The following is a 57,671-nucleotide window of genomic DNA, read 5'->3' as shown; positions in this document are numbered from 1 at the left end:
AAGGTAGAAGGTCCTGGGTGGGCGATCCTCGTTTGGTCCCCGCGCGCACATCATCTGGAGATTCTTACAGCCGAAAAGCACCAGAACCTGTCACAATGGGATGTGATTCCGCTACTGGCTCTGGATGTATGGGAGCATGCCTATTTTCTGGCGTATCAAAACCAGCGAAACAAGTATGTAGAGAACTGGTGGAATATCGTCAACTGGCCCTATGTGGAAGAGCGATTCGAGAAAGCACGAAAACTGCGCTGGGAGCCGTATTGACTTGGATCTCCCCTCCATTGACAAACCCCCTCGTCATCCCAAATGTCAGGAATGAGAGGGGGTTTTTGCTTTGCTGGCGATACTTATTCGTTATACGGGACAAATTCGATCTTTTGCACCTTAATCGGATTTTGAATGGGCTTGGCATTCTCATCTGTTTTCTGGGCAGCGATCTTGTCTACGACTTCCATCCCGGCAAATACATGACCAAAAACAGTGTGGCGATTGTCGAGGTAAGCACGTCCGCCAATTTCTTTATACTTCGCTTCTGCGTTCAACGGCAGCGCCGACAAATCGAGGTACTCCTGATCTACCTTGGGGCTTTGTACAATGTAGAAATGCGTGCTGTTCGTATTAGGTCCAGCGTTCCCCATACTGAGCGCTCCTCTCAAATTGAACAGATCCCGGCTAAACTCGTCCTCAAACGACTCTCCGTAAATACTCGGCAGCTCCTTGCCATCCGGCCCTTTCAAATCTCCCGCCTGAATCATGAAATCGTTGATCACACGGTGAAAAATCATATTGTTGTATTGCCCTTTTTTCGCGAGTGTTTTAAAGTTTTCCACCGCTTTTGGAGCTTTGTTCGGGAACAGTCTCAACTTTATCACACCGGCATCAGTCGTGATGACGCATACTTCTTCGCCTTTGCGCGGCTTCTCCAACTGAATCAGCTTCACATCTGACACATCGATGCCAGAGTCCTGCCAAATGACACCCCACGCCTTCCAGTTTACCGGGTCTGTCCCGAGTCTGGCCAAGCCGAGATAATCCGTTTTTTCAATGGCCTTGTTATCCGCGGTATACCCTACGTATTTGAATTTCACAATCGCGCGGTAGTTATTGTAAGCATCCTCCTTCGTGACGGTGTACAGCTTGTCTACTTTTGCTTCGATCACCTGAATGTTTTTATATTGTGCCAATCCTTGCATGTAGGCTTTCATCGCAAAATTCGTCAAGGAGTCATCTGCTACCAGCTTTGCTACCTCAGCAGGATTGGATCGTTGCTTCACTAAGGACGCGATGAAATCATTCACTTCCTGCTTATCTCCACCATGTGGGCGGAACTGGTTGACCTGAGCTTCGTTACGATAATCATGAATAGCGTTTGCAGAAGCATGTTGGACAAAAGTCGGACTCAGTAACGGGATCGCAATACTTGCAACGACTGCCAAAGAAACGAGTTTTTTCATTTTTTCTGCCCCCACCAATTAGAAGATTGTTCCATAAAGACAGTATAGCTCAATCTGTAAATTGATGTCTGAAATATTTTAAAATTCTGCTAAAACTATATAATCATAAGGAGGGTTTTCGGGGTGCATAGCGGAGTTGTGACGAGGCAGGATTTCCTTCCCACTTCCCTCTTATCAATCGTCAGATTATTCTGGGAGGATAGAAAAGCTGTGAACATGATAGGAAAGTTCCTGGCGACTCTATATAATATGCTCTCAAGAGCGCTCTTTTTTGTTTGTTACTTTGAATCGGGAGGTTTCATGATGAATACCAAAACTGTAGTTTATGAAGCCAGCTATCGTGATCAACTAGTAGATATTTGGTATCGTGCCGTTTGCCGTACTCACCATTTTTTGACGAAAGAAGATATTGAGTTTTATAAACACATGGTAAAAAATGAAGCACTATCTGCCGTTGAGGTATGGATGGAAATAAACGAAAAGAAAGAGCCTGTAGGCTTTATTGGCCTAGATGGAACGAAAATCGAAATGCTGTTCGTTGATCCAGAATACCATGGGAAAGGGATTGGCAGCAGATTACTCGAACATGCGGAACGAAAGTATGGCCCTCATTTGAAAGTAGATGTCAACGAGCAAAACGAAGGGGCTCACGCCTTCTACAAATGGTATGGGTTTGTGCAAACAGGACGATCTGAACTAGATGGTTCGGGAAGGCCGTTTCCTTTGCTTCATTTAGATTTACTACGTTAATTTTCGGTTTTTCAAAAAACAAGACTGTCTCCTGTAGTAGAATTCTCTACTTTGAGACAGTCTTGCTCTACTTATGTGTCTTAAAAACTACCAAGGGCATTCACACAAAGGGCCATTTCTTACGCATCCTTTTTGGCATCCTGCAAATGCACTTGCTCCGAGCTTTTGAAGTAATTTCTTAAACATGCTTATCACCCCTTTTTACATAAATTGTATCCACAGGAATATAATACAATGTTTATATGGAAATTGAAAGCGTTTTCTTAAATTTCAAGAATTAATATTTTTGTCGCTCTTCCTACTATATTCTTCTGCTGCTTCCATTTTGTTAATGAACGTCCCGACCACCTTTAATACTTGAAACAAGACGACCAAAATTGCGATGACCGTCAACCATAATACCCCGAACCCAATCACCCAGCCTGTAGACATGTTCATCCCTGCCTTTTTCGCAAAATATGTTGGAACGTACTGATTTCTCCGCTAATAGCCATGAGCAGTGAGATGCACACACTCGAAAAGAAGATAGCGATTACCCCGTTGGTGATTTCGAATCTACCGGACATTACATACTGGTCAACACTCGCCCAGCCCCCGCTCCATTGCCCTACATAGACGGCCAGACTGATGAAAACGAGGTTACGCAAAACAAGCTTCCACGATAAAAAATGGTTTCCCGCCATTCCGCCGCATCCGCAAGAAATCTTCTTTCTGCCTCTTGCTAGATTGATACTGATCGCGAGTGTGTACGCCCCTAGCAACAAAATCGCCAGGGACAGTCCCAGCGTTGTAAAAAGACCTATCAGCAAGGAAACCGCTACGGTGGCTTGCAACCCCAGATCCAGATGCGTAAAGCTTTTTGACCACGAGTAGGGTATGATCTGATAGGCTCGCACAATGGACAAATGCGTGCCCATATCCCTTATTTTTGAGACAAACGTGCTAAGAAATAAAAAAGCGAGAATCAACCGAAACAGCAGACCAAACTCTTCCATAACACCCCTCCTTCGTTACGCAAACCATTTCGCCTGCATACGGTACATACGCGAATATTCTCCGTTTGCATCCATTAACTCATCATGATGCCCCACTTCGATCAGCTGACCTTGCTTCATGACAAAAATCCGATCCGCCATTCGTGCTGCAGCCATCCGATGGGAAATAAAAATCGCCGTCTTGTTCTGTGTGAGGGCATCAAACTGCTGAAATACTTCCAGCTCTGCTTGCGGATCAAGTGCCGCCGTAGGCTCGTCCAGAATAAAAATCTCTCCTCTTCTGTATAAAGCCCGCGCCAACGCGATCTTCTGCCATTGTCCACCTGACAGGTCTTCACCATCCTGTAGCGTCCGACCCAATATCGTATCGTATCCACTGGGAAGCTTGCGAATAAAGGTATCAGCCCCTGTTTCAACCGCTACTTGCCTCATCTGCGCGGGATTGATTTCCTGCGTCACTCTCCCAATGGTGATGTTCTCTCCAGCAGTGAAATTGTAACGAATGAAGTCTTGGAAAATGACCGTGATATTTCGTTGCAGGTCGGAAATATCGAGCTCATGAATCGACTGATTATCAAACAGAATATTCCCCGAATGAACTGGATAAAGCCCCATCAAGCATTTGACGAGCGTCGTTTTTCCAGAGCCATTATCGCCAACAATCGCAATACGCTCCCCTGGCTTGATCGTAAAGGAAACTTCATTGATCACATTGCGCTCCATTTTGGGATAGCAAAACGACACCCGATCAAACGTAATACCAAATTGCAGCTTGGTGGGAAACTCCGCTTTGCCAGTGAGCTGCGGAATCGTTTTATCCTCGTATTCCAGAAAATCAAACAGATCAGCGATGTACAAGCATCTGTTAACGATATGTGCGAGGTTAAAGGTCATGAGCGAAAGCAACTGCTGCGTATTCTGTACCGCTTGTGCAATGGCTACAAAATCCCCTACTTTCAAGGCGCTCGCACGAAGCAGCGATACGACTAATCCCAAGCAGCCAATATACATCGAGGAGGTAAAAATTCCTGAGAGAATCAGTGCTTTTTCCCTGCGGTGGAGCAGACGAAGTACCTCTTTCATGTTTTTTAAATACAGGCGAGACCATCTGCCTAGCAAAAAGTCCTTTAGTTGAAACAGTCGGACCTCTTTGGAGCTGTCGCGCTCATTTAGGATCGAGCTGATGTAAGAGGCTTCGCGAATCTCTGGCGTCTGGAGCCTTGCGAGAAAGTATTCCGACATACCAAATTTGATTTGGACAATTAACAGCGGGATCACGGCCAGCAAGCTCATCACAGCCAATCCCCAGTGAATGCTAAGCAAAAACACCGCATAGGAAATCAGAGTAATCAGATTTTTCCCAAGATCCAATACCCTTTCCACAGGGTCCAAAAAGCGTTCCCCCATAGCCTCTGCCCGGATACGATGGTGGTGGTTGTAAAATTCCGGATCATCGAAATAAGAGAGCGGAACAGATGCTGCTTTCTTTGCTACCAAATGCTCCAAATGATATTCCAGTCGTTGCTCCGTATGGGCATCTAGAATGCGCAAGACCGTTTCCAACGCATTGGTCACCAGTGTCACAGAAAACAATCCTGCGAGTAGCCAAAGCAATGGCTGGTAATCATCCGTCTGGTCCAGTGCAATGGCTGTAACCTCGTTCACCATTTCTTTCATGATCCAGATTGATGCTAATGGGGAAAATGCCAGGATGATTCTGAGGGCAATGGAACATATGAGCCATAGCTTGCCATGCTGCCAAATCAATCGAACGGTTTTAATGAAATAGGAGCGAGTCATGCTGGTTCACCTGCTAGCGCCAGGAGCTTCTTTTTGGTTTCCACGGCGGTTATTGGCTTGGCACGAATGACGTTCTGTTCGTCGATTACGAAAATGCTAGGGAAATGATTGATCTGGTAGGTTTTCAGCATGGGTTCGTTGCCGATCAAGACAGGGATGCCAGATATGTTGTTTTCTCGTAGCCATTGGGAAGTGGATATGTGCTCGGATTCTGTTGAGATGATAACGGATGCATCTGTGAGCACCCTTCCCTCGGACAATAGTTCGTGCACATGATTGGCACAATGCCCGCAGCCTGTATGGGTGAAGTTTACGATCAGTGGGCGGGGCAGATGATTTAGTTGTTGCTCTTGACCGCTTAGCGTGCGGAAAGGTAGTGATTGTAGTTTGGTGCCGATTGCTGGTCCTGTTTCAGGGATGAATGGGTGGAAGTGATGGACCTGTCTCTGGGTTTGTTTTAATAGGGTAAGAAGTTTTGCCAGTATGAAGGCAAAGATAAGTAGAAAGATTGTGTTTATGGCTATGAGCAAATCTATCGATCCCCTTCCATGCGACTCGAGATAATACGAGAGGCGTAACATATTTTTACAGAGAAAATACCATAATATTCTAATTTTGTCATTGATTTATATTTCAAATGTGTCTATTGGTAGAAAAGATTTTACGCTTAACCCCCCTCAGACAAAGGACTTCCCAAAACACATAAGAAAACTCCAAACCAGTAGTTAATTACTAGTTTGGAGTTCAACTTTTTATTCATGATGCACTTCTATCTATTTCTCTTTATACGAAAATTTTTCTGGATTCTTTGCATAGTCGCTAGATAAAACACAATCATTTGTTTCAAATGACACTCTCACTTTTCCAGTTGCATTAACACCAAATTGACAATAGCCACTTGACCAATCTAATACTCCACCCAGATGATATAGATATTCTTCATAATCTAAAGTGTCTCCCCAGCTTTTCTTGAACGTAACAAAGTCATTTGCATTAGGCCGGTATACGGAAACTTCTAATCGACCTGTAAAATCAACTTGATCAAATAAATTGCCTGTAACATCAAGTTCCTTTCTAATTTTATTCACTTATTTCTTCATTATTAAAGAACGTCTTCCTTCTAGATCGTAATTTAAACCCTCATCTGCCCCGCAATCGTCAAATGCGCCTCACCTGCTACGCGAATAACAGGCTCTTCACCAGAGCGATCGACCGTTACATACAGCTTTCCTGGCCGATCAATCGCATGCCCTTGCCCTACGACAAGGTGTGTCACTTTTCCAGCAGGCAGCAACTCTTCCAACGCCAAATAGCCAGCCAGTGCCCCGTTTGCAGCACCCGTTACGGGATCTTCCGCAATCCCGATCGCAGGTGCAAAATCCCTCGTGTACAAGTCATAGCCTTCAGGAGCATCCCACGTAAACAAATGGGTGGTTGTAATGCTATGTTCCCTGTTCATTTCTGCGAGCGAAGAGAACAATGGCTGCGCTGCATCAATCGCCTGACGGGTGCGGACTGGAACGAGCAGATGCATATTGCCAGTGGAAGCGAGCTTCATCGGATAGCGATCGTCCAAATCAGCCAATGTTAGGCCAACCAACCTCGCTACCTCTTCTCTGTCTAAATCGATCTCCTTCACAGAAGGCTTGATTTGGGTCATTTCCACTCGCTGTAACTGACCATCCTCCATCACCAATTGAACAGGAATCAACCCGACGTTTGTCTCAAACACGATACGGCTACCCTTCTCCAACCATCCGCGTTCTGTTGCCAATAGCCAAGCAGAACCCACTGTCGCATGGCCGCAGAAGTCGATCTCAACCGAAGGAGAAAAGTAGCGAATACGAAAATCTGCTTCTGGATGGTCGGACGGCATCAAAAAGGCAGACTCAGGAAGATTCAACTCATTGGCAATTTTCTGCATTTGGTGTAAAGTCAAAGTACCTGCTTCCGGGATAACGCCTGCGGGATTGCCTGCAAACGGCTCTCTCGTAAAGGCGTCCACATGGTATACGCTCACATGATTCATGGTTAATTTCTCTCCTTTTGTTAAACGAATGCTTCTCTTGCTTTTCATCTTAAAGTGATGCAACCGCGCTGTAAAATGAAGCTTTCGCATGCCAACCATGATAAAAACTTCATGAAAGGAGGAGCGCCATGACTTTGTTTCAAATGGAAGTCCTTGTGGCTGTCACCAACACTGGCAATTTCACGCGAGCAGGAGAACAAATCGGTTTGAGCCAGTCGGGTGTAAGTCATACCATCGGCGCACTGGAGAAAGAGCTCGGCATTTCCTTGTTTACCCGCAATCGCAGTGGGGTTAAGCTGACCGCAGCTGGCGAAAAAATCGTCGCCTCTGCCCGGACCATATTGGAAAACGTCTCACTGATTAAACAGGTGGCTGCCGAATCAAGTGGGCTAACGGAGGCAACGCTCCGGATTGCTTCTTTTCCCAGCGTAACTGCTCAGCTCCTTCCAAAATTGCTAAAGTCGATAGAAAGTTACTATCCGCATATGCAAACAAAGCTATATGAAGGAAGCTATCAAGAAATAAAAGAATGGATTCGCTCGGGGGTTGTCGATGTCGGTTTTCATGTGTGGCCCGATGACGAGCTAGAGGGAATCCTGCTGACTACAGACGCCCTGCATGCTGTCGTGCCAACCAATCATCCTCTAGCAAAAGAGCACTCTCTCACCCTGGAGCAATTAGCCCGCGAATCGTTTCTCATGCCCATGGCGGGTTGTGACTTGTTGATTGGCGCGGAGTTTGCCAAGGCTGGGCTTACACCAAATGTTTCCTATGAAATCGCTGATAATACAACGATATTGGCCATGGTAGAAAGCGGTATTGGGGTGACAGTCGTTCCGTCACTGACTCTACCATCGCAACTACCCGATGTCGCTGTCATAGAAATCACGCCTCCTCTCTCTCGGCAAATCGGCTTGGCTGTACGTTCGCTTCGTGAAGCCCCACCTGCCGTTCAAGCTTTTTTGCGGGAAGCAGAGCGCATTGCACCCACACTATAAAAAGGACGTGCTTCTTCGTTGAAAAAATGGCTCATTCTCCTACTTGCTCTCTCCGTGATCAGCAGTGTGATTTTAGGAATTACCATTCAAGCCGGTACGTTGGTGCCATTGATAAATCAGAGCTTTTTAATCGGTCTTTTCCTGTTGATCGCAGGGAGTATTGCCGTCGTGACACGCTCTGGATTTTTTACTATTTTTCTGCGTGGATTCAAGCAGTTGAAAGGGATGTTCTTTCGCAAACCTCGCATGATGGACAGTGACATCGTTCAAGCAAACGACCCTGCTTTCGAGGAAAAGAAGGAGTCGTTCGTGCGAATCGGAACCTCGCTTTTTCTCACGTCGGGAACTGGACTAATTGTCTTCTCAATCGTCCTTACCTGTTTCTACTATTTATAATCTCACAAGAAAGGGCTGTCCCACTGATTGGGAACAGCCCTTCTTCTCTCCTACGACTCTATCAAATGACAAGCCACCCAATGCCCGGGTTGGGCCTCCTGCCACTTCGGCACTTCTTCCGCACAGCGAGGTTGTACGAGTGGGCAGCGTGTACGAAAACCGCAACCACTCGGCTTGTTGGCTGGACTCGGCAAATCTCCCTGCAAAACGATACGCTCTCGCTTCACCGTCGGGTCAGGCACTGGCACAGAAGAGAGCAAAGCCTGCGTATAAGGGTGCAACGGACGCGCGTACAGCTCATAGCTCGGTGCAAGCTCGACCATTTTGCCCAAATACATGACGCCAATCCGGTTGGAAATATGTTTGACCATGGACAGATCATGCGCGATGAACAAATAGGTCAATCCGCGATCATGCTGCAAATCCTCCAATAAATTGACGACCTGCGCTTGAATCGAGACGTCAAGTGCGGAGATCGGCTCATCAGCAATGATAAATTCCGGCTCTACCGCCAACGCCCGCGCGATTCCGATCCGTTGGCGCTGTCCCCCACTGAATTCATGTGGAAAACGCTGCGCATGATCCTTATGCAAGCCAACTAGATGGAGCAGTTCCGCCACACGCTCTCGTCTCATCCCGCGATTCAGATGATGGATGTCCAAGCCCTCTGCAATGATATCCTCCACGGTCATACGCGGGTTCAGACTTGCTTGCGGGTCCTGGAAAATCATCTGGGCATCCCGATTGAACTGGCCCGCTTCTTTTCCCCGAAGCTGATGAACATTCTTCCCTTTGAACAGCACTTCACCATCTGTATGGTCATACAGACGAATAATGGTCCGGCCTAGCGTAGACTTCCCGCAGCCACTTTCGCCTACCAGACCGAACGTCTCCCCTTTGTTGATCGTAAACGAAACACCATCGACTGCTTTCAAATCAAATCCCGTTCCAAGCGAAAAATACTTCTTCAAATCGCGAACATCAAGCAAAGCCTCTGTCATACTCCCTGCCTCCCTGCTGCCACCAGCTCCTCTATTCGCGGTGCCCGTGGATCGTGGAGCCAGCAAGCTGCCTGATGTCCACGCCCGAATTCGCTCGTCACGGGCATCTGCTGTTCGCATATCTCCATCGCAAAATCACAGCGGGCAGCAAACGGACAGCCGACTGGCGGATTGAACAAATCTGGAGGACTGCCTTCGATGGGAATCAACCGTTGCTTTTCGCCTTCATCCAGACGAGGGAGGGAGCGCATCAGTCCCCATGTATACGGGTGACGTGGATTCGCAAAAACGTCCTCAACCGTCCCAGTCTCTACCACCATCCCCGCATACATGACAACCATACGATGAGCGATCTCGGCTACGACTCCCAAATCATGGGTAATAATCACGACCGATAACTCCTGTTCCTCTTGCAGTCTCTTGAGCAAATCCAAAATTTGCGCCTGAATCGTCACATCCAGTGCTGTCGTCGGCTCATCAGCAATCACCAGCTTGGGCTGGCAAGCAAGAGCAATCGCAATGACCACACGCTGACGCATCCCTCCGCTAAATTGGTGCGGGTACTGATCGATTCGCTTTTCCGGATCAGGAATTCCTACGAGTGAAAGCATCTCGATCGCTCGCTTTCTCGCTTCCTCTCTCGATACTTGATGACTGCGAACGAACCCCTCTACGATTTGTGTCCCTACCTTCATCGTCGGATTGAGTGCTGTCATCGGGTCTTGAAACACCATGCCAATCTGCGTGCCGCGAATACCCAAAAGCTCTTTTTTGGGCAGGTGACTGATTTGGGCTCCTTCAAATACAACCTTTCCCCCGACGATTTTTCCAGGTGGATTGGGGATTAATCCCATAATAGCTTGAGCCGTAACGCTCTTGCCACATCCACTCTCCCCAACGATGGCAACCGTCTCGCCCTTGTCCACGTAAAAGGACACTCCCCGCACGGCTTGAACCTCGCCACCATACGTCTTAAAATTTACCCGCAAGTTATCGATTGTCAGCAAATGCTGATTCATCCTCATTCCCCCTGTCGTCTCTAATCGCGTAGACGCGGATCAAGTGCATCCTGCAAACCGTCGCCGAATACGTTGAAGGCGAACATCGTCAGCGAGATCATCAATGCTGGGAAAAACAGTCGCCACCAATCGCCCGTCAAAATAACGCCCAAGCCATCGTTTGTCATCGTCCCCCAACTGGCGACGGGAGCTTGTACACCAAGTCCAAGAAAGCTGAGAAAAGATTCCGCAAAAATCGCCGATGGAATCGTAAAGGTCAAATTGACGATAATGACGCCAAATGTGTTGGGAATCAGGTGCTTTAGCAAAATTCTTGAAAACTTCGCTCCAAGCACTTGGGCAGCCAGAATGAACTCTTGATTTTTCAATTGCAGGATTTGTCCGCGCACCAACCGCGCCATACCGACCCAACCCGTAGCAGACAGGGCAATAATAATCGTCAGCATTCCTGGCTCCATCACGACCATGAGCAAAATGACGACCAGCAAATACGGCAGCCCATACAAAACCTCGATAATACGCATGATGATCGTATCGATGCGATCCCCTCGTTTGCCTCGTCCTGCCATATAACCTGCAATGCCCCCGACTGTCACTCCGATGATCAGGTCGATGAATGCCGCGACAATGCCAATCGTCAAAGAAATCCTCGCCCCATACCACGTACGGGCAAACATGTCACGTCCCAGCTCATCTGTACCGAACCAATGCTCTGCGGAGATTTCCTGATTTTTGGTCAACAAGCTCTGGTCGGAATAACTATACGGCACGAGATTCGGTCCAATGATCGCCATGCCAACCAAAGCGAGAATAATGAACAGCCCGAGCATAGCCAGCTTGTTTTTCAGCAGCTTCCGAATGACCTGCTGCCCATTGCTGAGACTGGGTCGTGCAATGACATTCGCCTGCGTATTTTTCGCCAACGGGCTAAATAACGGGTCCACTTTGTGCTCCATCGCCACAGTTTATCTCTCCTTGTTGGTCAGCTTGATCCGCGGGTCAATCAGGGTGTATGCGATATCAATCAGGAAAATGGTAAAAATCAGAATCGCACTGTAAAAAATAGTCGTACCCAAAATGACCGGATAGTCACGGTTGAAAATGCCGTCTACGAAATACTTGCCAATGCCGGGAATCGCAAAGATTTTCTCCACGACAAAGGTTCCCGTTATCAAATTGGCAATCAAAGGTCCGAGAAAGGTGACAACAGGCAGAATCGCATTGCGAATGCCATGTCTGACGACGATGATAAACATGGGAATCCCCTTTGCCTCTGCTGTTCGAATGTAGTTCTGGTTCATCACTTCAATCATGCTGGCACGCATGTAGCGGGTAATGACCGCAACTGGACCAAAGGCGAGCGCCAGTGAAGGCAGTATCGTATGCATCCAGGTACCCCATGTCGCAACGGGAAAGAGCGGCAGCTTGATCGCGAAAAAATTGATTAAAAGCGGTGCCATAATGAAGCTCGGAATCGCTACCCCTAATACGGCAAGTGCCATGGCAACGTAGTCCAGCCATTTGTTGCGATTGAGCGCTGCGATGATACCTAACGAAATTCCGAAAAGGAGTGCGATCCCGATCGCTTGTGCACCCAACCAGGCAGATGCAGCAAAGCCATCGGAAATCATGTCATTGACTCCACGAGAGTCTGATTTGATGGATGGGCCCAAGTCGAGCATTACCAGATTTTTCAGATATAAAACGTATTGAACAGGCAATGGTTCGTCCAGGTTGTATTTGGCACGTAAATTATTGAGAATTTGCTCTGGCAGCTGATCCGACTCGGAGGCAAACGGGTTCCCCGGAATGGCATGCATCAAGGCAAACGTCAGCGTCACGATAATCCACAGGGTGACGAACATCATCAAAATACGTTTTACCAGATAGTTTGACATAGAAGTCCTCCTCGTTTACTTAGCCAGCTCGTAAATGGCATGCGCATAAATCGCCATGGCACGCAGCAGGTCGTCAATCTCGGCATATTCATCAGTCAGATGGGCCATGGATTCCTTCCCTGGAAAGAGTGGGCCGAAAGCAACCCCATACGGCATGATTTTGGCGTAGGTAGCTCCTCCTGAGGAAAGAAGGGTCGCTGGCTCTCCTGTGTGCTCCTCGTACACCCGCGACAAGGTTTGGATCACAGGATGATCTTTGGGTACATAATGCGACTTGGATGTCCGCAAAGCGGAAATCGTCCAGCCCAGCTCTGCTGTCCTTTGCTTCAATTTCTCAACGTATTCCTCACAGGAAACAGTCGCTGGATAGCGTATATTGAGCCGAACTGTCCCCCCTTCGCTTGAATCGTAACGCAAAATCCCCGCGTTGACCGTCAGCTTGCCTGACACTTCATCCTCGCAAGCCATATGTAGATGGTGAGCAAAATAATCTTCATGCAGGACGTCAGACAACATTGTAAGAAAGGACAAGCAGGAGCCACCAAACGGGTACGAGCGCAAAAAAGTAGCCAACAAGGTTCCCGCATTCACGCCCTTGAATGGCGCCATCCCATGAGCCGGCTTTCCTGCGAGCGTGAATTGCAACTGTCCCAGCCCTACCAGTTCCATACGACCAGTTGTGTGGTTTTCATTCAGAAACATTTCCCACTCTTCCGCCAATCGAGAAAGGACGACCTCCTGCCGTGCCTGGGAGTCCAGTCTTACAAGAGCGACTGCTTTTTCGGGAACACTGTTGCCTTGATCACCAGAGACAAATGACGCTAACTGCCATGCTCCAATCCATTCATTTGCTTCCATCACTGGAATCGTCAATGTCGGGTTGATCTGTCCCTTCTCTGCATGTGTCATCGGGAAAGAGGAATCAGGTGAAAAGCCAATCGGCGGGATGCGATCATGCAGGGCAAAATGCTTCATGCACAGCCAGCCGCTCTCTTCATCTGTTCCGATGATCATTCGCACTCGTTTTGTCAGTGACAAGCCTGAATCCTTGACCAGCTTCAACGCATAGTACGCAGCCATCGCTGGGCCTTTGTCGTCAATCGCTCCTCGCGCATAGATGCGACCATCGCGAATGCTCGGTTCAAAAGGCGGGGTCGTCCAACCTTCTCCCACAGTGACAACATCGATATGAACGAGCACGCCGACCTCTTCTTCCCCGCTGCCGAACTCGATTGTCCCTGCGTAACCATCCAGGTTTTTGATCTGGAAGCCATCCAGCTCACCGCGTGCGAGCATTGCTTCAAGCGCCGCGGCAACACCTTCGCCAAATGGCTTTCCTTCTTTTGACGTCGCCATATCCTCGATGCTGTTAATGGAAAGAAAGGATTTCAAATCATCCAGGTACTGCTCTCTTTGCAGAAGCGCTTGCTGCCGCCAGTAATCGCTCATATGCATTCCCCTGCTTTCATCCGATGTAGATAGGCAAGAAACGATTCACCTTTCGAGGAAATCTGACTCCCTTGTCTTCCTTTTCCCACTTGAATCAGCTCATCCTGCTGCAAAAGCTTCAGGCGATAGCGCAGCTGTTGTAAGGTAACCGAGTGGCCTCTTTCTTGCAACTGCGCAAGTAGCGTATAGCGTCCTCCGCTTCCTTGCCCCAGCTCCTGCAAAATAGCCGTGATTTCATCCAGAAATCCTCTTTTTTTATATTCAGTGACGATGATTTCACATTCGTTGTTCAGGCCATCTACAGGCAACGGCGCTTCCGGTATTTCCCGCAGAAACGGCAAATGATACGGATACGCTTCATCCTCCACGACATGCGCTAAATACTCGATTACATTTTCGAGCTCGCGAATATTTCCAGGCCAATCGTACTCATGGAGCGCCCGCATTGCTTCATTGGTTAACGTAAACGGTGGGCGGCGCAAATCATAGGAATATTTCTTTATAAATTGATGGGCCAACCAAGGGATATCCTCCCGTCTGTTTCGCAGCGGCGGCAAATGAATCGGCAAGATATTCAGGCGATAATACAAATCAGCACGGAAGGCTCCTTCCGCAATCATCCGCTGCAAATCTTGATTCGTTGCTGCGATGACACGAATATCTGTCGGGATGATATTGCTGCCGCCTACTCGCATAATCTGGCGTTCTTGCAATACACGCAGCAGGCGGTTTTGAATAGCTGCGCTGGCATCTCCGATCTCGTCAAGAAAAATGGTCCCTTTGTGAGCCAATTCAAACCAGCCGATATGTCCACCTTTACGTGCTCCAGTAAAAGCCCCTTCTTCATAGCCGAACAGCTCGCTTTCCAAAAGAGATTCCGATATGGCAGCGAAGTTTACCCCGACAAACGGCTCTCTTCTGCGTGGCGAAGCATTGTGGATAGCCTGGGCGAGCAATTCCTTCCCTGTCCCTGTTTCTCCCAACAACAGCACAGTGGAGTTGCTTCTTGCGATTTTGCGGGCAATCTGAATCACTTTTTGTACAGGCGCGCTCTCCCCATAGAAATCATCAAATTGGTATTTAGCTACCAATCCTTTGCTGTAAAGGCGCATGCGATAATCATGCTCCAGCTTTTCGATTTCTGCAGCCTGACGAAACAAAAGCAGACTCCCGAGAAAGATTCCTTCCATGACGATGTGCATTTTGCGGAAAAAGTAGGTTTTGTTCGCCCAATCTACCAAAACATCCTTGTTCTCTTCACACTGCCGGATCAACTGATAAAAATTCGTAGGCAAGCAATTGGACGCCCGCTCACCGACGACTTCATTCCCTTCCATCTGCAACGTATCGATTGCTTTCTGATTGACAAAACGGATGTTTTCTTTTTCATCCATGGCAATCACCGCGTCCTCGATCCGATTGACGATGGCCTCCAAATATTTGCTCAACAGATGCGCATGCTGAATCTCGTTGTTCAGCTCTTTGGTGATATCGACCAACGATTGCATGGCGCGTGCGGTCACCTTTTGAAAATTGCCGTTTTTAAAATGAGAGTAGATGGCAAGCCACGTAGATAAATCGATGATCCGATACCCGATATCGACAACCTTGCGAATATGCGGGGGGACATGCTCTGCCTCTCCTGGCGTTACAGCAATCTCGATGTCAGGTGGATAGTCAGCACCTGGATAGTAGGGATACAGTTCAAAATCCATTCCAGAGGCACGCAGCAATTCCACATTTTCTTCAGCCGTCTCCTTGGTGTCACTGACGAGAAGCACTTTCACGCCTTTCGGAATCTCCAGCATGCCGCGCAAATTATGATACGGCAGCATTCGCTTGGCAATGATGATGCTGGATTCTTTTGGCACATACGGTTGTACAAGTGGGACGATGCTTTTAGTGGATACAATGACGAGAGCACCGGGCGTGATCGGGCGTAATGGAAGCTGGTCGACTCGCATCGCCTCGACATGGATATCATCGCCGATTCCCAATTCATGATATTGACTAACGACAGACTGTAGAAACTCATCCATTCTCGCAATAAATATGATCGATTTTTTGTCCATATCAGCCGCTCCAAGATGTAAAGTGAAGACAAGAACGTTTCGAATATTCGCTCTTGTCTTCGCTTATTTTACTTATTACTTATTGCCGATTTCTACCCATTTGTAGTCAATCGTGCCGACTGGATGGCGAACGATGCCTTTTATGTTTGGCTGCTCCATAAATACTTTTGTCCCGAAATAGATAGGTACGAGTGGCATATCATCCATGAAAATCTTCTCGGCGTCATGCATGAGCTTGAAGCGCTCGGGTTCGTCGGCAGTGTTGCGAATCTTCTCGACCAGTGCGTCATACTCTTTGTTGCTGTAATTGATACGGTTTCCAGGATGGTCAGTCACGAACAGCTCAAGGTAATTGACCGGGTCTCCGTAGTCGGCAGGGATCGTCGAACGGGAGAATTGAAGAGTGCGGGCACGCTGTTCTGCCAGGAATACTTTCCACTCTTTGTTTTCCAGCTTGACATCTACCCCGAGATTTTTCTTGTACATTTCCTGCAAAACTTGCGCGATGGCCTTGTGTGCATCACTGGTGTTATACGTCATGGTGACTGGCGGGAGGGTTGTCCAGCCTTCTTCTTCCATCCCTTTTTTCAGCAGTGCTTTTGCTTGTTCTACATCATTATCCTTGAAGAAGTCTCCGCCTTTTGTACGGAAATCTGCTCCATCTGGCTCCGGGAAGCCCAATGGCACGTGAGCCATAGCAGGTGTCTGTTTCCCTTGCACGACATTGTCGATCAAGGTCTTGCGATCGATGGCCAGCGCAAATGCTTTCCGAATGTTGGCGTTAGTGAATGGAGGCATAGTGGTGTTCATCCGGTAGTAGTAGATGGATGCTTCCGTTTCTACCTTTGCTTCTCCAGAATCAATCAACTGTTTCTTCATATCGTTAGGAACGGTCTGGATCATGTCGAGCTGACCTGTTTTGTACATTTGGAATTGCGTATTTTCATCGTTGACCATGACAAACTCGATTCCCGCATATTTGATCGAATCACGGTCCCAGTAGCCGTCGTTTTTCACCAGCTTCACCGATTGATCATGAACCCAGTCTTCCATTTTGAACGGTCCATTCGTCACGATGCTCGCAGCGCCTTCCGCCCATTTCGGATTGCTCTCCACGACTTTTTTATTCACCGGGAAGAAGGTCGGCTGCGTCAGGATGTGAAGGAAGTAACCTGTTGGCGCCTTCAGCTTTACCTCAAACGTCTTCTCGTCTACGGCTTTTACCTGTACGCCGTCTGCATTTCCTGTTCCTTTGTTGAACGCTTCTGCTCCATCGATGTAATAGGCGAGGAAAGCAGACGGGAATGCATTGTTCGGATCGACAATGCGCTTAAACGCAAACTCGAAGTCCTGCGCTGTCACTGGTTCACCATTTGACCATTTGCTATCGCGCAGTGTAAAGGTATACGTTTTCCCATCCTCACTCACTGCCCATTTCTCGGCCATGGCTGCTTGTGGCTTGTGATCCTTGTCCAGTCGAACCAAGCCCTCCATTGTGGCATTCAACACTTCGTTTGAAGTACTGTCAAAGCCTTTTGGCGGATCCAGCGAAGGTGGTTCGGTCTTTAGATTGAGCTTGAGTTTTGCAGCGACATTTGCTTGTCCACCTGTATCTGTGGACGCTTGACCTGCTGTACCTCCCCCTGCTGGCTGTGTCGGCGTTGCTGACTGACTACAACCTGTAATGGCAAGGACAGTGACAAGTGCAGCGGTACTAAGCAGTTTCCATCCTTTTCGCATGTTCATTGCATGTGACCCCCTTTTCTTTTTAAACAACAATTAGCTTTGTTGCTTTATGAATAAACGGCACTACTGGGAATGCCATTTATACACGTAAAGAAAAATCTGTCTTGGCGAGACGAAAGGAAGTCTCGATCCGTCCAACAACGTTACCACTCATGTTTGTAATAGGCGGGTTGGTATATTCCGCGAGCGTATCCAAAGGACCGTCCATGCCGATTCCCAGTTGACGAAGCACTTCATTGACGACCGGATTGATCGCCCGTGGTCCTCCATCCTCGATTTTGATGGCAATGCCCCATCCTGTTTCTCTATCTCCCAGGCAATACACCGATTCGGCGCCTGCCTTCCCTACGATACGACCACCAAAGGCTGTCATGAGGTCTGTGCAATATCGATTCTCGCCTCCGACCATTTCGGGATGAGTGGTCATGGCATCCGTAATACGCTGAACGGCTTTTCGGCGCTCGGGGTTCTCGATCACCTCTGGTCTCGCCAACTTGGCGAATGCCCACGCGTAATGGGCGAGCGGCAATTGATACACGGGAACCCCACATCCATCTGTCCCGAGGTTGATCTTGTCTTTGGGGTAGCCTGTTATGTCCTCGACTACTTCGAGAATCCGCTGTTGTACTGGATGCGTAGGCAAATGATAGGTAGTCACATCCTCCCCCATATGCGTCGCGGTGGCAATCATGCCGGAGTGCTTACCGGAGCAATTCGAGAATACGGGTGTAAGCGGCTTGCCCTCCCGAATCAGCTGTTTGTAGCTCTCTTCATGACGTGGCACATGTGTACCGCATTGCAACGACGCTTCTGGCTGACCCGCTCGCGTAAGCATGGAGAGCGCCCTTGTGCGATGGCGTGGCTCTCCACTGTGAGAAGCGCAACAGAGCGAAAGATCAGCCGGCTCAAAACCATACCGATCTGCCGTCCCCGTCTCGATTACCGGAATCGTCTGCAACGGCTTCATACTGGAGCGTGCATATGTAAGGCGATGGGGATCACCGTACGCATAGAGCAATGTCCCCTGCGAATCAACGACTGCGATATGTCCGAGATGTGAGCTCTCTACCTGTTCTCCCCGGTATACGTTGGCAACGACGTTCATAGCAAGTCTCCTTTGAGTGTGAATAGTAGAATGTTTGTACTTTTGTACAGAAAGCAATTAGCGTGCCAACGCAAGAACATGACAGTCAATATTGAATTTTCTGCTATTTTACACATGAGTAACGGGACAAAAATAACGAACAACACGATAAATAAGTCAGCCTATAAATAACAATAGGTTGTCCTTTTGGAAAATTAGGCTACCTTTATAATCAAATAAAAGAAAAACACCCCTTTTTATCCCGCAATCGGGAATAGGGTGCCCTGAATAACCTTCCTCTTATTGTTTGGCAACGCGCTGCATATCCGCTTCGACCATTATATGAATGAGCTCTTCCAGCTTCGTTTTCGGTGTCCAGCCGAGCTCTCTTTTCGCTTTTTCCGGATTGCCCAACAAAATGTCCACTTCTGCTGGCCGATATAACTCCGGGTCAATCACGACGTAATCTAAGTAGTTCAACCCAACATAATCGAAGGCGATTTTGCACATCTCTTCCACCGTCGAAGTTTTTCCTGTCGCAATGACATAATCATCCGGTTTATCCTGCTGGAGCATCAGCCACATCGCTTCTACGAAATCGCCAGCAAAGCCCCAATCCCGCTTCGCCTGAATATTCCCCAGCCGCAGTTCCGTTTGCTTGTTCGCGGCAATTCTTGCGACTGCATGCGTCACTTTCCTCGTAACGAATTCCAGCCCACGCAAAGGTGATTCATGATTGAATAAAATACCGTTGGTGCTAAACATCTGAAAGCTTTCCCGATAGTTTTTGGTCATCCAGTAGCCAAACAGCTTGGAGACTGCATATGGGCTTCTGGGGTAAAAAGGCGTTTGCTCTGATTGCTGTGGCTCCTGGATTAATCCATACAGCTCACTTGATGAAGCCTGATACATTTTGATGCCGGGGTCCGTTTCCCGAATCGCCTCCAGAACATGCAGGACACCCATTCCAGTTACTTGCGCGGTCAAAATAGGCTGTTCCCACGACGAACCGACAAAGCTCTGCGCACCTAAATGATACACTTCCGCTGGTTTACATGCCTTCAGCGCACGCATTAACGACGACACATCCAATAGATCGCCGTCCTTGTACTCGACGTGATCTGCGATGTTCAAATACTCCAGTCGCCACCTGTCCACCGTGCTCCGGCGTGGTACCAGTCCTACAACATGGTACCCCTTCTCAAGCAAAAATTTTGCCAGGTAGGCTCCGTCCTGACCTGTGATTCCTGTAAGGAAAGCTGTTTTCATCCGCTTCTACTCCCCTTCTTCAGGCTGTGCCGTAATGTGCAATCCGATTGTTCCCTTGCATATCTCTTAAGCTTATGCCGGATTATGCTCATACGTTCAGTTTAACGAGTTTCGTTAGGTCAAGAATGGAAGCACATCATACACTAATGAAAACAACCAGTTGCAAAGATAGAGGTGTATGAAACGCCATGTCGCTCATTACTGTCGTGATTCCAACCTATAATCGGGAGAAGTATCTCCCCACAGCCATCGAAAGTGTGTTGAACCAAACGCACAAGGAATGGAAACTCCTCATTGTAGATGACGCATCTACTGACCACACACAGACAATCGTAGAAAAGTACCTCGATGATCCCCGCATTCACTACGTGCTACTCCCTGAAAATTCAGGGATCGGCAAAACAATGGCTGCTGCTCTTGAACGAATTGACACGCCCTACTTTGTCTCACTTGATTCGGATGACTGGTTCGACGAAAAGACCTTAGAAATTTTGTTGGATGAAATGGAACGCCAGCCCGAAACCACAAACGTTGTGTTCTCCAACACTGTTTTTTGGAAGGAAGTGGGTGACAAGCGCGAACTGTCCGAAATCATGCGGCCTCCGATCTATGAAGACAAGTATTATTACTTAGAAGCTCCGATGGTTTGGCCTCGTTTATATCGGACACAAGCAGTTCGTGATGTCGGTGGATTTGAATGTGATGATCCGATGCAAGGAAGGTTTTCTCATGACAAGTACATGTTATTAAAATTGATCGGAACAGGTGATATTCACTGGGTCGATGCGAACCTCTATCATTATTTGATTCACAAGAGCAACAATTCCCACACAAGAAACTGGCCGCAATGGACAAAAGCAAGAAAGTACATCCTTACGAAAATCTTGAAACTGTGGGGCGACGAGTACGAGCCTGTTTTTGTGTACACACCCGAGGGATGGATCTATGTGAACGAGCTCATTCCGAAAGAAAAGCCTTCCTAACTATTCTGTGACAATCTGCTTAAACAAGGTCAATGCCCGCGCCACTGCTTGATCCATGTTGTAATATTGATAGTCCGCGAGTCTCCCGGCAAAAAGCACCTGATCGCGTATTTGCTCCGCCTCTTGTTTATAGAGGCTGTACCGTTTGCTGTTTTCCTTGCGAGGAATTGGATAATAAGGCTCGTTTTCGCCAGGTAAATACGGCTGTGGGTATACGAAGGATATGGTTGTGTGAGGAACGACTTGACCTGTGAGGTGCTTTTGTTCGAGGATTCTGGTGAAATCATACTCATTTGGATAATTGACAGTCCCCACTTCTTGGTACCATGCCTTTTGATGCGTTTCAAAATGAAAGCGCAGGCTTCGATAAGGCAACTGCCCATGCTTATAGCCAAAAAAGGAATCGATCGGGCCTGTGTAAATCATTCGTTTATACCTGATTTCATCCGCGATTTCCTGGTAGTCCGTATTGAGGAGCACCTTTATATTCCGATGATCGAGCATGCGATGAAACATTGTCGTAAAGCCGTGCAACGGAATTCCTTGATACGTGTCCTGAAAATACCGATTGTCCCTGCTGATATACACAGGAACCCTTGCGGAAACAGACTGATCCAGCTCCTCCGGCTTCAAATCCCAATGCTTGATCGTATACCGATGAAATACTTTTTGATAAATGTACTCAGCCAAATAACCAAGCTCTTCATGTGCACTATCCCGAAGCTTCAGAATCGGAATCTTCGCCCCGAATCCATATTGACGGATCAGTAAGCTCTCCAGTTTCTGCGCATATTGCGGGGAAAACAAAGCGGACAATGCATTTAGATTGAAAGGCAACGGTATTTTTATGCCATCGACATAGGCACGCACCTCATGAAAGTACGGCCGCCACTGGGTAAAACGCGACAAATAATCCCAGACCAGCTTGGAATTCGTATGAAAGGTATGCGAACCGTATTTGTGAATCAGTACCCCTTGCTCATCATAGCAATCATAGGCATTTCCTCCGATATGATTGCGCCCCTCTACCACTAACACTTTCTGATCAAGCTCATTGGCAATCCGCTCTGCGAGTGTAGCACCCGTAAATCCAGCTCCGACAATCAGCCAATCCACCTTCATGTTAGACTCACATCCTCCAGTCTTACTCACATCCACTCACTCACTTACCCTTCCGTTAATACCCTAGTAAATGATGTCGTACTCTACACGCGGGAGTGAACTCTACATGAATGCAAACTGGCACGCACACTACACACGCTGGAACGAGTGTGAATCCCTCGATCCAGAGCTTCGTCAGCAGTTAACCGCCATGCATGCTGATGAAAAGCAGCTTGCGGATTGCTTCTCTGCCCCAATTGCGTTTGGAACCGGAGGCATGCGCGGGGTCATGGAGCCGGGAATAAACCGCATCAACTTATACACGATTCGTAAAGCAACCGCAGGGCTGGCTCTTTATTTGCTCGAAGCAAACCCGGATCTGTCCGTCAAAAAAGTCGTCATTGCCTATGATTCACGGAAGCACTCACAGTTGTTTGCCAAGGAAACCGCCAAAGTTCTCGGTCAGTACGGGATTACTACATGTATATTCAAACAGCTGACTCCTACCCCTCTGCTTTCCTTTGCTGTCCGTCACTTTTGTGCATGTGCTGGCATTGTCATTACAGCAAGCCACAATCCTCCCGAATATAACGGCTACAAAATTTATGGGGCAGACGGGGGACAAATTACACTCGCGACAGCCGAGCGACTGATGGAACATATCGTTGCAGCCGGAAATGAACTCGAAATTACCCCAGCCGATGAGCAAGAGCTGTACAAAAATGGACTTCTCCACTACATTGACGATTCTCTCTTGCATGCGTATTTGGAAAAAGTAAAGCAATTGCGCGTCCATCCAGACTTATCTCCTGCGATCCGGGAGCAAGTGAAGATCGTCTTTACTCCCTTGCACGGCACAACGTATGACTCCATCACGTGTGGATTGAAATTGTTCGGGTATACACAAGTACGTGTCGTTGAAGAGCAAGCTGTCCCCGATCCGAACTTTTCAACCGTAGACTCGCCTAATCCCGAAGAGCCTGAAGCCTTTCGATTAGCGATTTCATACGCCAAACAGGTGGATGCCGACGTGATTATGGGGACGGATCCTGATGGAGATCGTTTAGGTGTGCTTGTCAAAAATCAGGCAGGAGACTACAGTGTCCTGACAGGGAATCAGTTGGGAGCCTTGCTTCTTCATTACCTACTGGAAACCAAACAAAAAAAGAGGGAGCTCCCCTCCAACGGCATTGTATTGAAAACAATCGTCACATCTGAAATGGGCAGGGCCATCGCGACAGACTTCGGTGTATCGACAGAAGACACTTTGACAGGCTTCAAATATATTGGCGAAAAAATTGAAGCCTATAAAAAAAGTGGAGCGTACGTCTTCCAATTTGGTTACGAAGAAAGCTACGGATACTTAATCGGCGATTTTGTCCGGGATAAGGATGCCGTACAAACTGCTTTGTTGCTGGCTGACATGTGCGCGTATTACAAATCTATGCACAAAAGCCTCGATGACACACTGAATGACTTATTCAACTGTCACGGTCATTATGCGGAAGAGCTCATTTCTTTCACGTGCAAAGGAGGAGATGGTATGCAAAAAATATCGGCAACGATGTCTTCCCTGCGCAGTCAGCCACCTTCCCAAATCGCCTCCCACCCCATCATAGCCATCGAAGATTATGCCAACGGAATCCGTACAGATTGTCAGACATGTACATCCACACCGCTCACCTTGCCTGCCTCGGATACGATCAAATACTTTTTCCACGATCATTCGTGGTTTTGTGTCAGACCCTCAGGAACGGAGCCCAAAATCAAAATTTATATCGGAGTAAAAGGAACGAGTAATCAGGATAGCCAAGAAAGGCTTACCTCCTTGAAACAAGCTGTCTTGCAGCTGCTCGGATTCTAGTATGGACTAGATTTCCAAATAAGGGCCGGATTGTTGAGGATGTCCCCCCTCGACTGTTCCGTAACGAGGAGGATGATAAGCTTCTTCTGGTGTTCGTTCAGGAAAACCGGATTGGAGAAGCAAATCGCGTCTTACAAAAAAAGCGTTGACACCCTTTGAATCTGTCCCCACCAAGGCATATCCCAAGCTGGTTCCCAAAATGGCCAAGGAACTCAAGCTGGCACCATAGTAGGTATTGCCCCCCCATTTAAAATCAGGCTGATACACGATCACCATTTTTTGTGGAGGGCGAAAAGCCGCATTGTACTCAATGACGACAAGTCGCGGGGTGTAAGCAGAAAGAGCTTGCCATACCCAGTAATCATTGCCGTCAATGTCGATAGACAGCAGATCAAATTCCTTTGGGACACCATTTTCTTCGAATAACCGAGCAATATTTTCTCTCGTGATTAACTCATTCTTGATGATGACTTGGGGATAGATAGCATAGTCGGCAGACATTTTATTGCAACTGTTCAGATCTCCTTCCATCACCAATCCGCTCCATCCATGCTGCGCGACGAGATTTTTCATCATGCATTCCGAGCCATCTCCAACTCCGAATTCTACACCATAGCGATTCGTAGTTCCGATTCGCGAAAATATTTCTTCAATGATGCCGTCTTCTCCATTTTGGGAGTACACACGTTTTTCATATCGGTTTAACACATCCATTCTCCCCTTGCCTCCATTCACAACGTCCGTCTTTAACTATCTTATTTTTCTTTTTGTAAATACGATTGGTCATTCAATGAACAGGCTGCAAAACAGGCTATTTGCATGCATTTCATACAAAATGTTCCACGTAAGAGGCGCCTGCCGTTTCAAGGCCCTCTTCGGGACATATATTAGGATAAAGTTTACCAATAGGAGCCTATCAGGTATTTTGCAAGACAGAGGAGATGTGTATCGTGAGTTTGCCCATCGTGTTTATTCACAGAACAGCTGAAGATCATGTAGGAATATGCATGCAACAAGCAAAATACAGCAACCCTTCTTCTCGTATCATACTTATCGGAAGCCCTGAAAATAAGTATCTTTCTAAAGAAAATACAGAGCACTTCCTGTTGAGTCATTACTACCAAAGCGCCCAAGTTTTCTCTCATGTTTACAAGCACTCCACTTCCAACACCTACGAATACAATTTATTTTGCTTCCAACGCTGGTTTATTTTGCGCGATTTTATGAGGAGTCAAGGGATAGAACGTTGCTGTTACCTGGACTCCGACGTGATGCTGTACACAGACATCAGCAAACGAGACCATGAGGATTTCGATGACTTTACGTTCGAGTATACCTGGACGACCGTATGCCACCTGGATAAACTCAATCAATTTTGCGAATACTTGACCAAATTTTATCGTGACCCTCATTACTACCAGACCCTACTTCAATTCGCAAAAGAAATCGGGGATGCCCCCGTTTCTGACATGGTGTTATTTATCCTGTTTCACAATTACGTGCTTCGTCGCAAAGCTACGTACGGAATAGTTGCCAACGGCTTTTTCGATCATAATCTCAACTGTCCTTTTGCTCCAACCTGCCCGCAGGCTGACAGCCTAGATGGGAAGAAGAAGATTTATCAAAAGGATGGCGCTCTCTATTGCAAAATAACGGGGACGACTGACTACCTTAGCGCCCATTCCTTGCATTTTCAAGGACTTGCAAAAGCATACATCCCCTCCTTTCGCTCACAGGACATCCCGAACACAGACGATTATATGTATTTTGACTATCCGACCTGCAAATGGGTGCGTGCCGAGCCCTGATCCCAATAAAATTCCCTTTGGAAACGAGCTGTGCGCCGTGCCATTTCTTCACGTTTTTCCATATCCATAATATGTTAAGCTGTTCATCCTTCGCTATGAGCATCATGGACAGGGGGGATTCAACTCATGAAGGCATTGATTACCGGAGTAACGGGATTTGCCGGCGGTCACTTGGCTGAATATCTACTGTCGCGGGGAGATGTAGATGTTTACGGCACATTCCGGTCCCTTGCCAAAAAGGAGCAGCTGGGGCACCTGATGGACCGCGTGCATATGGAAAACTGTGAATTAAAAGATCCCCAATCTGTAAATGAACTCATCCAGAAAATAAAGCCTGATCTCATTTTTCACCTGGCTGCACAAAGCTTCGTCCCCACCTCGGTGCTCTCGCCTGCAGATACGATGGTGAACAATATTGTGCCACAGTTAAATTTGTTCGAGGCGGTACGCAACCATGCTGTTCCGTGCAAAATTCAAATCGCTTGCTCCAGTGAGGAATACGGTTTGGTTTATCCTGAGGAAATCCCCATTAAGGAGACTAACCCCCTCCGTCCTCTCAATCCATACGCAGTCAGTAAAATTGCCCAGGATTATCTCGGATATCAATATCATCACAGTTACGGCCTGGCGATCGTCCGTACCCGCACATTTCACCATACGGGTCCGAGAAGAGGCGAAAGCTATGTAACCTCCAATTTTGCCAAACAAATTGCCCAGATTGAGCTTGGTCTGCAAGAGCCCAAAGTACATGTCGGCAATCTCGGCGCGATTCGAGACTTTACAGATGTACGGGATATTGTCAAGGCATACTGGTTGGCCATTACGCGAGGCGAGCCAGGTGATGTATACAATATATCCGCGGGTACCCGTTATACCATTGAGGACATGTTGAAGACGCTGCTGGCGCTGACGGATGTGCAGGTAGACATACACGTAGACACCAAACGGTTGCGTCCCTCTGATGTAGACATCGTATTGGGTGACTCTTCGCTATTTCGTAAAAAGACGGGATGGGAGCCCGAGATCTCTTTCCAGCAAACGATGGAAGATTTATTGAATTACTGGCGCTCTGTGCTACGCCAACAGAACAGCTCTTGAAAGCGTCGAGTGGATGAGTAGAAAAAATCAGGAGGGAACTTTTTATGTCCATGCAATCCCTTCCTCTCGTAAGTGTGATCACCCCTTCGTACAATCAGGCAACATTCATCAAACGAACGATCGAAAGTGTACTGACACAAGACTATCCCCACATTGAGCATATTGTGGTCGATGGAGCCTCAACTGACGGTACACAGAGTATTTTGCAGCAATACAGCCATCTGGCAGACCGCTTCCGCTACGTTTCCGAACCAGATCGCGGCCAATCCCATGCCATCAATAAAGGATTGCAAATGGCGCGTGGTGAGATTATCGGTTGGCTCAATTCGGATGATACGTATTTTCCCGGTGCCATTCAAAAAGCCGTGGCAGCCTTGCAGCAGCATCCCGATTGGGGCGTGGTATACGGAAAAGGGCTCCATATTGATGAGAATGACAAGGTAAAGTATCCGTACATTTGGATGGAGTTTGATAGAAAAAAATTGTTTCATCTCAACCTCATTTGCCAACCCGCTGCTTTCCTGCGCAAGCATGCCTTTGAAGCAGTTGGCGGTGTAAATGAAGAACACGACTGGTGCATGGATTACGACCTGTGGAACCGCATCTCTTTGCATTATCCCATCGGAACGATACCAGAGTTTCTGGCCAACTCGCGCTTGTACGACGCGTGCAAAACGTTTGTATATGAATTGGAGCCAGGGTTTTCCGAAATTGTGAAAACGAGTGTCAGGAATCATGGCACAATTTCTAATGACTGGCTCCAATACTACACGCAGAAGTATTTTCACCTAGGAGCCGTGTGGTTTCTTCGCAAGCTGAAAACTTATCAAGCATTCGGACCTTCTCCCCAAATTGCCGCATCCAACCGCTATTCGGATGCATGGGCTCCCCAAAACTTGCGACTTACCATTCAAGCCAATCAAGGACCGATGCACGCATTACTGCTCAAGGGAAGCAACAAAAACATTGCTCCTCTTCTGCATTTTCACGTTATGCGGAATGGAAAACTCATACACAAATTTCAGGTTACCCATACCAGTTTTCAAATCGTGATCCCGATTACATCCGAAGGTCAGCTTTGCGAGGTAAGTATTTTTTGCAGCCAGCAGATCCTTCAGGACCATCCTAGCATTCCGGGAACCAAGAGATCCGTCAGTTATCACCTGGAGGATATCCTTCCTCTTTCGTATGAAGAATTCCAATTTTACCAGGCTTTTTCCAAAGGAAAGCCTCATTTAGAAAGTTGGGTAAATCGCAGAGTCCCATCCCCTCGAATTTGAATGCGGACGAGAAAGGCAGGTTGACACAATTTGAATCTGGCGAAAAAACGGATTGTGGTGACTGGTGGAGCAGGATTTCTAGGAAGCCACGTCGTTCATCAATTGCGCAAGTTGGACTGTACAGATATCTTCATCCCTAGAAGCCATGAATACGATCTTCGCAAAGAACATGATGTGAACAAGATGTTGCAAGATTTCCGGCCCGATATCCTTCTACACTTGGCTGCCGTCGTCGGCGGGATCGGCGCGAATCAAAAAAATCCCGGAAAATACTTTTACGATAATTTGATGATGGGCACTCAGCTCATGGAGCAATCCCGCTTGTTTGGCGTCGAAAAATTTGTCGCTATTGGAACTATTTGCTCCTATCCCAAGCATGCACCCGTCCCGTTTCGTGAAGAAGATATATGGAATGGCTACCCTGAAGAAACCAATGCTCCGTATGGCTTAGCTAAAAAAATGATGTTAGTCCAATCGCAAGCTTATCGTGAGCAATACGGGTTCAATTCTATTTATTTGCTTCCGGTCAATTTGTACGGTCCCGGTGACAACTTCGATTTGGAAACCTCACACGTCATCCCTGCCATCATTCGAAAATGTGTGGATGCCATACGAAATAACGAAAAGAAGATCGTGCTCTGGGGATCAGGAAGCGTGACGAGAGAGTTCATCTATGTCGAAGATGCGGCACAGGCGATTATCGCTGCTACACAGTGCTATGAACAATCGGAACCGGTCAATATCGGCTCCGGCCACGAAATTTCCATAAAAAATTTAGCCGAAATCATCAGGCAGCTAAGTGGCTTCCAAGGAGAGATCGAATGGGATAATACCAAGCCTGACGGACAACCGCGCCGCCTATTGGATGTGACCAAAGCAAAAGAGCTGTTTGGTTTCGAAGCACAAACATCCTTGCTGGCCGGCTTGGAGCAAACGATCTCTTGGTACATGGCACATCCTCAAGTGCAAGGGAGGATCCCTACATGAGAGTCGGAATAAACCTGATGTCCGTGATTCCTGGCAAAATCGGCGGGATGGAACAGTATGTCAGGAACTTGCTGGCCTACTCGATGAATGCTGGGGACGGCCATCAGTGGTTTCTTTTTTTATCCTCACACAATTTCCATACCTTTGAGGCGCAAAAAAATGTGCGTAAATTCATGGTCCCTGACCGCGGTAATGCACACGCGATGCTTCATTACTGGATCAGATCTCTGCAGTTGAATTTGTGGTTTTGTCCGCTGCTTGTATTGAATCCACCCGATGTCACAATTCCTTCTGTTATCAACATTCCAGATATCCAACATGAGTATTACCCGGAGTTTTTCGATGCTCATTCCTTACGCTGGCGACTAGACAACTACAAATCGTCTGCACAGCGTTGCAGTGCCGTTCTGACTCTCTCGGAGTTTTCCAAACAAACGATCCTCCAAAAATTCGGGCTTCCACCGCATAAAGTACATGCGATCCACCTGGATGCTTCGCGGGAATTTTCCTTGCCGCATAACGAGGCACTCAACCAGCAGGTTCTGCAAAAATATCAGTTGCCCAGTGAATACGGCTTTTTCCCCGCCAATACCTGGCATCACAAAAATCACCTGAATGTATTCAAAGCACTCGTCACGTTGCGAGATAAACACAATATACGGATTCCCATGGTTTTCACCGGTTTTGCACAAGAGGCTCATCAAAACGTCATGAATTACATCACGAATAACCAGCTGTGGAGCCAAGTCAAATGGCTCCATTACGTGCCGCAGGAAGAGATGCCGTACTTGTACCGGAATGCCCAGTTCCTTTGCTTCCCTTCCCTTTTCGAAGGCTTTGGCATTCCGCTGGTAGAGGCGATGAAGTCCAACATTCCAATCGTTTGCTCCAATGCAGGGAGCATTCCTGAGGTGGTGGGTGACGCTGCTCTCACCTTCGACCCGAATATTTCCGATGATATCGCGGTGAAGCTTGCCCATCTTTATTTGTCACCTGATGCAAGGGCAGACCTGGTTGAAAAAGGCATCCATCAAGCCAAGCACTTTTCGTGGGAGAAATGCGCACGAGAAACACTGGCTGTCTTTTCTTCCGTCGCACGCTAATGACTTTTGAAAGGAGGTCATCTTTGTATGTCACGCATGCAGCAAATTCGGGAGACGTGGAGGAAGGAGCGCCGAATCCCGTTTCCGTTAACAGAACAAGAGACTTGGGATTTTTGGCTATTGGAAGCACCGACAACCGATTTGAAAAAGTCAAAGATCAAGCATATAGCCAAGACGATGGGCATACGCACCTTGATCGAGACAGGTACGTTTAAGGGCGACATGCTGCAAGCGATGAAAAACCATTTCGACTTGCTCGTTTCCATCGAGCTGGATGAAGCTTTGTTTATCGCGGCAAAAGAGAAATTTTCTGGTGACCGCCACATCCATATCCTCCACGGTGACAGTGGAGAAATATTGACGAACCTGATGCACTCTGTCACAACACCTTGCCTGTTTTGGCTGGACGGTCATTACATTCCCCGCTCAACTGAGGCAGCCAAAGGAAACCTGGACACTCCAATCCTGCAGGAACTTGCTGCCATCCTGCAGCATTCTGTGCAAAATCACGTCATTTTGATTGATGATGCTCGTTGCTTTATTGGTCCCAATCCATTATTGAAGGATTATCCCACTATCCAGGAACTACGGGAATTCGTTCATTCTCTTCGTCCTGATCTCCTATTCGTCATAGGAAATGACATCATCATGATCTACAATCCAATTGAAGGAGCAACGAATTCGATGAAGAAAGTTGACTTTCACCTGCCGTTTGACAATCAAACCTTTACCGTCTATGGGGATGACTCCGATCAAAGCGTCCTGTTCTACATTGACTACTTCAAAGGATACTATGAAGACTACGTCATTCTTCCGCTGAAAAAAATCGTACAACCTGACGATATTTGCCTAGACATCGGAGCGAACATCGGAGCGATATCACTCGCCCTGAGCTATCTCACACCACAAGGCAAGGTTTACGCGTTCGAGCCCTCGGATGCCAATTATCCGTATCTCCTGCGAAACCTGTCCGAGAATCACATCACCAATGTCGAACCAATCCAGCTCGGCATAGCGGACCGTAACGGAAACATTCATTTTAATGACGACCCGCGCGGAGGCGGATGGTCTTACATCCCGCATGAACCAAAAGACGTGGAGAAATCCACTCAATTTATATCGTGTGTCAGGCTGGATGACTGGGTAGAACAGAATATGATATCGCGCATCGACCTCATTAAAATCGACGTAGAAGGATCGGAAGTCCTGGTATTGGAAAGTGCCATGCGAACGCTTAAGCAATGGGACCCGGATGTGATTATTGAATTCAACCCGGAAAGCATCAAAGAAAATTTCGGCAGACATCCGCTCGTGCTATACACACTACTGGAGAAATTGTTTACCCATCTGTATATTTTCAAGCGGGACAATACGGTGGTAAAAGTGAAGAACTACAACCATTTACTGGACGAAATGAAACCTTACCACGCTGATCTGTTCTGCACGAACAAAACCTTCCTCGACTAAGTGCACACGAAAAAACATGGCTGCAGGCTCGCCATGTTTTTTGTTTCGTTGCTATTGGAAAGCCATTACCTTCCTCAATCCATCCTCCAGCTTCACCTGAGGATTCCACCCCAGTGCTTGCAGCGGTGGAATATCTGCTTGTGAATGCATGATTTCCATGTCTGTATAAGCAATCGCTCCGAACTTTAGGACCGTGCTTGATTTGGTCATCTGATGAACTAGTTCTACAAACTCTCGGATCGAGGTAGCAGTACCTGTCCCCACCTGGTATTCCGTAAATCCAGCCGGTAGACAGGCAGCATGCGCCAACAGCACACGAAAGGCGGAAACAACATCATCCACATAAATAAAGTCCCTTGCTTGCTTCCCTTCTGTAAGCCTTAGTTCAGGCTGATTTTCGAGACAGCTTTTGATGACAGAAGAAACGAATTTATTCGTATTATCATAGGGACCATACATATGCTCCAGCCGGACGTTGATGAATTGCAGGGAAGACATATATGCTAGGCATTTTCCCCATTCTCTGAAATGACGCTTCGTCAAATTGTATGGTTGTAGATGTCTGGATAATCGAACAGGGGCACTGGAAAACGTATCCGTATTCAGAAAAACAGGGGTGCCAAAACGTATGGCCATATCCAGCAGTTTCAGCGGAAAGGTCACATTGGCATCTACCATCATGGCATTACTTTCGTTGTTGCGTCCATAACAGGTTGCCGTATGGATAATCGCATCGATTCTCCCTTGCTTAAAAAAAGGAGCTTCCCATTGACCGTGATCCGTATCATACGTAATCAAATCAGGCAATATGTCCTGAATACGCGAACAATCGGAGGTGCTCCTTTTCAAAATGATGACGGTATGTCCGTCCAATCGCAGCGCTTTTACGAGCTGGCTTCCGAGAAAACCAGTCGCGCCGGTCACAAGTATCTTCATTTGGGATCGCTCCCCTTCACCTACTTGTCTCTCTTCTTATATCCAGTTCAAATCGATGTTGTGAATTTGTTTTTCTTGCATGACCATCCGGAAGTGATCGGCCTTCGCTTTCAAGCCTTCGATGAGCCATTCATGATTTTCTACGACGATTTTTTCTATTTGCTGGTGTAAATTTAGCTCTACGATCTTTTCCAGCAGTTCAAATTCTGCCCCCTCGATATCTATTTTGATCAATTTGATCGGACGATTGAGCATTTGGATGAACTGTGTCAAATCAATGACCTCTACCTCTACATACTTAGCGGGATTCGTAACAGGATGATTCGCCAAAAGGGAAGAAGCATAAGCAGACCCTGCTGGATCCGTATGGTAAAGATCATGCAAATGCAAGCGCAGCTTGTCGTTTTTATGCCAAACCGCTTTGTTTATACAGACTACATTGGGATAGGGTCCCACCCTTTTTTTCAATTCCTCAAATACAAATGGATTCGGTTCAAACGCAAAGACGAGGGCACCTTTATCCGCCATTTTTTGAGAAATGACCCCGTAATTTGCCCCACAATCGATCGTGATGTCCCCGTATCCGATCGGAGAAAAAACTTCTTCACTGTTCTCGTTTAATCCGCCCACTCCTGCTTCCTCCTTTAAGTTCGGCTGGTTGCCCATGCTGCTTTTCCGGATTTCCACAGTTCTTCCAAGTAGTTTTTATCTCGCAAAGTATCCATTGGTTGCCAAAAACCGGTATGCTTGAAGGCCATCAGTTGATTCGCCTTGGCTAAGCCCTCCAGCGGCTCTTTTTCCAATACCGTCTCATCACCCGCAATATAGTCAAATACGCCCGGCTCCATGACAAAAAAACCAGCATTAATCCACCCGCCGTCTCCCTTTGGCTTCTCCTGGAATCCTGTTACGGTGTTCCCATTGGCAATATCCAATGCTCCGAATCTGCCTGGCGGTTGAGTCGTGGTGATCGTTGCGAGCTTTTTATGCATGCGATGAAATTTTACCAGCTGTTCAATATCAATGTCGGATAAGCCATCTCCATACGTCAGCATGAATGTTTCTTTTCCCACATACTTGTGAATGCGCTTCACCCTTCCACCTGTCCCTGTGTCTTTCCCTGTATCAATCAATGTGACTCGCCACGGAGCAGCATTGTGGTTGTGAAAAGTGACCTGATTGTCATTACGAAAATCGAACGTCACATCAGAGTGGTGAAGGAAGTAGTGCGCAAAGTACTCCTTGATCATGTAGCCTTTGTACCCGAGACAGATGATGAAATCATGGAAACCGTACTTGGAATAAATGGACATGATATGACAAATAATGGGCCAATCACCGATCTCAATGAGCGGCTTCGGACGAAGATGCGTTTCTTCTCCAATGCGTGTGCCATACCCTCCTGCTAGGATGACGACTTTCATTGGCTGCCCTCCTTCCTGGTGTTCACTGGGCTCTATCTGAATACGCTGCGATTTGGGCCAAACAGATTTCTCTTACGTCTTGCTTACGCTGATAAGCCTTATGCCAAGAAATGATACTGTCCAAGGTCTGTTCGAGCGACCAGTTGGGCTTCCAGCCTAGTACGCTTTTGGCTTTGGAACAGTCCAGCTTTAAATATTGGGCTTCGTGCCATTGTGGATCGGTTCGCTCTGCTTCAAAGCGGGCACCAGCTCCCCATCGCTCACACAATTGCTGGACGATCCACTCCACGGATTTGGCACCCTCATCATTCGGACCAAAATTCCAGCTCTGGGCGTAATCCTTGCCATTCGCCCACATTTTTTCAGCGAGCATCAAATAGCCCTTCAGTGGCTCAAGGACGTGCTGCCACGGTCGAATCGCTTGTGGATTCCGGATGGTGATTTTCTCTCCCTTTATTAAGGCGCTAAGGCAATCCGGTATCAAGCGATCAAGAGCCCAATCACCGCCGCCGATTACATTGCCTGCTCGCGCTGAAGCAATGGCTACGCCATGCTGGTGATACTGGTCGGGGTGGAAAAAAGCATTGCGATAGGAGGCAGTCACTTGCTCCGAACATGCTTTGCTGTTGGAATACGGGTCATAGCCGCCCAATACATCCTGCTCACGGTATCCCCACACCCATTCCCGATTTTCGTAAACCTTATCCGTCGTAACATTGATGATCGCTTTGATTTTCATTCCGTTTTGCACAGCCACTCTCGCCGCTTCGAGTACATTCACCGTACCCATGACATTGATTTCGTAGGTTTCCGCCGGATATTGATACGATAGACGCACCAGCGGCTGAGCGGCCATGTGGATGATGATATCCGGGTTTGCTTGGTTGATCGCTTTTTGAACACTTTCCTTCGATCTGACATCGTCAATGATTGAATCAACCAATGAGCTAATTTGGGCACACTCAAAAATACTCGGATTTGTCGGCGGCGACAGCGCATACCCTGTTACCTTCGCCCCTAAGTGATGAAGCCATAAGCATAACCAAGATCCTTTAAAACCCGTATGACCTGTGATCAATACTTTTTTGTCTCGCCAGAACGCTGGATCAATCATCGTGATCACCTTGGTTCGCAATCTGCTTCAGAATCTCGGTCCAAGTCATTCCGAGTCGTACGATATCTTCTTCTATCAACTGACTTCCCATCTGTACCTCGATGAATTCCAGCTCATTCGTCGCCTTGATTGCATGTTTGGCTCCTACCGGGATTTGCAATACGTCACCTGGTTCAACCTGGCTCAGCTGATCATCCAAGATGAACTCGCCGCAGCCCTCTACGATAATCCATACCTCACTACGATAGTGATGATACTGATAGCTCAAATTTTTCCCGGCGTATATACGGATTCTTTTCGTTAATACTTCCACATCGTCTTCATTCTTCTGAAAATGCATCACCTGATACCATCCCCAGCGCCGCTCTTCATACATTGGGCGCTTTGTCCAATCCAAAGCCAAATTTTTGACCATATGACTTTGCTCCTTGGAAGAAACAAGGATACCGTCAGGACTAGCCGCCACGATCATATCCGACAGACCGATGGACACGATAGGTATGTCCAACTCGTTGATAACGTGCGTGTTCGTGCAACTCTCATCAAGCAAGACCTTACCCATTGCTTTCCCGCTCATTTCTTCCGTGAGCGTATTCCACGTCCCCAAGTCTTTCCAGTATCCGTCATACGGGAGAACGACTACTTTCTCTGCCTTTTCTACGATCTCATAGTCAAAGCTGATGGCAGGCATTTGGCTATATTGCTCAAGCATGCGGTTGTATTCAGTAGGCAAACCTTTTTGCTCCAATTCGCGAATCAGATAGCCCAATCGAAAAGCAAAAATTCCACAATTCCACAGGGCCTTCTTTTCTACTAAATCCTGCGCTTGCTCAAGTGACGGCTTTTCTTTGAAGCTTTCTACTTTTTGATAGGCATGAGGCCTTTCCCCCTGATTCGATTCTGATTCTAGCTGTGGAACAATGTAGCCGTATTTCGTAGATGGATACGTAGGCTTCACTCCGATTAATGCAAGATTCGCGCCTGATTTGAGTATGACATTCTCCAGCTCCTTGATCCTGTCCATGAAGCGATCCTCAACGAATGGATCGACAGGCATGATGGCTATGACCTCATCCGGGTCCATTGTCAAAGCAGAATACAAATAGGTAACCGCTAAAGCAATGGCAGGAAAGGTATCCCTTTTCTCAGGCTCCACGATCAAGGGAACGCCTTCACCTAGTTGGCTTTGAAGCAAATCAACATGTGAGCGGCCCGTTGAAATATAAACAGGCTCCGACCAATTGCGCGAGGTCAGCTGCCTCCACACTCGTTGAACCATCGCCTCCGGTTGGGCATGTGCATTGCCTATCAACTTCAAGAACTGTTTGGATCTGACATCATTGGAGAGCGGCCACAGCCTTTTCCCAGAACCACCCGATAGTAATATCAGTTTCACCCAGGCCACCTCTATCCGTTTATCGTGTTGTATGCACCATCTTATGCGTTTGTCGCAGTCGATGCTCTATCGTCCAATGAAAATGGTCAAATAACACGAGAGATGATAGAAGCCTATAAAAACTGAATCCAACGATTCGAAACATAATCGAAAATGTAAGAACCCGCTTGTGGGAGATAAGGAGCCGTGAAAAACCTCATAAAGTGCTTCATGTGTCCTTGAAAATGCAGAGAAAACAACGGCATATATCGGCCCGTTGCCTTATCCTTGCAGCACAAGATACCGTTTATCGAGTAAATTTTCTTATAGCCGTACAAATTCTCCACCGATGTAGCCTGCTGAATATTCCCATCAATTATGCCATCATGAAACAAGCCGTTCGTGATTTGGTAATTCTTGAAATGCGAAAGAAATAGCAAGGCCAGCACCATATCAGTAATTAAAGGCTGATTGAATCTTACATGTTCCTTTCTCTGCATCGTGTACTGGACGACTTTCGCGAATGCAATAGGATTGGCAAAGTGAGACCTCATGAACTCGCAATATTGTTCCAGCCACTGCCTGTCTACGAAATTGGTCCATACGAATTCCATCGTAAAGTTGTCAAAGCGCGGATGGTTCACGTCGGTAAACAGCATGACATCCGTATCGATATAACAGCATTTCGGAATCTGATGCTTTTCCATAAACGCCAACAAAATAAACCATCTTTGAAAACAAAACAAATTGTATTCAAAGGGCATGAAATGAATATGTTTATAGACTCTCGTCATTTCAATGGCGGCGTGCATATAATCGTCTATCATCTCGTGAATGATGCCGTTCGTAGCATACCTCCTGTTTCCTCCATTCCCTATTAGAAAGACAGGGGAATGGGGATTACTTCTTTTCGCTTGCTGCAAGCTGTATGTGAGATAATCATCGTCTCCGCGATGGATGATCACAATGGGTAAGGGCATACTCTTTCCGCCTCCTTTACTCCCCATACTTTATGTAAGTGAAAGACAACGAGAAACAGGCATATGCCTTTTTTCCGAAAACCTGCTTGTTGGCAAGCAACAATCCACGTGATTAGGACAAAATTAATGCATTTACATCATTCCCCCCAGTATTGTCCGTACATATCGTATAGGGCAAGCACTATGCAATGAAGGGGGACATGTCGATGGGAAGATTTTGGACAGATCAGGAAATCCTCGATGAGATCAACAAACGGCGATGGTACCATAAAATCGCACTGAGACCCGGTATCGTCACTCCCGGGATTTCGCTTCTGGAAAATGTATGGAATATGACACGACAATCCAGAGAATATATCCAATATTCGGGGAAACGCGTCCTTGATCTCGCTAGCTTTGACGGTATGTGGGCTTTTGAAGCGGAGCAACGAGGGGCAAGTCTTGTGGTGGCTACAGACTGTATGCAGCCACTCTATTTGAATTTTGAGTTTTGCAAGAACATCCTGCAAAGCAAAGTTTTACCGCTGTACAATACCAGCCCTTATAAACTATGGGAGGGGCTGCAAGTATTGTTGATGGACGATTTTTCAGAACCACTGCCGTTCCCTCATCAAATTCGGCATAATCAATTTGATGTCGTCCAGCATCTTGGTCTGCTCTATCATCTGCGCGATCCGATGTGGACATTGTCGCAATGCAGAAGCGTGATTAAACCAGGTGGGCACCTCTTGTTGGAAACTGCCTGTATTTTGGATACGAACCAATCGATCATGGTCTACAACGGAGCTCCTGGACAAATGAACCGGATTTATAAGGACGATACCACTTGGTGGTTGCCATCCGTACTTTGCATTGCGGAGATGCTGAAGAGCACGTTGTTTGAAGTTATTCCTGAATCGATTCGAACCATCCCTTCTGGCAAAATAAACAATTACGATGCAGGTCGCATCAGCCTCGTGGCAAGAGCCATTCCAGGCAGCGAGATCGACCATAACTGTCTCGCGGAGTTGCTCCGTATATTCCGCAATCCAGGGATCGTTCCAGACTACTTGTAATATCCGGGTAAAATGGAATCGGGTGCACAAGAACAACGATGCTTGTGTACCCGATTTTCCATTCTTTCATAGTCTGAAGGTAGTGCATGCATTTTTATGATGGAAAGATGGGAGTGAATCTCGTGTCCCACCCACACCAACCTCTCGTGAGTATCATTACCCCCTCTTACAACCAAGGCCGGTTTATTCGTGAGACAATAAATAGCATATTGACCCAAGACTATCTAAACCTTGAGCATATCGTGGTCGACGGAGGCTCTACTGACGATACGCTCTCCATCTTGCAAGAATATGCACAAAAAGATCCGCGCTTCCGTTATATTTCCGAACCGGATCGCGGACAGTCTCATGCACTTAACAAAGGCCTTGCAATGGCAAGAGGGGAAATCATCGGCTGGCTGAATTCAGACGACATGTATGTACCTGGCGCCATCCAAGCAACTGTTCATGCTTTTGCGTCCAACCCGAGTTGGGGAATGCTTCACGGCAATTGCCATGTCACGAATGAATATGGGCAAATATCCTCCAGTTACCCATCAGAACCAGCTGACGCCAAGAAATTGTATCAAAGCTGCTGTATATGCCAGCCCTCCGCTTTCATCAGAGCCAACGTCTTCAGGCATATGGGGGGTGTCGATGAAACACTTCAATTTTGCATGGACTACGACCTCTGGATGCGAATCGCCAAATTTTATCCGATTGGCTACATCGCCCAGTATTTGGGAAGTGCACGAATCCACGGTGCCTGCAAATCAGCTACACAATGGCATTCTATCGGTGTACCTGAAGTATTAAGATCGCTGGCGAAAAATTATGCTTCGATACCAAGCCACTGGATTTCGTACGTTCCACATTACAAAGGCATGGGTGTACTAAACCTTTTAAAACTGTATAAAACATTCCCTTCCACGACGTCCCGCATCTCAAGCATGAATCGCAGTGTTGACTTATGGGCGCCTCCCGTCTTGCGCGTTATCGTTGAATCAGTGCCTTCTGCACCTGCCCAAATGCTTTTGGTAAAGGGAAGAGTCCCGGGCTCTACTGCCAGGTTGGCGAAGCCGATTGTGCTCACTGCCCTCGTAAATGGGGTAGGCGTAAAAAGCTATACCGTCGACAAACCCACGTTCGCCCTTGAAATCCCGCTCGATCCCAGAGCGACGATGCATCGAGTGGACATTTCTTCGTCCAGTGTCTCCGCTCCGACCACACCTCAAGCCCAGCACAGAATGGTGGGAGGCTACATGGCAGAAGAGATCATTCCGCTATCCCATGATGAAGTACTTGTTTATAAAGCATTTGCAAGGAGCTAACCTTTTAATTTGAGTATAGCTTCGTCTCAATGACAGCCGCCGCTCCGGCTATAGCAAGCAGGAGCAACAAAGGATAGGCGGCTGGTACATACATATACAACCCAACGATCAAAGCGCCCACCCAAATTCCCACGCACCAATGGCAGCTCAACAATCTGCCTATCCATTGGCGCACCCTCCCGCCTTTAAATTGAAGGTCCCGAACCATTTGCCCCGACTCATCGGGTACATATAACACCTGGTAAAATGGGTTTCGCAGAAAAGACGTGATCTCATCAAAAACAATCAAATGCGTCAGACGAAAGCTTGCCAACACAAGGATGATTAGGTCGATCCAAGAGAGGTCAAACATTCCACCTCCACCTCTTTCCAATATTTTGTGCTTTTCTCATTTGTTCCACATTTAGTACCATTGTGGTGCGACAAACCAGAGAAAGGCGTGATGAGATGAATCGCAATATGAAGAAGATTGCAACCATCCTTTCCCTGTCCGTCCTCGTTACCATGATCGGACAACCTGCATTTGCAAAAACAAGCTTTACCTCTTTGAAAAAAGGGATGAAAAACTCGCGGGTGCTTGAAATGGAAAAGATGCTCGATGCACTCCATTACGACTACAAGCTGGTAGTGGACAAGATCTACAACAGCAACACGGTTTATAACGTCAAAGCGTTTCAGAAAAAATACAAGCTCAAGCAAACAGGAGTTGTGAACAAGGCTACTTACGATAAACTGAAGAGCGTGTACAAAGCACACAATCAGAAGCCGACTACACCACCAGTTACACCTTCCAAGCCATCCGAGCCAAATGAGTCCAATGATAACACTACACTGAAATTAGGTGCTAGCGGTGATAGCGTGAAGGAATTGCAAACGATGCTCGCTGGCCTCGGATACAAAGTAACTGCTTCGGGTCATTACGATGAATCTACTCGCTTTGCCGTCATGCTATTCCAGTCGCGCAATAAACAACCCTTGACCGGTGAAGCTGACGCCAAAACCTACACTGCGATTCAAACACAATACAAGAGCAATCCAGTACAGCCTAAACCAGATACGAAGCCAACCGTCCCAACAAATCCAACGATTCCTGTAACACCGAGCAAGCCTGAGCAACCGCAAAACCCTGGTGCCGGCACGCAGGTTCCTCTTCCCGCTGAATTGACGGCTGAGGAAAAAGAAATGGTTCAGCTCGTGAATCAAGAGCGCATCAGCCGTGGACTCGCACCTTATCAAGTGGACATGCAGTTGGTGAAAGTTGCACGCGTGAAAGCCCAAGAGATGGTAAGCAAAGGTTACTTTAGCCACACCTCTCCCACTTACGGCTCTCCGTTCCAAATGATGGACACTTTTGGTATTGGCTATTTAGCTGCTGCTGAAAATATTGCCCAAAACTACTCTGTAAGCAGCGCTCATCAAATGTTCATGAATTCCTCCGGGCACAAGGCCAATATTATGAGTCCAACATACGATTACGTAGCCATTGCTGTCGTAAATGGCGGACCGCACGGGAAAACGTTCGTGCAAATGTTCTTGAAAAAATAGAGACGCGGAACGGAAAAGCCATCATTTCTACTGAAATGGTGGCTTTTCTTCCATATTAGAAAGACACGGCGATCCGATTATTGGCTGAAAAGTGTACCGTCTGATCGTTGCACAGCACGACACCCTCGACAACGATTCCCTTCCCCGCTTCTTGTTTCATAAAAGAAATCTGGAAGTTTTGGAACGCTTCCGTCGATTCCGGCGGAATGGATACAGGCTGGATCGGTGCTATCCAATATTCCCCTCTCTCCATCGCTTGGGCAAACCAATCGTCTTCTAAGTATCTCCACCCTTTCATGCCCGATGTACCTTGCACGGCCATCGTCTCCACGAGCTTCGGAGGCAATACCTGCCCTCCCATTTTGATCGAATCGACAGGAGAGACGCGCAAGCAAACGATTGGATTGTTCAGTTCAACGTTCCCCGTATTTTTCACCTGGAGTGTACCAATTAACAGGTACGGCTTCTCAACTGATTCGGAGTGAATCAACGTGTAATCAAAATACACTTCTGCCGCTGCACGCAATTCAACGTGTTCAGGCACTTCTTCGATCGGATGAACGGTCACTACCTGTTCCAGCAGTTCTTCTTCTGCCAAGATCAAAAACTCTTCCCGTTCACTGTTTGATTCACTGTTTGAATCACTTGCCTCATTACTCGGCTGATCACTTTCCTGAATCGAGCTTTGTTCCTCTGCCAATGGCTTTTCGTCTGCGTCCTGCTGACTCTCTTTATCAGAGGTAAAGAGCATCGTAGAATAAAACAGCTTTAAAATATTGGGTGGTAAAAACGCCATTGGTTGAATGTGTAATCCATTTTGAAAATACTCCAAAATCCCTGACGCTAAGTGAAGCGCAATTTTTTCCGCATAGATCTTACGCTTGTTCACTTCTGTATAAAGCGGCAACTGCAACTGGATATGAACGATTGCTGGTTGCTTTTGGTTTTTGATTACTTTATAGTGACACGGGATTCCTGACTGCTGCATTTCTGCACGCAAACACTTGACCAGCTCTTGCCGCTTTTCGTCCTCCAACTGAAAGAAAATCAGCCTGGGTTTTTCCAGGACTCGCATTTCCTTCAAACTGAAACGAATGGCGACATCCGTATTTTTAGCCAGAGTCGAATTGTTTTGGCTTAAGACAACCTCCATCCCGCTGTCAGAGAGAAATTTTTGTACGTTCCCCAATACCTCCCACTCGTAGGCGGTTGTTCCTGCAGATACGCCTGTAAAAAGAGCGCAAACTTTTCCTTTCAACCCCGAATCCAAGTCAATTCTGTTATTCGTCGAATCCCACTTCAATTGAAAACCATTTTTCTTGCAAAACAAACGAAACGCTGGCAGAGCCGCGTATGGCATGGTCCCGCCACGTTGACCACTGTAATATACCTCAACATCCATTCCCATCTCTCCTCACGCACTTTCCTGAGTCCGCGATATTGTATGAATGCCCAGTGTCCAAAGTGAACATTTTTGCCGATGACCGTTCCGAAGAAGCACTTCGCGCATACGATGCTACAGAAAGGAGTGGTTATATGCCCACCTCACAAATGCCCCTGATCTCCATTATCATTCCTGTAAAAAATGAGGGGGACAATGTGCGTTCTACCATCACTTCCCTTTTAAATACAAGAACCACGTATCCGTATGAAGTGATCGTAGTCGATGATGCCTCAACTGATAACGGTTGTTACTTTTTACAAGACCAAGGGCAAAATGAAAAAATAAAATTAATCACAACAGAAGGTATTGGTGCTGCAGCAGCACGAAACTTGGGCGTGGATCATGCCCGTGGGAACTACTTCATTTTTTGCGATGCCCATCTGTCTTTTGAAAACTTTTGGATCGATCGCATGATGGAGCTCATTCTTACCAAAAAAGCAGATGGCGTTGCTCCTGGAATCGCGTCCATGACGGAGCCACATAAAATTGGATATGGGCAAAATCTGAATCAAAAGCTCGAGATCACCTGGTATCCAAAGCCAAATGGCCCAGCGCCGGTTGCGATATTGCCTGGGGGATGCTTCCTGGTCACCAGAGAAGCTTTTATGAAAGTTGGGGGTTTTGATCGCGGTTTTCGCATATGGGGATTTGAAGATATCGAGTTTTCCATCAAAATGTGGCTCTTCGGATATACGTGTATGGTCCAGCCATCTGTGAAAATCTTACATTTATTTAGGCAAGTTCACCCTTACACAGTTGCGCATGAGCACATTTATTACAATATGCTTCGAATGGCGTACAGCCATTTTAACGAGCAGCGGATTGAGGCAGCGAAAAAACTTGTACTCTACGCAAATGCGAGTGAAATCACGGATGATGTGCTGACTTGCGGGGCTGCCGCTCAGCGTGTTCGATACACTGCCCAAAGAAAATTCGACGATAATTGGTACTTTCAAAAATTTCAAATTCCCTTCTGACAAGATAGTGACCTAAAAAATAGGCGCATGCTCAACATGCCAAACTCCCGTTGCCCACATAGTATGTAACTGCAAAGCAAACTCCCTAGGAAAGGAAGGATTCTTACGGTGAAACATCACGTGAAGCCCATTATGGGTCGCCAGCTCCCTACACCGACGCCTACAGCAACTCCTCCTATATCGAACAACCTGCAGGAAGAGTGCATTCGCGTCAACAAGGTGTATGACTGGGTAGTATTAGCGAACAGCTACCGAAACAAGATTGCCCTTCCCGACGATTGTCAAGCTCTGGTAGACGCTGCCATTCGTGCAGGGCAAGATATCACACTCTCTTGCGTTGAGCCAGTTTCTCCTGGTCCTACTTGCAGAGTCGTCAGTATTCGCCGCGAGAACATTACAGTCGGTGGGACCACCGTTCGGGTCGGGGTCGTTCGCTTCGTGTTCGGAGCCACTGTACTGGTTCGTGTCTTCGCAGATGGAACACCTCTCTGCGAATTCACAACGACAGTGCAATTCGATCAGGAAGTCGTTCTCTGCCTGCCTGAACCGCTTGATGAGGACAATATCTTGTGCCGTATCAGCGCTTTCGAGTGCTCACCGACCGGTACCGTTCTCCTCGGCGGCATGGTTCAACTCGACGTCATTGTCTGCGTAGAAATCCAGGTAGAAGCTGAAGTCAAGCTGGAAGTACTGGCGAAATTCTGCGCACCTCGTCCAAACAACATTCCAATTCCATCGCCAACGCCATCTTTCCGTTGCCCGCCGATCGTATTCCCGCCACAATGCCCACCAATCTTCCCAGTACGCAACTGCGATTGCCAGGCGTCCGTCAACGCATTGGTACCAACCGTCTCCGTATCGATTGGTATCCCACTCGCACTCGCCGCTGGTACGATTCAGCTCATCGCAGATATCTGCCCAAGCTGCGATCCGTCCAGCAGCTCGTTTACCTTTAATTTCTTTGATAATGTATTGCCTGATGTACTCCCTGGCGATCAAAGCTTCAGCTTCTCGCCTACGACTATCAGCTCTCCGACCTGCATTACCGTCTTGCCGATCCTTCCTATCGTAACAGGTCTCGTCGTAACAGGTACCGGCGTACAAACATTTACGGCAACAGGGGCACAGGAGACCGTAACCTACTCCCTCACCTTGGCGGAAACAGGTCTCGGCCTGCCTGATGTCATCATCCTGACACTCACGAACTCTGCCGGTGTCCTTATTTTCTCCGCAACCGTCACTGTTGTGCCAGACGAACAATTGCTGGTTGCCGATTGCATCACTTTCGGGGATATCGTCATCACTTCTCCGTAAGCAAAACAAAAAAGATGATTTCCAATCAGGCGGGAGAAGACCAACACTTCTCCCGTTTTTTCTATGGATAAACAGTCACTACAATACAGGCACCAATTCCCACCGCCTACATATGTCTATATGGGAACGCCAGACGGAAAAAGGAGGACAACACTGTGTACAAAAGGAAAATCTCCAATGCGAATAAGCCGAAAGAAAATGAGAAGCTCCTCCTGCTAAAAAAACAAGCACATTACTACGAAGATAAAGCCAACCAACTCATGCAAGAAGTGTGGCATCTACAGAAGCAGATAGAGGAAACGTCCAAAAATAACGAAGCATACAGAGAGCAGCTTGAACAATTGAACCAGACCCTCCACGATTGGGACAGCAAAGGGGCACAATGGAAGCAGCGCTTGAACGATTCACAAGACATGCTTCATGAGATGAAGAGCAAGCTCGACTACTACGAGCATCTCCTGAAACAGCGCGAAAATGCCATAACCGAACACCAGGAAACGGAGGTAAAGCTAAAGCATTCCATAGAAAGCTTGCAAACCCAGATCAGGGAGCAACGAAAAGGTCCACGACTTGAAGAAATCATGTCCAAACATAAAGCGCAGGAAGCACACTTACGCGAACACATTGAATTACTCCAACGGCGAGTAGAGAGCTACGAGCAAAAAGAGGTACAATGGCAGGCAACGTTACACGAGCAAGAACAGCAGCAATTGAGTCAAATCGAGGAGATCCTGAATGAACGCCAGCAGCATTTAGACATGATCGCGCATTTGGAGCAGCAACAGCTTACATGGAAACAAGCTTTGAATAATGTAAATGAAGAGTTTGAGAGTGCGCAGATGAAGCAGCAGGAGCAACTATCCAAAATTGAATCATTGAATCAGCAGTTTGAGGACGCACGGGCACGGGAAGAGCAAGCACTCTCTGATCTACAGCAACTTACAGAAGCAAGCGCAAAATGGGAGCAGCGCGAGCAAGAACTACAAGTTCGCGAGCAAAACCTCCACACATTTGAGCAAAGTCTCCAGGAACAGGAGCAGGATCTACTCTCTCGCGAACAAGACCTCCAGTCGAAGGGGCAAGAGCTGCATTCTCTGACGCAACACCTACAAAAACGGGAGCAGGAACTTCTCGGTCTTGAACAAGAGCTTCAGACGCAATGGTTAGAACTGCATTCTCAAGCGCATAACCTGCAGACGGAAGAACAAGATCTGCTCACTCTCAAGCAAGAGCTCCAGACGAAGGGGCTGGAACTGCAGGCTCAGACACAAGATCTTCAAGCACGGCAGCAGGACCTTCTCGGTCTTGAGCAACAGTTGCAGGGGCAAGGCCAAGAACTGCAATCCCTAAAGCATAACCTGCAAACAAAAGAACAAGAGCTGCTTGTTTTCGAGCAAAAGCTCGAGGCTAAAGAGTTAGAGCTGCAGACTCAGACACAGGGCCTTCAAGTACAGGAGCAAAACCTTCTCGGTCTTGAACAAGCGTTGCAAGCGCAAGGACTAGAACTGCATTCCCAGGCGCAAGACCTCAATGCACAGAAGCAAGGCCTTCTCGCTCTTGAGCAAGAACTGCAGGTGCAAGGGCAAGACCTTCAATCCCTCTCACATAACCTACAGACGAAAGAACAAGAACTGCTCGTTCTCGAGCAAAAGCACGAGGCTAAGGGGCTGGAGCTGCAGGCTCAGACGCAAGATCTTCGAGCACGGCAGCAGGACCTTCTCGGTCTTGAGCAACAGTTGCAGGGGCAAGGCCAAGAACTGCAATCCCTAAAGCATAACCTGCAAACAAAAGAACAAGAGCTGCTTGTTTTCGAGCAAAAGCTCGAGGCTAAAGAGTTAGAGCTGCAGACTCAGACACAGGGCCTTCAAGTACAGGAGCAAAGCCTTCTCGGTCTCGAACAAGCGTTGCAAGCGCAAGGACTAGAACTGCATTCCCAGGAGCAAGACCTCAATGCACAGAAGCAAGGCCTTCTCGCTCTTGAGCAAGAACTGCAGGTGCAAGGGCAAGACCTTCAATCCCTCTCACATAACCTACAGACGAAAGAACAAGAACTGCTCGTTCTCGAGCAAAAGCATGAGGCTAAGGGGCTGGAGCTGCAGGCTCAGACGCAAGATCTTCGAGCACGAGAACAGGAACTTCACTCTCTCGAGCAAGAGCTTCAGACGCAAGCGCAAGACCTTCAATCCCTCTCACATAACCTACAGACGAAAGAACAAGAACTGCTCGTTCTCGAGCAAAAGCACGAGGCTAAGGGGCTGGAGCTGCAGGCTCAGACGCAAGATCTTCGAGCACGAGAACAGGAACTTCACTCTTTCGAGCAAGAGCTTCAGACGCAAGGGCAAGACCTTCAAGCACGGGACCAGGAACTTCACGTTCTCGAACAAGAGCTTCAGACACAAGGCCAAGAACTTCACTCCCTAACTCATAACCTGCAGACGAAAGAACAACAGCTCCAGTCCAAAGAGCTAGAGCTGCATTCCCAAACGCAAGACCTCAACGCACGAGAGCAGGAACTTCTCGATCTCGAACAAGAGCTTCAAACGCAAAAGCAAGAAATTCAATCCCTAACTCATAACCTGCAAACCAAAGAACAACAACTCCAGTCCAAAGAGCTAGAGCTGCATTCCCAGACGCAAGACCTTCAAGCACGAGAGCAGGAACTTCTCGATCTCGAACAAGAGCTTCAAACGCAAAAGCAAGAACTTCAATCCCTAACTCATAACCTGCAGACGAAAGAACAACAGCTCCAGTCTAAAGAGCTAGAGCTGCATTCCCAGACGCAAGACCTCAATGCACGAGAGCAGGAACTTCACATTCTCGCACAAGAGCTTCAGACACAAGACAGAGAACTTCAATCCCTAACTCATAACCTGCAAACCAAAGAACAACAACTCCAGTCCAAAGAGCTAGAGCTGCATTCCCAAACGCAAGACCTCAATGCACGGGAGCAGGAACTTCTCGACCTCGAACAAGAGCTTCAAACGCAAAAGCAAGAAATTCACTCCCTAACTCATAACCTGCAAACCAAAGAACAACAACTCCAGTCCAAAGAGCTAGAGCTGCATTCCCAGACGCAAGACCTTCAAGCACGAGAGCAGGAACTTCTCGATCTCGAACAAGAGCTTCAAACGCAAAAGCAAGAAATTCACTCCCTAACTCATAACCTGCAAACCAAAGAACAACAACTCCAGTCCAAAGAGCTAGAGCTGCATTCCCAGACGCAAGACCTCAATGCACGAGAGCAGGAACTTCACATTCTCGAACAAGAGCTTCAGACACAAGGCCAAGAACTTCAATCCCTAACCCATAACCTGCAGACGAAAGAACAGCAACTCCAGTCCAAAGAGCTAGAGCTGCATTCCCAAACGCAAGACCTTCAAGCACGTGAGCAGGAACTTCACATTCTCGAACAAGAGCTTCAGACACAAGGCCAAGAACTTCAATCCCTAACCCATAACCTGCAGACGAAAGAACAGCAACTCCAGTCCAAAGAGCTAGAGCTGCATTCCCAGACGCAAGACCTTCAAGCACGTGAGCAGGAACTTTACATTCTCGAACAAGAGCTTCAGACACAAGGCCAAGAACTTCAATCCCTAACCCATAACCTGCAGACGAAAGAACAGCAACTCCAGTCCAAAGAGCTAGAGCTGCATTCCCAGACGCAAGACCTTCAAGCACGAGAGCAGGAACTTCTCGATCTCGAACAAGAGCTTCAAACGCAAAAGCAAGAACTTCAATCCCTAACCCATAACCTGCAGACAAAAGAACAACAACTCACATCCAAGGAGCTAGAGCTACATTCTCAAACGCAAGACCTCAACGCACGGGAGCAGGAACTTCTCAATTTTGGGCAAGAACTGCAAGTACAAGGGCAAGAACTGCAAACGCAAGCAGATAACCTGCAAACAAAAGAACAAGAACTAACAATCCTCGAACAAGGACTCAAAGCTCGGGGGCAAGACCTTCTCACCCAAACGCAATACCTTCAAGCACGAGAGCAAGACCTTTACATTCTCGAGCAAGAGCTGCAAACGCGCGGGCAAGAACTTCACTCTCAGAATCAAAACCTCCAGACAAAAGAACAAGAGCTGCTCACTTTCGAGCAAGGGCTTCAAGCGCGAGATCAAGAGCTTCTCACGCAGACGCGAGACCTTCAAGCACGGGAAGAACAACTTAACGGTTTCGAACAAAATCTGCAAGCGCAAGAAAAGGAGCTTCAAGCTCATGCGCAGGCGTTACAGGTTCAACAACAAGAGCTCAAGACCCATGAACAGGAGCTTCGGGATCGGGATCAAGCCACTCTCTCTCAAGAGCAAGCGCTGATAGCTCAAAGCCAAGAACTACAGGTTCAAGAGCAAGAACTTCAATCCCGAGAGCAAGCACTGCAGCTTCGTGGGCAGGAGCTTCTCTCTCATGAGCAGGCAATCCACTCCCACGAACAAGAGTTACTCACGCTGAAACAAGAGCTGATCGTGCGAGATCAAGAGCTGCACAACCAAGAGCAGGAGCTCCAGGCTCAAGGGCATACCCTACACACTCGTGAACAGGAGTTGCTTACTCGGGAGCAAGAACTAAACTCACTGGAACAGGCCCTACTCTCTCAAGAGCAAGACATCCAAGTTCAGAGGCAAGGTTTGCAGACCCGGGAGCAGGAGCTGCAAGTGCAGAATCAAGATATATACACCCGAGAGCAAGAACTCGAAGCCCAAAAACAGGATTTACGCACGAAAGAACAAGAGCTAGAAGCCACCCGCCATGAGATGTTGCAAAAAGCAATCGATCTCGAACAAAGCTGGACTGCAAAGCACGAAGCGACTTCTCAACAATTAGCGGAAGCTCTGCTTGAACTGGAAGCAGCACGGTTAACGAAAAATCAACTAATCACTGACTATAAAAAGCTGGCCGAATCACATTCCCTGCATGAGCAAGAATTGCAGGAAGGCTTACAAAAACGCGACGAAGAATTAGCTCGAACACAAAACACCGTTAAGAGTCTCCAGTCGGAGTTAAAAGAAACACAACAGCAATTAGCGGAGGCTCAGGCTCATATCCAATCTTCTCAGCAACAAGCCAAGGAAACCGACGAAAAGCTCGCGAACTTCACCCTTCAAAAAAATAAATGGAACGAAGTACTGGAGAAAACAACCCAAAAATATGACCTCCTGTTAACTGAAAAGGAAAAAGCTATTGAACAGTTTACATCCCAGGAGCAAGTGATGAAGAAGACGATAACCGGACTCAAAAACATGGTGAAAGAACTCCAAAACAACGAAGAAAAATACAAGCAAATCATCAAAGAATTCACACAAAAAGAAGCTCGAACCAATAAAGCCTTCAGTCAATTCCCACCAAACACCCAATTCATTCCAAACAATCAATTCCAGCCAAACACCCAATTCCAACCAAGCACCCAATTCATGCCAAACTCCGATCCCTCCACTCAACAACTATCTTCCACACCGGTAAAGATGCAGCTGCCTTATCCCCCAAACGCCAACGCCTTCAACCCGTTTCGCTGAAAAAGTGAAAATGTGCGAGAGCCGTTACCATGTGCAGCCATACTGAATACAACATAGTACAGTCCAGAAAGGGAGGAAAAACCATGACACCTGAACAAATGCGTGCACTGTACCAACAGCGTCAACAACACCCAGTTCAACCTGCCCAGCGTCGAATGCCGCCATCACCTTTGCCAAAATCCGGTCCGGTTCACAGAGTCCAACCGTCCGTCCAGACTAGAACGAGTGGAGGTTGCTGCGGCAGGCGTTGGCAAGGCTAATCTTATAGAGACCCCCTTTTCCATGACCCGTGCAGTCTGGGATGAAATCATCCGAGATTCCCTGGAGAAGAAGCCAAATGAAACGTGCGGATTGCTCTCCGGTAGAAATGGGAGTGCACAGACGGTTTGGCGTATGGAGAATACATTGAAAAGCCCGATCGCCTTTGCCATGGACCCCAAGCAGATTCAACAGGTTTTCCACAAAATAACGTTGCGCGGGGAGCAATTGGTCGGGATCTATCACTCACATCCTACTGCGCCCCCCATACCGTCACCTGAAGATATTGCTTACTGTCATTACCCGGAGGCCGCATATCTAATCGTATCACTCGCTTCTCCACAACCAGTACTCGGCTGTTTTCGAATCGAGGGGTCTTTTGCTCGTGCGTATCCTTATAAAGTGTGTAACTAATGCTCAAATCCACCTAAAACAAAAGAACAGTGGGAATTTACTCCCGCTGTTCTTTCTGTTTTTGAAGATCGCCCTGTTCCAATGGATTGGGCAACAGCCATTCCCTTTTCTCCCAGCTGACAAAATCATCTTCCCACTTTACCTGGAAGCGGTCCTCCTCCATTTGAATGACGACTCCCTTTGCTCCATCCTTTACGTATACGACCAGATCGCCTACTTGTATCACCGCTCATCGCCGCCCATTACCCGAGTCTGAAGATGATTCCGTGTCCACCCTTCGGATACACCCATTTGATATTTTCGTACGGACAACCAATGCGGCAGCTCCCACACTCGTGACAACCTTCGTAACCGACGTGCATCCGCACTTCTTCCCATTTGTATACTTCCGCAGGACAGAAGATTGTACAGAGCTTATCAGGGCATTGCGTCGCACAAACATCTGCGGAGAGCACATGCAGGTGTGAATCCGTATCCGCTTTGAAGCGCACAAGGTACTGTTTCTCCTCGATTGACTGGCCCTTCGGTAGATCCTGCATCACTTCATCACCCTCCACGCATTCATCAAGTCACGTGCCATTTTCCATTTGTCCTTCGCAGAGCCGAGGTCGCTCCAGATTTTCTTCTGCTTGCTCCATTTCGAGCTGCCATCAACCGTGAACATTTGACTCGCCGCTTTGTTCATCATCGGAATATACTGTTCGAAATACTGCGGGAATTTTTCAAAGTGATGCGTTGCGTCCTTGTACTTTTTCAAATCTTGACCGACAAAGCTGTTCAACAGATTAATTCGGTATCCGTCGAGCATTTTTTCAGAATAGTCCCCTGCCTCTTTTGCCGCCAGGATCGTTTCCGCCGCCATGACACCAGATGCCATTGCCATATTCGATCCCTCTCGATGGATCGCATTGACGAGCTGGGCAGCATCTCCTACCACTAGTACACCGTTGCCGACAATTTTGGGAATGGAACGATATCCACCCTCGGGAATCAGGTGCGCCAAGTATTCCTGCTGCTCACAACCTTGGATATATGGCCGAATCATCGGGTGATTCTTTACATAGTCCAACAACTCATACGGCTTGATCTTGTTTTTGATCAGACCTGACAGCATCGTCCCTACCCCAATGTTCAAGCTGTCCTTATTCGTATACAACCACGCCGTCCCCAAAATCCCTTTGGTCGAATCCCCGAAAATTTCAATCGTACAACCGTGATCGCCCTCTAAGTTAAAGCGATCCTCGATTATTTTGCGATCCAGCTTCAGTACTTCCATGACAGCGAGCGCTACTTCATCTGGGCGAAACTCTTTATGAAAACCTAATGATTTCGCCAGCAAGGAGTTGACGCCGTCTGCCAGAACGACAACATCGGCGTATAGATCTCCATCCGGTCGATCTGTTTTGACACCGACTACCTTGCCATTTTCAACAATGCACTGTAAAGCGACGGTCTCATTGAGTAAAAGTGCTCCCTGCTGCACGGCTTTATCTGCAAACCATTGGTCAAATTTCGCCCGCAGCACCGTGAAATTGTTATAGGGCTCCTGGGCCCACTCCATGCCTTTATAACTGAAATTGATGGCTGATTCCTTATCGAGCATCATGAACCGCTGCTCGACGATCGGTCGTTCAACAGGCGCCTCCTTGTAAAATTCGGGAATGATGTCTTCCATCGTTTTGCGATACAAAACACCTCCCATGACGTTTTTGGAACCCGGATATTCCCCGCGCTCCATCAACAGAACATTTACACCCGCTTTGGCAAGCGTATAAGCACAAGCTGTGCCAGCCGGACCTGCTCCGACAATGATTACATCAAATTTCTCAGCCATACGTTACCTCCTTGTCCGGCTCCTTTTGGAATGCTTCCATGAGCAATGGCACAATTTCAAAAGCATCACCGACAATACCGTAGTGACAAGACTGGAAGATGAGTGCATTCGGATCTTTATTGATGGCAATGATCAATCCCGAGTTGCGCATGCCGACCAAATGCTGGATAGCTCCCGATATGCCGATGGCAAAGTAAATTTTTGGCGTAACAGTTACTCCCGTCTGCCCTACCTGATGTTCATGACCGATCCAGCCTGCTTCCACCGCATCTCTGCTGGCCCCGACGGTTGCCCCGATTCGTTCTGCAAAGCGATGAATAAGTGCAAAGCCTTCCTTGCTTCCGAGTCCCTTGCCACCAGCGACGATCACATCAGCCTCATCCAGCCGCACCTTTTCCTTCGTCTCCCGGACGATTTTCAGCACTTTTGTGCGAATGTCTTCTTCATGCAGCTTCATGCTTTCTTCTATGATTTCTCCTGTACGTGACTCGTCTGGCTCAAGTGCTTTCATGACTTTCGGGCGAACGGTCGCCATTTGCGGTCGATGTTTTTTGCACAAAATGGTAGCCATGATGTTACCGCCAAACGCTGGACGACTTGCCTCCAATAAGCCTGTCTCCGCGTTCACATCGAGCATGGTCGTGTCAGCGGTCAGCCCTGTCTCCAAGTCCGTCGCGACAGCGCTCGCCAAATCTTTTCCAGTTGAAGTCGCTCCGTACAAGATGATTTCCGGCTTGTGCTTTTGAACACATTCGATAACAGCTCGCATGTAGGACTCTGTTCGGTAATCATGAAAAATCTTGTGATCGTATACATACACTTGGTCCGCACCGTATGGAAACGCCGTGTGGGCCAACTCTTTGATTCCATCTCCGATTAACAAGCCAGCAAGCGGCACGTCTCGCTTGTCAGCCATTTGTCTACCCGCCCCCAGCAGCTCGAGTGATACAGGGGCGATACGGCCGTCACTCACCTCTAAAAACACCCAGATGCCACGAAAATCATCCAGATTCATATCTGCTCCTCCTTCACCCGAAACAGTCGCTGTTTATCGTGCAAAATTTCCATCAAGCGTGCGATTTGCTCGCTGGCGCTTCCTTCGAGCATCTCGCCACCCTTTGGCTTCTCTGGGGGCCAAACTTTTGCAACGATGGTCGGAGACCCCTTCAGACCTAACTGCGTCCGATCGATATCCCCCAAATCATCGACGGACCAGACAACAGGATTATATCTAGCAGCTCGAAGCATGTTGGGCAGCGGAGAATACGGTACCTCGTTAATCTCCTTCTCCACGGAAAACAAACAAGGCAAGGTCGACTGAATGACTTCATAACCATCCTCCAGCTTTCGATGCACGATGGCGTAACCTTGTTCTTTGTTTATCTCCACTACTTTTTTCACACACGTAAGCGGCGGAATATCCAACCTTCTGGCAACACCAGGTCCGACTTGTCCCGTATCACCGTCGATGGTCATCTTCCCGCAAATGACAAGGTCGACTGGCTGGCTTTCTGCAATCTTCTCAATGGCTTTGGTAATGGCATAGCTGGTCGCCAATGTGTCTGCTCCGGCAAATGCACGATCCGTTACCAGATAGCCTGCGTCTGCTCCGATCTCGATACATTTCCGAATGGCCTTCACCGCTGGCGGCGGTCCCATGGTGACGACGGAGACCACACCCCCATATCGATTTTTCAAACGAACGGCTTCCTCCACCGCATGTGCATCATACGGGTTGAGAATGGCTGGCGCACTGGCGCGATCCATCGTATTCGTCTTCGGATTCATCTTGATGATTTTGGTGTCCGGCACCTGCTTAATGCAAGCAACAATATGCAGCATGATTGATCCCCCCTTGCTGCCGGGCGCGATATCTATGCCTGTACAAAAGGTTGCCTTTCTTACGCGCAATCAGATCAGGCAGCTTGTCGTTCATTGTTATAGCCTATTTCGATGCAGCCGAGCTTAGACCAGTAATCATAGAAACGAAAAAGACGCCAAACATCAGCTTGGCGCTGTGTGGCGTCTTTTGGCTTATTCATTAATCTTTATCAATAGAGAACTCAATCGAAGCATCCGTAAACTTTTTGTCTACTCTTTTCAGCTTGATTTGCAAGCCGATTTGCGGCAGGATTTTTCCAACTTCCGGTACTTCCGGCATCGAGTAGTCATCACTGTCGTCAAACTCTTTAACGCCTTTCAACGGCTCGTATTCCATCGTTCCATAGATGTAATCCAGATCCATACCGGATGTTTTGTTCGGGCTAAACGCAGCATCGTTCACCTGATAGCGGGAGTCTGCGATTGCGTTTTTGTTCCCCTCATCATTGTTCCAGTAACGTACTTCCTGATGGGCATCTACTACACCAAGCAAGCCGTAGCCTGGATGCTGGCTCGTATTGTTGTCACGTGTTCTTTCGAAGCGACCATCAAAGTACCAGATCACCATACCTGGATCATACGTGAAGAAGGAGTCGTTGCGGCGGAAGTGCTTCAGTCCAGCGTCAATTCCTTCATGAGAGCGCAGCTCAACCAGGTAGTACGCATCGTACATTTTACCTTTTCCATCGAAGTGGACGAAGCCATCCAATTTGAACTTCTTCTCACCCTCTGCATCATCCGCGAAGATGACTTGTCCATCTGCCTCTACTTCAAAGTTATCGAGATAGAAGCCGTCCAATACGTAAGCAACGTCTGTCACATAGTTAAACTCAACTTGCACTTTTTTGCCGACAAACTCATTCAGGCTGATTTCTTCTTTGTCCCAGCCGTTTGTTACATCATCGAATTTCTGCACTTCTTTTTTCTCACCTGTATCCGCATCAATTACATTGACGTACAGGTAGTCATAACCTTCCTCAATGCTTCTCCATGAATCGAATTTCATCGTTGCGGAGCTGACTCCAGTCAAATCAATTACATCGGAAGTCATTTTGGTGTTCAATTTGTTGCCTTCATCCGAGAAGTATGCGTATCCACCATCCTTTGGCTCAACCGGCGGTTTCTTTTCAACTTTCGGCATATTCAGTTTGACGACTTTTCCGCTTTTCTCGGTGCTGCTCGCATCAATGAGCGGAACCGTTCTCTTGCGTTTTTCTACATCCTTGTAGTCCAGAACAGTCGGAGCAATCCAGTTCCCGCCAAACATTTGTTGCAGAACCATTTTGGACCAAGGATCAAGGCCTGTAGGTTCTGTTTGGAAGACTTTACCTGTATGACTACCGGACGACATGAGGGACCAAGCGCCTACTGGCGAATCTTTTCCGGCTCTTGTCGTGTCATACAAGTCTGGCAAACCGAGATTGTGTCCGTATTCGTGAGTGAATACGCCTGGTGCGCCATCTTCAGGCTGGATCATGTAATCAAACGCTTTCAGGCTTGTGCCTGGAATATCCACTGGTTTTTTCAAGGTCCAACGATGAGACCAGATCGCATCTGGGTCTTCCCCTGTCTCTTCTCCGATCCCTGCATGAACGAGCATGAGGTTGTCCAGGTTGCCATCCGGCTCCATCAGGTCTCCATCACCATCGATATCATACGGATCGCGCTGATCGTACAACTCCTCTTTCCCAGCAATGGATTCCCCAACTGCCTCAAGCGTCTCGATTACCAGATCGCGCGGATTGGAATCGTCACCGGCCTTGGAGTTTCCTCCATAATACTTGTAGCCATTCTCTGCCATTTGCCAAGGCGTTACCACACCGTCAACCGTCCAAGATCTTCCCGATTGCAGATAGAAGTATTTCGCCATTGTTGTCATGCCGATTCCTTCAGGAGTTTCGTACCCCTTCTGATCAAACAGCATCTCTTTGTAGTGCTTTTCGTTGAAGTCTTCCGTCCAAAGCGAATCACTCACTTTTGGTAACTGGTTATGCTCCCGGTCAGGGTACTCGATAAGAGCGACAACGATATTATCGGTATGTAGACGTTTGGAAGAGCGCACTTCATCGCCGTCCTCCATCTCAGCCACTTTCTGCACAGCCTCAGCCAATGCTGCCTGCTGTCCTCTGCTCGCTTCCTTACCGTAAGAGGACGATTCATCAATGCCGTGCGGTACTTTTTTGTCTTCGAGGTACTCGAGCAACGCCTCGTCAATCTCTTCCTGATCGGCGTCTTCATCAATGATTCCTTGCTCCATTAACCCTTTAATCAGTCGCTCCAGGTTAACAGTGGACAAATCTACATGCAGATCATGCTTGTCCTCTTTTGGTTTGGCCAAACCCGTTGCAGGTGCAGCCACGAAAGTACTGAGCACGAGTGAGGAGGAAAATAAGACGGATAAGAGCTTTTTGCTTTTCTTCACTGCGGTTCACCCTCTTTTTCTATCTATTTTTGATACATCGGAAAAACAAAACCCCCGATTCCGATTATTCATAATTATTACGCGATACGTAATCTTTGCCAAATTCTTTCCTTCGACAAAAAAACCTTCCCGTTCAAAAGAAATTGCTCAATAAGGCTATCGACCTACTTGCAACAAGTGCCGAATTTTCGGCTGATCATTTATACATAGGGTCTCTA

52 protein-coding genes (1 of these 52 running past the window's edge) are annotated in these 57,671 nt (G+C 47.6%); 20 read left to right on the top strand and 32 right to left on the bottom strand.

All coding sequences use genetic code 11. The annotated features are described in order from the left end of the window. Positions 1–264, top strand: the end of a protein-coding gene (locus ACKKE8_RS10140; RefSeq protein WP_409178069.1) for a superoxide dismutase. Its footprint begins 768 nt before the window's first position; 264 of the gene's 1,032 nt are visible here — the last part of the coding sequence; the start codon falls outside the window, past its left edge; its stop codon occupies positions 262–264. Between the two features lie 83 nt (positions 265–347). On the opposite strand, the gene ACKKE8_RS10135 is transcribed toward ACKKE8_RS10140, so the two are convergent. Next, positions 348–1,454, bottom strand: a complete 1,107-nt coding sequence (locus tag ACKKE8_RS10135) for a peptidylprolyl isomerase (RefSeq protein ID WP_409178068.1) — start codon at positions 1,452–1,454, stop codon at positions 348–350. Positions 1,455–1,757: 303 nt separating this feature from the next. Between ACKKE8_RS10135 and ACKKE8_RS10130 the strand changes: the two genes are divergently transcribed. Continuing rightward, positions 1,758–2,204, top strand: a complete 447-nt coding sequence (locus tag ACKKE8_RS10130; RefSeq protein WP_409178067.1) for an acetyltransferase — start codon at positions 1,758–1,760, stop codon at positions 2,202–2,204. A gap of 270 nt (positions 2,205–2,474) precedes the next feature. On the opposite strand, the gene ACKKE8_RS10125 is transcribed toward ACKKE8_RS10130, so the two are convergent. The 6 genes from ACKKE8_RS10125 to ACKKE8_RS10100 all read right to left on the bottom strand — a co-directional run bounded on the left by ACKKE8_RS10125 (position 2,475) and on the right by ACKKE8_RS10100 (position 7,028). Beyond that, positions 2,475–2,636 carry a hypothetical protein gene (locus ACKKE8_RS10125; protein ID WP_409178066.1) on the bottom strand — a complete coding sequence of 54 codons (162 nt, stop codon included), beginning with the start codon at positions 2,634–2,636 and terminating at the stop codon, positions 2,475–2,477. A 2-nt stretch (positions 2,637–2,638) separates the two neighbouring features. After that, positions 2,639–3,199, bottom strand: a complete 561-nt coding sequence (locus ACKKE8_RS10120) for a MauE/DoxX family redox-associated membrane protein (RefSeq protein ID WP_409178065.1) — start codon at positions 3,197–3,199, stop codon at positions 2,639–2,641. Between the two features lie 15 nt (positions 3,200–3,214). Then, on the bottom strand, positions 3,215–4,999 hold the full coding sequence (locus ACKKE8_RS10115; protein ID WP_409178064.1) for an ABC transporter ATP-binding protein: 1,785 nt from the start codon (positions 4,997–4,999) through the stop codon (positions 3,215–3,217). After that, entirely contained in the window at positions 4,996–5,529 is a 534-nt protein-coding gene (locus tag ACKKE8_RS10110; protein WP_409178063.1) for a TlpA family protein disulfide reductase, read from the bottom strand. Before ACKKE8_RS10110 ends, ACKKE8_RS10115 begins: the two co-directional genes overlap by 4 nt. Before the next feature lie 243 nt (positions 5,530–5,772). Continuing rightward, positions 5,773–6,087: a hypothetical protein gene (locus tag ACKKE8_RS10105; RefSeq protein ID WP_409178062.1), complete on the bottom strand. Its 315-nt coding sequence runs from the start codon at positions 6,085–6,087 to the stop codon at positions 5,773–5,775. Between the two features lie 44 nt (positions 6,088–6,131). Further along, positions 6,132–7,028, bottom strand: a complete 897-nt coding sequence (locus tag ACKKE8_RS10100; protein ID WP_409178061.1) for a PhzF family phenazine biosynthesis protein — start codon at positions 7,026–7,028, stop codon at positions 6,132–6,134. Positions 7,029–7,156: 128 nt separating this feature from the next. Between ACKKE8_RS10100 and ACKKE8_RS10095 the strand changes: the two genes are divergently transcribed. After that, the gene (locus tag ACKKE8_RS10095) at positions 7,157–8,026 is read left to right on the top strand and encodes a LysR family transcriptional regulator (protein WP_409178060.1); all 870 of its coding nucleotides are present in this window, start codon (positions 7,157–7,159) and stop codon (positions 8,024–8,026) included. 18 nt (positions 8,027–8,044) lie between these two features. Further along, positions 8,045–8,422 carry a DUF3899 domain-containing protein gene (locus ACKKE8_RS10090; protein ID WP_047071201.1) on the top strand — a complete coding sequence of 126 codons (378 nt, stop codon included), beginning with the start codon at positions 8,045–8,047 and terminating at the stop codon, positions 8,420–8,422. Between the two features lie 50 nt (positions 8,423–8,472). Here ACKKE8_RS10090 and ACKKE8_RS10085 read toward each other — a convergent pair whose 3' ends face one another. The 9 genes from ACKKE8_RS10085 to ACKKE8_RS10045 all read right to left on the bottom strand — a co-directional run bounded on the left by ACKKE8_RS10085 (position 8,473) and on the right by ACKKE8_RS10045 (position 19,960). Beyond that, entirely contained in the window at positions 8,473–9,423 is a 951-nt protein-coding gene (locus tag ACKKE8_RS10085; RefSeq protein WP_409178059.1) for an ABC transporter ATP-binding protein, read from the bottom strand. Then, on the bottom strand, positions 9,420–10,442 hold the full coding sequence (locus tag ACKKE8_RS10080; protein ID WP_409178058.1) for an ABC transporter ATP-binding protein: 1,023 nt from the start codon (positions 10,440–10,442) through the stop codon (positions 9,420–9,422). Before ACKKE8_RS10080 ends, ACKKE8_RS10085 begins: the two co-directional genes overlap by 4 nt. 20 nt (positions 10,443–10,462) lie before the next feature. Continuing rightward, positions 10,463–11,398: an ABC transporter permease gene (locus tag ACKKE8_RS10075; protein ID WP_409179089.1), complete on the bottom strand. Its 936-nt coding sequence runs from the start codon at positions 11,396–11,398 to the stop codon at positions 10,463–10,465. 9 nt (positions 11,399–11,407) lie between these two features. Next, positions 11,408–12,340 (bottom strand): ABC transporter permease, encoded by a 933-nt coding sequence (locus ACKKE8_RS10070; protein WP_409178057.1) that lies wholly within the window; start codon positions 12,338–12,340, stop codon positions 11,408–11,410. 15 nt (positions 12,341–12,355) lie between these two features. Further along, entirely contained in the window at positions 12,356–13,789 is a 1,434-nt protein-coding gene (gene pepV / locus ACKKE8_RS10065) for a dipeptidase PepV (RefSeq protein ID WP_409178056.1), read from the bottom strand. Continuing rightward, positions 13,786–15,861, bottom strand: coding sequence for a sigma-54 interaction domain-containing protein (locus ACKKE8_RS10060; RefSeq protein WP_409178055.1), 2,076 nt, complete (start codon positions 15,859–15,861; stop codon positions 13,786–13,788). The genes pepV and ACKKE8_RS10060 overlap by 4 nt, the downstream gene beginning before the upstream one ends. Before the next feature lie 75 nt (positions 15,862–15,936). Continuing rightward, complete coding sequence (locus ACKKE8_RS10055) at positions 15,937–17,607, bottom strand: peptide ABC transporter substrate-binding protein (RefSeq protein ID WP_409178054.1); 1,671 nt, start codon at positions 17,605–17,607, stop codon at positions 15,937–15,939. A gap of 79 nt (positions 17,608–17,686) precedes the next feature. Further along, entirely contained in the window at positions 17,687–18,712 is a 1,026-nt protein-coding gene (locus tag ACKKE8_RS10050; RefSeq protein WP_409178053.1) for an asparaginase, read from the bottom strand. 279 nt (positions 18,713–18,991) lie between these two features. Further along, a complete protein-coding gene (locus ACKKE8_RS10045; RefSeq protein ID WP_409178052.1) occupies positions 18,992–19,960 on the bottom strand; it encodes a GDP-mannose 4,6-dehydratase in 969 nt (322 codons plus the stop codon). 188 nt (positions 19,961–20,148) lie between these two features. On the opposite strand from ACKKE8_RS10045, the gene ACKKE8_RS10040 reads away from it, so the two are divergent. Next, positions 20,149–20,943, top strand: coding sequence for a glycosyltransferase family 2 protein (locus ACKKE8_RS10040; RefSeq protein ID WP_409178051.1), 795 nt, complete (start codon positions 20,149–20,151; stop codon positions 20,941–20,943). Here ACKKE8_RS10040 and glf read toward each other — a convergent pair whose 3' ends face one another. Further along, positions 20,944–22,065: a UDP-galactopyranose mutase gene (gene glf, locus ACKKE8_RS10035; RefSeq protein ID WP_409178050.1), complete on the bottom strand. Its 1,122-nt coding sequence runs from the start codon at positions 22,063–22,065 to the stop codon at positions 20,944–20,946. 106 nt (positions 22,066–22,171) lie between these two features. Between glf and ACKKE8_RS10030 the strand changes: the two genes are divergently transcribed. Then, positions 22,172–23,908, top strand: a complete 1,737-nt coding sequence (locus ACKKE8_RS10030; RefSeq protein WP_409178049.1) for a phospho-sugar mutase — start codon at positions 22,172–22,174, stop codon at positions 23,906–23,908. Between the two features lie 6 nt (positions 23,909–23,914). Here ACKKE8_RS10030 and ACKKE8_RS10025 read toward each other — a convergent pair whose 3' ends face one another. Then, positions 23,915–24,622 carry a hypothetical protein gene (locus ACKKE8_RS10025; protein WP_409178048.1) on the bottom strand — a complete coding sequence of 236 codons (708 nt, stop codon included), beginning with the start codon at positions 24,620–24,622 and terminating at the stop codon, positions 23,915–23,917. A 227-nt stretch (positions 24,623–24,849) separates the two neighbouring features. Here ACKKE8_RS10025 and ACKKE8_RS10020 point away from each other — a divergent pair, with 227 nt between their 5' ends. The 6 genes from ACKKE8_RS10020 (at position 24,850) to ACKKE8_RS09995 (ending at position 31,651) form a co-directional block, all read left to right on the top strand. After that, entirely contained in the window at positions 24,850–25,716 is an 867-nt protein-coding gene (locus tag ACKKE8_RS10020; RefSeq protein WP_409178047.1) for a hypothetical protein, read from the top strand. Between the two features lie 126 nt (positions 25,717–25,842). Further along, positions 25,843–26,814: a GDP-mannose 4,6-dehydratase gene (locus ACKKE8_RS10015; RefSeq protein ID WP_409178046.1), complete on the top strand. Its 972-nt coding sequence runs from the start codon at positions 25,843–25,845 to the stop codon at positions 26,812–26,814. A 44-nt stretch (positions 26,815–26,858) separates the two neighbouring features. After that, complete coding sequence (locus tag ACKKE8_RS10010; protein ID WP_409178045.1) at positions 26,859–28,094, top strand: glycosyltransferase family 2 protein; 1,236 nt, start codon at positions 26,859–26,861, stop codon at positions 28,092–28,094. A gap of 30 nt (positions 28,095–28,124) precedes the next feature. Further along, positions 28,125–29,081: a GDP-L-fucose synthase family protein gene (locus tag ACKKE8_RS10005; protein ID WP_409178044.1), complete on the top strand. Its 957-nt coding sequence runs from the start codon at positions 28,125–28,127 to the stop codon at positions 29,079–29,081. Continuing rightward, positions 29,078–30,184, top strand: coding sequence for a glycosyltransferase family 4 protein (locus tag ACKKE8_RS10000; protein ID WP_409178043.1), 1,107 nt, complete (start codon positions 29,078–29,080; stop codon positions 30,182–30,184). The genes ACKKE8_RS10005 and ACKKE8_RS10000 overlap by 4 nt, the downstream gene beginning before the upstream one ends. A gap of 27 nt (positions 30,185–30,211) precedes the next feature. Further along, positions 30,212–31,651 (top strand): FkbM family methyltransferase, encoded by a 1,440-nt coding sequence (locus ACKKE8_RS09995; RefSeq protein ID WP_409178042.1) that lies wholly within the window; start codon positions 30,212–30,214, stop codon positions 31,649–31,651. 51 nt (positions 31,652–31,702) lie between these two features. On the opposite strand, the gene ACKKE8_RS09990 is transcribed toward ACKKE8_RS09995, so the two are convergent. The 6 genes from ACKKE8_RS09990 to ACKKE8_RS09965 all read right to left on the bottom strand — a co-directional run bounded on the left by ACKKE8_RS09990 (position 31,703) and on the right by ACKKE8_RS09965 (position 37,480). Further along, on the bottom strand, positions 31,703–32,587 hold the full coding sequence (locus ACKKE8_RS09990; RefSeq protein WP_409178041.1) for an NAD-dependent epimerase/dehydratase family protein: 885 nt from the start codon (positions 32,585–32,587) through the stop codon (positions 31,703–31,705). A gap of 36 nt (positions 32,588–32,623) precedes the next feature. Further along, positions 32,624–33,217, bottom strand: a complete 594-nt coding sequence (locus ACKKE8_RS09985; protein ID WP_409178040.1) for an FkbM family methyltransferase — start codon at positions 33,215–33,217, stop codon at positions 32,624–32,626. A 14-nt stretch (positions 33,218–33,231) separates the two neighbouring features. Beyond that, a complete protein-coding gene (rfbF, locus tag ACKKE8_RS09980) occupies positions 33,232–34,011 on the bottom strand; it encodes a glucose-1-phosphate cytidylyltransferase (RefSeq protein WP_409178039.1) in 780 nt (259 codons plus the stop codon). Between the two features lie 22 nt (positions 34,012–34,033). Beyond that, entirely contained in the window at positions 34,034–35,125 is a 1,092-nt protein-coding gene (rfbG, locus tag ACKKE8_RS09975) for a CDP-glucose 4,6-dehydratase (protein WP_409178038.1), read from the bottom strand. Next, a complete protein-coding gene (locus ACKKE8_RS09970) occupies positions 35,118–36,521 on the bottom strand; it encodes a sugar phosphate nucleotidyltransferase (protein WP_409178037.1) in 1,404 nt (467 codons plus the stop codon). Before ACKKE8_RS09970 ends, rfbG begins: the two co-directional genes overlap by 8 nt. A 113-nt stretch (positions 36,522–36,634) precedes the next feature. Next, complete coding sequence (locus ACKKE8_RS09965; RefSeq protein ID WP_409178036.1) at positions 36,635–37,480, bottom strand: hypothetical protein; 846 nt, start codon at positions 37,478–37,480, stop codon at positions 36,635–36,637. Between the two features lie 206 nt (positions 37,481–37,686). Here ACKKE8_RS09965 and ACKKE8_RS09960 point away from each other — a divergent pair, with 206 nt between their 5' ends. Beyond that, on the top strand, positions 37,687–38,535 hold the full coding sequence (locus tag ACKKE8_RS09960) for a DUF1698 domain-containing protein (RefSeq protein ID WP_409178035.1): 849 nt from the start codon (positions 37,687–37,689) through the stop codon (positions 38,533–38,535). 122 nt (positions 38,536–38,657) lie between these two features. Further along, positions 38,658–39,845 carry a glycosyltransferase family 2 protein gene (locus ACKKE8_RS09955; protein ID WP_409178034.1) on the top strand — a complete coding sequence of 396 codons (1,188 nt, stop codon included), beginning with the start codon at positions 38,658–38,660 and terminating at the stop codon, positions 39,843–39,845. A 4-nt stretch (positions 39,846–39,849) separates the two neighbouring features. On the opposite strand, the gene ACKKE8_RS09950 is transcribed toward ACKKE8_RS09955, so the two are convergent. Then, positions 39,850–40,197: a DUF1360 domain-containing protein gene (locus ACKKE8_RS09950; RefSeq protein ID WP_409178033.1), complete on the bottom strand. Its 348-nt coding sequence runs from the start codon at positions 40,195–40,197 to the stop codon at positions 39,850–39,852. Between the two features lie 95 nt (positions 40,198–40,292). Here ACKKE8_RS09950 and ACKKE8_RS09945 point away from each other — a divergent pair, with 95 nt between their 5' ends. Then, positions 40,293–41,390: a peptidoglycan-binding protein gene (locus tag ACKKE8_RS09945; protein ID WP_409178032.1), complete on the top strand. Its 1,098-nt coding sequence runs from the start codon at positions 40,293–40,295 to the stop codon at positions 41,388–41,390. 55 nt (positions 41,391–41,445) lie between these two features. Here the strand turns inward: ACKKE8_RS09945 and ACKKE8_RS09940 are convergent, their stop codons facing one another. After that, positions 41,446–42,792 carry a hypothetical protein gene (locus ACKKE8_RS09940; RefSeq protein ID WP_409178031.1) on the bottom strand — a complete coding sequence of 449 codons (1,347 nt, stop codon included), beginning with the start codon at positions 42,790–42,792 and terminating at the stop codon, positions 41,446–41,448. Positions 42,793–42,926: 134 nt separating this feature from the next. Here ACKKE8_RS09940 and ACKKE8_RS09935 point away from each other — a divergent pair, with 134 nt between their 5' ends. The 5 genes from ACKKE8_RS09935 to ACKKE8_RS09915 all read left to right on the top strand — a co-directional run bounded on the left by ACKKE8_RS09935 (position 42,927) and on the right by ACKKE8_RS09915 (position 51,316). After that, positions 42,927–43,811 carry a glycosyltransferase family 2 protein gene (locus ACKKE8_RS09935; protein WP_409178030.1) on the top strand — a complete coding sequence of 295 codons (885 nt, stop codon included), beginning with the start codon at positions 42,927–42,929 and terminating at the stop codon, positions 43,809–43,811. A gap of 108 nt (positions 43,812–43,919) precedes the next feature. Further along, on the top strand, positions 43,920–45,125 hold the full coding sequence (locus ACKKE8_RS09930; protein WP_409178029.1) for a hypothetical protein: 1,206 nt from the start codon (positions 43,920–43,922) through the stop codon (positions 45,123–45,125). 155 nt (positions 45,126–45,280) lie between these two features. Beyond that, positions 45,281–50,644, top strand: coding sequence for a hypothetical protein (locus ACKKE8_RS09925; protein ID WP_409178028.1), 5,364 nt, complete (start codon positions 45,281–45,283; stop codon positions 50,642–50,644). 83 nt (positions 50,645–50,727) lie between these two features. Next, positions 50,728–50,904, top strand: coding sequence for a hypothetical protein (locus ACKKE8_RS09920; protein ID WP_409178027.1), 177 nt, complete (start codon positions 50,728–50,730; stop codon positions 50,902–50,904). 22 nt (positions 50,905–50,926) lie between these two features. Further along, the gene (locus ACKKE8_RS09915) at positions 50,927–51,316 is read left to right on the top strand and encodes a M67 family metallopeptidase (protein WP_409178026.1); all 390 of its coding nucleotides are present in this window, start codon (positions 50,927–50,929) and stop codon (positions 51,314–51,316) included. Between the two features lie 37 nt (positions 51,317–51,353). Here the strand turns inward: ACKKE8_RS09915 and ACKKE8_RS09910 are convergent, their stop codons facing one another. The 6 genes from ACKKE8_RS09910 to ACKKE8_RS09885 form a co-directional block, all read right to left on the bottom strand. After that, entirely contained in the window at positions 51,354–51,542 is a 189-nt protein-coding gene (locus ACKKE8_RS09910) for a hypothetical protein (RefSeq protein ID WP_409178025.1), read from the bottom strand. A gap of 16 nt (positions 51,543–51,558) precedes the next feature. Then, positions 51,559–51,855, bottom strand: a complete 297-nt coding sequence (locus ACKKE8_RS09905) for a ferredoxin family protein (protein WP_409179088.1) — start codon at positions 51,853–51,855, stop codon at positions 51,559–51,561. Beyond that, positions 51,855–53,150, bottom strand: coding sequence for an FAD-dependent oxidoreductase (locus tag ACKKE8_RS09900; RefSeq protein WP_016739331.1), 1,296 nt, complete (start codon positions 53,148–53,150; stop codon positions 51,855–51,857). The genes ACKKE8_RS09905 and ACKKE8_RS09900 overlap by 1 nt, the downstream gene beginning before the upstream one ends. Then, positions 53,143–54,165 carry an electron transfer flavoprotein subunit alpha/FixB family protein gene (locus ACKKE8_RS09895; protein ID WP_409178024.1) on the bottom strand — a complete coding sequence of 341 codons (1,023 nt, stop codon included), beginning with the start codon at positions 54,163–54,165 and terminating at the stop codon, positions 53,143–53,145. The genes ACKKE8_RS09900 and ACKKE8_RS09895 overlap by 8 nt, the downstream gene beginning before the upstream one ends. After that, positions 54,162–54,992, bottom strand: coding sequence for an electron transfer flavoprotein subunit beta/FixA family protein (locus ACKKE8_RS09890; RefSeq protein ID WP_047071129.1), 831 nt, complete (start codon positions 54,990–54,992; stop codon positions 54,162–54,164). Before ACKKE8_RS09890 ends, ACKKE8_RS09895 begins: the two co-directional genes overlap by 4 nt. 199 nt (positions 54,993–55,191) lie before the next feature. Next, complete coding sequence (locus ACKKE8_RS09885; RefSeq protein WP_409178023.1) at positions 55,192–57,453, bottom strand: immune inhibitor A domain-containing protein; 2,262 nt, start codon at positions 57,451–57,453, stop codon at positions 55,192–55,194. Positions 57,454–57,671: the final 218 nt, after the last annotated feature.

This window comes from Brevibacillus fortis, from assembly GCF_046196545.1.
Classification (GTDB): Bacteria; Bacillota; Bacilli; order Brevibacillales; family Brevibacillaceae; genus Brevibacillus; species Brevibacillus fortis_A.
This window is presented reverse-complemented; position numbering and strand designations above follow the sequence as displayed.

Excerpts from the sequence above, each read along its gene's own strand:
- ACKKE8_RS09905 (WP_409179088.1), bottom strand. The coding sequence starts at position 51,855 with ATGCAGGATCTACCGAAGGGCCAGTCAATCGAGGAGAAACAGTACCTT.
- ACKKE8_RS10050 (WP_409178053.1), bottom strand. The coding sequence starts at position 18,712 with ATGAACGTCGTTGCCAACGTATACCGGGGAGAACAGGTAGAGAGCTCA.
- ACKKE8_RS09945 (WP_409178032.1), top strand. The coding sequence starts at position 40,293 with ATGAATCGCAATATGAAGAAGATTGCAACCATCCTTTCCCTGTCCGTC.
- ACKKE8_RS09890 (WP_047071129.1), bottom strand. The coding sequence starts at position 54,992 with ATGCTGCATATTGTTGCTTGCATTAAGCAGGTGCCGGACACCAAAATC.
- glf (WP_409178050.1), bottom strand. The coding sequence starts at position 22,065 with ATGAAGGTGGATTGGCTGATTGTCGGAGCTGGATTTACGGGTGCTACA.
- pepV (WP_409178056.1), bottom strand. The coding sequence starts at position 13,789 with ATGAGCGATTACTGGCGGCAGCAAGCGCTTCTGCAAAGAGAGCAGTAC.
- ACKKE8_RS10070 (WP_409178057.1), bottom strand. The coding sequence starts at position 12,340 with ATGTCAAACTATCTGGTAAAACGTATTTTGATGATGTTCGTCACCCTG.
- ACKKE8_RS09940 (WP_409178031.1), bottom strand. The coding sequence starts at position 42,792 with ATGGATGTTGAGGTATATTACAGTGGTCAACGTGGCGGGACCATGCCA.
- ACKKE8_RS10015 (WP_409178046.1), top strand. The coding sequence starts at position 25,843 with ATGAAGGCATTGATTACCGGAGTAACGGGATTTGCCGGCGGTCACTTG.
- ACKKE8_RS09965 (WP_409178036.1), bottom strand. The coding sequence starts at position 37,480 with ATGCCCTTACCCATTGTGATCATCCATCGCGGAGACGATGATTATCTC.
- ACKKE8_RS10135 (WP_409178068.1), bottom strand. The coding sequence starts at position 1,454 with ATGAAAAAACTCGTTTCTTTGGCAGTCGTTGCAAGTATTGCGATCCCG.
- ACKKE8_RS10095 (WP_409178060.1), top strand. The coding sequence starts at position 7,157 with ATGACTTTGTTTCAAATGGAAGTCCTTGTGGCTGTCACCAACACTGGC.
- ACKKE8_RS09895 (WP_409178024.1), bottom strand. The coding sequence starts at position 54,165 with ATGAATCTGGATGATTTTCGTGGCATCTGGGTGTTTTTAGAGGTGAGT.
- ACKKE8_RS10030 (WP_409178049.1), top strand. The coding sequence starts at position 22,172 with ATGAATGCAAACTGGCACGCACACTACACACGCTGGAACGAGTGTGAA.
- ACKKE8_RS10085 (WP_409178059.1), bottom strand. The coding sequence starts at position 9,423 with ATGACAGAGGCTTTGCTTGATGTTCGCGATTTGAAGAAGTATTTTTCG.
- ACKKE8_RS09950 (WP_409178033.1), bottom strand. The coding sequence starts at position 40,197 with ATGTTTGACCTCTCTTGGATCGACCTAATCATCCTTGTGTTGGCAAGC.
- ACKKE8_RS10045 (WP_409178052.1), bottom strand. The coding sequence starts at position 19,960 with ATGAAAACAGCTTTCCTTACAGGAATCACAGGTCAGGACGGAGCCTAC.
- ACKKE8_RS10060 (WP_409178055.1), bottom strand. The coding sequence starts at position 15,861 with ATGGACAAAAAATCGATCATATTTATTGCGAGAATGGATGAGTTTCTA.
- ACKKE8_RS10130 (WP_409178067.1), top strand. The coding sequence starts at position 1,758 with ATGAATACCAAAACTGTAGTTTATGAAGCCAGCTATCGTGATCAACTA.
- ACKKE8_RS09960 (WP_409178035.1), top strand. The coding sequence starts at position 37,687 with ATGGGAAGATTTTGGACAGATCAGGAAATCCTCGATGAGATCAACAAA.
- ACKKE8_RS10055 (WP_409178054.1), bottom strand. The coding sequence starts at position 17,607 with ATGAACATGCGAAAAGGATGGAAACTGCTTAGTACCGCTGCACTTGTC.
- ACKKE8_RS09995 (WP_409178042.1), top strand. The coding sequence starts at position 30,212 with ATGTCACGCATGCAGCAAATTCGGGAGACGTGGAGGAAGGAGCGCCGA.
- ACKKE8_RS10080 (WP_409178058.1), bottom strand. The coding sequence starts at position 10,442 with ATGAATCAGCATTTGCTGACAATCGATAACTTGCGGGTAAATTTTAAG.
- ACKKE8_RS09900 (WP_016739331.1), bottom strand. The coding sequence starts at position 53,150 with ATGGCTGAGAAATTTGATGTAATCATTGTCGGAGCAGGTCCGGCTGGC.
- ACKKE8_RS09920 (WP_409178027.1), top strand. The coding sequence starts at position 50,728 with ATGACACCTGAACAAATGCGTGCACTGTACCAACAGCGTCAACAACAC.
- ACKKE8_RS10020 (WP_409178047.1), top strand. The coding sequence starts at position 24,850 with ATGTGTATCGTGAGTTTGCCCATCGTGTTTATTCACAGAACAGCTGAA.
- ACKKE8_RS09935 (WP_409178030.1), top strand. The coding sequence starts at position 42,927 with ATGCCCACCTCACAAATGCCCCTGATCTCCATTATCATTCCTGTAAAA.
- ACKKE8_RS10125 (WP_409178066.1), bottom strand. The coding sequence starts at position 2,636 with ATGTCTACAGGCTGGGTGATTGGGTTCGGGGTATTATGGTTGACGGTC.
- ACKKE8_RS09990 (WP_409178041.1), bottom strand. The coding sequence starts at position 32,587 with ATGAAGATACTTGTGACCGGCGCGACTGGTTTTCTCGGAAGCCAGCTC.
- ACKKE8_RS10100 (WP_409178061.1), bottom strand. The coding sequence starts at position 7,028 with ATGAATCATGTGAGCGTATACCATGTGGACGCCTTTACGAGAGAGCCG.
- ACKKE8_RS10040 (WP_409178051.1), top strand. The coding sequence starts at position 20,149 with ATGTCGCTCATTACTGTCGTGATTCCAACCTATAATCGGGAGAAGTAT.
- ACKKE8_RS10115 (WP_409178064.1), bottom strand. The coding sequence starts at position 4,999 with ATGACTCGCTCCTATTTCATTAAAACCGTTCGATTGATTTGGCAGCAT.
- ACKKE8_RS09915 (WP_409178026.1), top strand. The coding sequence starts at position 50,927 with ATGACCCGTGCAGTCTGGGATGAAATCATCCGAGATTCCCTGGAGAAG.
- ACKKE8_RS10010 (WP_409178045.1), top strand. The coding sequence starts at position 26,859 with ATGTCCATGCAATCCCTTCCTCTCGTAAGTGTGATCACCCCTTCGTAC.
- rfbF (WP_409178039.1), bottom strand. The coding sequence starts at position 34,011 with ATGAAAGTCGTCATCCTAGCAGGAGGGTATGGCACACGCATTGGAGAA.
- ACKKE8_RS10000 (WP_409178043.1), top strand. The coding sequence starts at position 29,078 with ATGAGAGTCGGAATAAACCTGATGTCCGTGATTCCTGGCAAAATCGGC.
- ACKKE8_RS10075 (WP_409179089.1), bottom strand. The coding sequence starts at position 11,398 with ATGGAGCACAAAGTGGACCCGTTATTTAGCCCGTTGGCGAAAAATACG.
- rfbG (WP_409178038.1), bottom strand. The coding sequence starts at position 35,125 with ATGATTGATCCAGCGTTCTGGCGAGACAAAAAAGTATTGATCACAGGT.
- ACKKE8_RS10120 (WP_409178065.1), bottom strand. The coding sequence starts at position 3,199 with ATGGAAGAGTTTGGTCTGCTGTTTCGGTTGATTCTCGCTTTTTTATTT.
- ACKKE8_RS10025 (WP_409178048.1), bottom strand. The coding sequence starts at position 24,622 with ATGGATGTGTTAAACCGATATGAAAAACGTGTGTACTCCCAAAATGGA.